This window comes from Streptomyces sp. NPDC002573, from assembly GCF_042889625.1.
Lineage (GTDB): Bacteria > Actinomycetota > Actinomycetes > Streptomycetales > Streptomycetaceae > Streptomyces > Streptomyces gibsoniae.
In genome coordinates this window covers 1-43,833 of record NZ_JBIARC010000063.1, presented here as the reverse complement: position 1 = coordinate 43,833, position 43,833 = coordinate 1, and the positions used below count along the sequence as shown (strand labels likewise).

General features: G+C 70.9%; 38 protein-coding genes and 3 pseudogenes. 12 read left to right on the top strand and 29 right to left on the bottom strand.

Annotated features, from left to right (window positions below; translation table 11 throughout):
* The 3 genes from ACFYX0_RS37380 to ACFYX0_RS37370 all read right to left on the bottom strand — a co-directional run.
* Positions 1-910 (bottom strand): NAD(P)/FAD-dependent oxidoreductase (locus ACFYX0_RS37380; RefSeq protein ID WP_388977607.1); only part of this gene is annotated, 910 nt, incomplete at its 3' end.
* A 124-nt stretch (positions 911-1,034) separates the two neighbouring features.
* A complete protein-coding gene (locus ACFYX0_RS37375) occupies positions 1,035-1,517 on the bottom strand; it encodes a GNAT family N-acetyltransferase (RefSeq protein ID WP_388977604.1) in 483 nt (160 codons plus the stop codon).
* Between the two features lie 53 nt (positions 1,518-1,570).
* Positions 1,571-1,747, bottom strand: coding sequence for a hypothetical protein (locus ACFYX0_RS37370; RefSeq protein ID WP_355922962.1), 177 nt, complete (start codon positions 1,745-1,747; stop codon positions 1,571-1,573).
* A gap of 480 nt (positions 1,748-2,227) precedes the next feature.
* On the opposite strand from ACFYX0_RS37370, the gene ACFYX0_RS37365 reads away from it, so the two are divergent.
* Complete coding sequence (locus tag ACFYX0_RS37365; protein ID WP_388977603.1) at positions 2,228-2,788, top strand: HD domain-containing protein; 561 nt, start codon at positions 2,228-2,230, stop codon at positions 2,786-2,788.
* 143 nt (positions 2,789-2,931) lie between these two features.
* Positions 2,932-4,179 (top strand): glycosyltransferase 87 family protein, encoded by a 1,248-nt coding sequence (locus tag ACFYX0_RS37360; protein ID WP_388977600.1) that lies wholly within the window; start codon positions 2,932-2,934, stop codon positions 4,177-4,179.
* Between the two features lie 7 nt (positions 4,180-4,186).
* Here ACFYX0_RS37360 and ACFYX0_RS37355 read toward each other — a convergent pair whose 3' ends face one another.
* From ACFYX0_RS37355 to ACFYX0_RS37320, 8 genes are all read right to left on the bottom strand, one after another.
* Positions 4,187-4,924, bottom strand: a complete 738-nt coding sequence (locus ACFYX0_RS37355) for a DNA polymerase beta superfamily protein (protein ID WP_355922956.1) — start codon at positions 4,922-4,924, stop codon at positions 4,187-4,189.
* A 136-nt stretch (positions 4,925-5,060) separates the two neighbouring features.
* Positions 5,061-5,294, bottom strand: coding sequence for a hypothetical protein (locus ACFYX0_RS37350; RefSeq protein WP_355922018.1), 234 nt, complete (start codon positions 5,292-5,294; stop codon positions 5,061-5,063).
* Positions 5,295-5,389: 95 nt separating this feature from the next.
* Positions 5,390-6,880, bottom strand: a complete 1,491-nt coding sequence (locus ACFYX0_RS37345) for an SDR family NAD(P)-dependent oxidoreductase (RefSeq protein WP_355922021.1) — start codon at positions 6,878-6,880, stop codon at positions 5,390-5,392.
* A gap of 169 nt (positions 6,881-7,049) precedes the next feature.
* Positions 7,050-8,411, bottom strand: a complete 1,362-nt coding sequence (locus ACFYX0_RS37340) for a wax ester/triacylglycerol synthase family O-acyltransferase (protein ID WP_355922024.1) — start codon at positions 8,409-8,411, stop codon at positions 7,050-7,052.
* A 191-nt stretch (positions 8,412-8,602) separates the two neighbouring features.
* Complete coding sequence (locus tag ACFYX0_RS37335) at positions 8,603-10,933, bottom strand: GH92 family glycosyl hydrolase (protein ID WP_388977597.1); 2,331 nt, start codon at positions 10,931-10,933, stop codon at positions 8,603-8,605.
* Positions 10,934-11,081: 148 nt separating this feature from the next.
* On the bottom strand, positions 11,082-12,299 hold the full coding sequence (gene glgC / locus ACFYX0_RS37330) for a glucose-1-phosphate adenylyltransferase (protein WP_388977594.1): 1,218 nt from the start codon (positions 12,297-12,299) through the stop codon (positions 11,082-11,084).
* Positions 12,300-12,344: 45 nt separating this feature from the next.
* Entirely contained in the window at positions 12,345-13,496 is a 1,152-nt protein-coding gene (glgA, locus tag ACFYX0_RS37325) for a glycogen synthase (RefSeq protein WP_388977592.1), read from the bottom strand.
* A gap of 74 nt (positions 13,497-13,570) precedes the next feature.
* Positions 13,571-14,290, bottom strand: a complete 720-nt coding sequence (locus ACFYX0_RS37320) for a (2Fe-2S)-binding protein (protein WP_388977590.1) — start codon at positions 14,288-14,290, stop codon at positions 13,571-13,573.
* Positions 14,291-14,519: 229 nt separating this feature from the next.
* Here ACFYX0_RS37320 and ACFYX0_RS37315 point away from each other — a divergent pair, with 229 nt between their 5' ends.
* Positions 14,520-15,560: a DMT family transporter gene (locus ACFYX0_RS37315; RefSeq protein ID WP_388977588.1), complete on the top strand. Its 1,041-nt coding sequence runs from the start codon at positions 14,520-14,522 to the stop codon at positions 15,558-15,560.
* Here ACFYX0_RS37315 and ACFYX0_RS37310 read toward each other — a convergent pair.
* Positions 15,550-16,764, bottom strand: coding sequence for a transglycosylase family protein (locus ACFYX0_RS37310; protein WP_388977585.1), 1,215 nt, complete (start codon positions 16,762-16,764; stop codon positions 15,550-15,552). The two genes, ACFYX0_RS37315 and ACFYX0_RS37310, sit on opposite strands and share 11 nt — an antisense overlap.
* Before the next feature lie 323 nt (positions 16,765-17,087).
* Between ACFYX0_RS37310 and gndA the strand changes: the two genes are divergently transcribed.
* Positions 17,088-18,527 (top strand): NADP-dependent phosphogluconate dehydrogenase, encoded by a 1,440-nt coding sequence (gene gndA, locus ACFYX0_RS37305; protein ID WP_388977582.1) that lies wholly within the window; start codon positions 17,088-17,090, stop codon positions 18,525-18,527.
* 519 nt (positions 18,528-19,046) lie between these two features.
* Here the strand turns inward: gndA and ACFYX0_RS37300 are convergent.
* From ACFYX0_RS37300 to dnaK, 14 genes and pseudogenes are all read right to left on the bottom strand, one after another.
* Positions 19,047-19,739, bottom strand: a complete 693-nt coding sequence (locus tag ACFYX0_RS37300) for an aspartate/glutamate racemase family protein (RefSeq protein WP_388977610.1) — start codon at positions 19,737-19,739, stop codon at positions 19,047-19,049.
* Between the two features lie 27 nt (positions 19,740-19,766).
* A complete protein-coding gene (gene panD / locus ACFYX0_RS37295) occupies positions 19,767-20,186 on the bottom strand; it encodes an aspartate 1-decarboxylase (RefSeq protein ID WP_388977579.1) in 420 nt (139 codons plus the stop codon).
* A 579-nt stretch (positions 20,187-20,765) separates the two neighbouring features.
* Positions 20,766-21,065 (bottom strand): annotated as a pseudogene (locus ACFYX0_RS37290) (DUF2267 domain-containing protein); the annotation flags it as partial.
* 22 nt (positions 21,066-21,087) lie between these two features.
* Positions 21,088-21,318 (bottom strand): hypothetical protein, encoded by a 231-nt coding sequence (locus ACFYX0_RS37285; protein ID WP_388977576.1) that lies wholly within the window; start codon positions 21,316-21,318, stop codon positions 21,088-21,090.
* A 56-nt stretch (positions 21,319-21,374) separates the two neighbouring features.
* Positions 21,375-21,512, bottom strand: a complete 138-nt coding sequence (locus ACFYX0_RS37280) for a hypothetical protein (protein ID WP_388977573.1) — start codon at positions 21,510-21,512, stop codon at positions 21,375-21,377.
* Positions 21,513-21,602: 90 nt separating this feature from the next.
* Entirely contained in the window at positions 21,603-22,103 is a 501-nt protein-coding gene (locus ACFYX0_RS37275; RefSeq protein ID WP_388977570.1) for an Hsp20/alpha crystallin family protein, read from the bottom strand.
* A gap of 48 nt (positions 22,104-22,151) precedes the next feature.
* Positions 22,152-23,966 carry an FAD-dependent oxidoreductase gene (locus tag ACFYX0_RS37270; RefSeq protein ID WP_388977567.1) on the bottom strand — a complete coding sequence of 605 codons (1,815 nt, stop codon included), beginning with the start codon at positions 23,964-23,966 and terminating at the stop codon, positions 22,152-22,154.
* Entirely contained in the window at positions 23,966-24,229 is a 264-nt protein-coding gene (locus tag ACFYX0_RS37265; RefSeq protein ID WP_388977564.1) for a UBP-type zinc finger domain-containing protein, read from the bottom strand. The genes ACFYX0_RS37270 and ACFYX0_RS37265 overlap by 1 nt, the downstream gene beginning before the upstream one ends.
* 5 nt (positions 24,230-24,234) lie before the next feature.
* Positions 24,235-24,681 (bottom strand): thioredoxin, encoded by a 447-nt coding sequence (gene trxA / locus ACFYX0_RS37260; protein ID WP_388977562.1) that lies wholly within the window; start codon positions 24,679-24,681, stop codon positions 24,235-24,237.
* Positions 24,678-27,317 carry an ATP-dependent chaperone ClpB gene (gene clpB / locus ACFYX0_RS37255; RefSeq protein ID WP_388977559.1) on the bottom strand — a complete coding sequence of 880 codons (2,640 nt, stop codon included), beginning with the start codon at positions 27,315-27,317 and terminating at the stop codon, positions 24,678-24,680. Before clpB ends, trxA begins: the two co-directional genes overlap by 4 nt.
* The gene (locus ACFYX0_RS37250) at positions 27,308-27,715 is read right to left on the bottom strand and encodes a chaperone modulator CbpM (RefSeq protein WP_355922733.1); all 408 of its coding nucleotides are present in this window, start codon (positions 27,713-27,715) and stop codon (positions 27,308-27,310) included. The genes clpB and ACFYX0_RS37250 overlap by 10 nt, the downstream gene beginning before the upstream one ends.
* Complete coding sequence (locus ACFYX0_RS37245) at positions 27,712-28,665, bottom strand: DnaJ C-terminal domain-containing protein (protein ID WP_388977556.1); 954 nt, start codon at positions 28,663-28,665, stop codon at positions 27,712-27,714. The genes ACFYX0_RS37250 and ACFYX0_RS37245 overlap by 4 nt, the downstream gene beginning before the upstream one ends.
* 6 nt (positions 28,666-28,671) lie before the next feature.
* Positions 28,672-29,280: a nucleotide exchange factor GrpE gene (gene grpE, locus ACFYX0_RS37240; protein WP_388977553.1), complete on the bottom strand. Its 609-nt coding sequence runs from the start codon at positions 29,278-29,280 to the stop codon at positions 28,672-28,674.
* Positions 29,281-29,288: 8 nt separating this feature from the next.
* Entirely contained in the window at positions 29,289-31,199 is a 1,911-nt protein-coding gene (gene dnaK, locus ACFYX0_RS37235) for a molecular chaperone DnaK (protein ID WP_388977550.1), read from the bottom strand.
* 279 nt (positions 31,200-31,478) lie between these two features.
* Between dnaK and ACFYX0_RS37230 the strand changes: the two genes are divergently transcribed.
* Positions 31,479-33,260: a PucR family transcriptional regulator gene (locus ACFYX0_RS37230; protein WP_388977548.1), complete on the top strand. Its 1,782-nt coding sequence runs from the start codon at positions 31,479-31,481 to the stop codon at positions 33,258-33,260.
* Positions 33,261-33,590: 330 nt separating this feature from the next.
* On the opposite strand, the gene ACFYX0_RS37225 is transcribed toward ACFYX0_RS37230, so the two are convergent.
* Positions 33,591-34,481, bottom strand: a complete 891-nt coding sequence (locus ACFYX0_RS37225) for a LysR family transcriptional regulator (protein WP_388977546.1) — start codon at positions 34,479-34,481, stop codon at positions 33,591-33,593.
* A gap of 267 nt (positions 34,482-34,748) precedes the next feature.
* Between ACFYX0_RS37225 and ACFYX0_RS37220 the strand changes: the two genes are divergently transcribed.
* Both ACFYX0_RS37220 and ACFYX0_RS37215 read left to right on the top strand, forming a co-directional pair.
* Positions 34,749-35,936: an MFS transporter gene (locus ACFYX0_RS37220; RefSeq protein ID WP_388977543.1), complete on the top strand. Its 1,188-nt coding sequence runs from the start codon at positions 34,749-34,751 to the stop codon at positions 35,934-35,936.
* A 102-nt stretch (positions 35,937-36,038) separates the two neighbouring features.
* Complete coding sequence (locus ACFYX0_RS37215) at positions 36,039-36,884, top strand: aldo/keto reductase (RefSeq protein WP_388977540.1); 846 nt, start codon at positions 36,039-36,041, stop codon at positions 36,882-36,884.
* A gap of 8 nt (positions 36,885-36,892) precedes the next feature.
* On the opposite strand, the pseudogene ACFYX0_RS37210 reads toward ACFYX0_RS37215, so the two are convergent.
* Positions 36,893-37,093 (bottom strand): annotated as a pseudogene (locus tag ACFYX0_RS37210) (transposase); the annotation flags it as partial.
* A 606-nt stretch (positions 37,094-37,699) separates the two neighbouring features.
* Here ACFYX0_RS37210 and ACFYX0_RS37205 point away from each other — a divergent pair.
* From ACFYX0_RS37205 to ACFYX0_RS37195, 3 genes are all read left to right on the top strand, one after another.
* Positions 37,700-38,149, top strand: a complete 450-nt coding sequence (locus ACFYX0_RS37205; RefSeq protein WP_388977537.1) for a DUF1931 family protein — start codon at positions 37,700-37,702, stop codon at positions 38,147-38,149.
* 265 nt (positions 38,150-38,414) lie between these two features.
* On the top strand, positions 38,415-38,981 hold the full coding sequence (locus ACFYX0_RS37200; protein ID WP_388977534.1) for a type 1 glutamine amidotransferase domain-containing protein: 567 nt from the start codon (positions 38,415-38,417) through the stop codon (positions 38,979-38,981).
* Positions 38,982-39,133: 152 nt separating this feature from the next.
* A complete protein-coding gene (locus ACFYX0_RS37195) occupies positions 39,134-39,256 on the top strand; it encodes a hypothetical protein (protein ID WP_388977532.1) in 123 nt (40 codons plus the stop codon).
* Positions 39,257-39,282: 26 nt separating this feature from the next.
* Here the strand turns inward: ACFYX0_RS37195 and uvrA are convergent, their stop codons facing one another.
* Positions 39,283-41,751, bottom strand: coding sequence for an excinuclease ABC subunit UvrA (gene uvrA, locus ACFYX0_RS37190; protein ID WP_388977530.1), 2,469 nt, complete (start codon positions 41,749-41,751; stop codon positions 39,283-39,285).
* Between the two features lie 537 nt (positions 41,752-42,288).
* On the opposite strand from uvrA, the gene ACFYX0_RS37185 reads away from it, so the two are divergent.
* The gene (locus ACFYX0_RS37185; RefSeq protein ID WP_388977528.1) at positions 42,289-43,422 is read left to right on the top strand and encodes a hypothetical protein; all 1,134 of its coding nucleotides are present in this window, start codon (positions 42,289-42,291) and stop codon (positions 43,420-43,422) included.
* A gap of 277 nt (positions 43,423-43,699) precedes the next feature.
* Positions 43,700-43,833, top strand: a pseudogene (locus tag ACFYX0_RS37180) (aldehyde dehydrogenase); the annotation flags it as partial.

Genomic DNA, 43,833 nt, shown 5'->3' with positions numbered 1-43,833 from the left:
CGTCCGCCGTGCCCGGTGTGAAGTGCTCTCCGGTGACGATCAGCAGCCGGGAGCCGTCGTCCAGGGGCGCGGTCCGCAGGGAACGGGTGTTCTCCGCGGGTGTGATGTACATGCCGCGAGGGGCGCGGGCCGCGTCGATCGGGGCCGTGAGGACCAGTTCGCGCCTCGGCGAGAGCCGGGCGAAGAGCATCGCGCGGTCGAAGATCGGGTAGTGGGTCGCCACCACCACGTCCCGTGCCGTGACCGTGTGCCCCGCCTCGGTGCGCAGCCGGCAGGGGTCCGACTCGTCCAGCCCGACGACACGGGTGTGCTCGTACAGCCGGGCGCCCCGCTGTTCGAGCGCGTCGGCCAGCGCGAGGAGGTACTTGCGCGGATGGAACTGCGCCTGGTCGGGGACCCTGACCGCGCCCGCCACGGGGTAGGGCAGCTCCGTGTCGGTGACGAACTCGGCCGGCAGCCCCGCCTCCCTGGCGGCCTCCGCCTCGGCGCGCAGTGCGGGCACCCGGTCGGGGTCCGACGCGTACGTGTACGCCGGGGCGGTCTCCCAGTCGCAGTCGATGCCGAGCCGCTCGACCAGTTCGGCCGCTCTGCCGAGGGCCTCCGTCTGGGAACGGGCGTAGAGCTGTGCGCCCTCGGCGCCCCGGGTGCGGCGCAGCCGCTGGTAGACGAGCGTGTGCAGCGCGGTGAGTTTGGCCGTCGTGTGCCCGGTGACGCCGCCGGCGAGACGGCCCGCCTCCAGCACGGCGACGCTACGGCCGCTCTGCGCCACCTCCCAGGCGGTGCTGAGCCCCGCCATCCCCGCCCCGATCACGGCCACGTCGACCGTGAGGTCCTCGGTGAGGGCCGGGCGGGCAAGCCCCGGCGCGGTCTCGATCCAGTACGACGCCCGGGCGCCGGTGTGCTCGGTCATGACGGCCGGGTTCCCCGGGCCGGGCCCCCGAAGCAGCCGACGAGCGGCCGACGCCGAAGCGGTCGGGGCAGCGGTGTACCGCCCGTGGCGTCGACGCTCTCGGGCGGTACGTCAAGCAGGGATGTCAGAGCGCGCGGTACATGACATGGAGCCCGACCGCGCCGTGGCGGGGGTGCTCGAAGGCGCCCGGAACGGTGCCCAGGATGCTGAAGCCGAGCGACATCCAGAGCTTCACCGCGGGATTGGTCTCGACCACGGCGTTGAAGACCATGCCGCGATACCCCTGGGCCCTCGCCACGGCCAGGATGTGGTCGGCGAGGGCCCGGCCGACACCGCGTCCCGCGCAGTCCGGATCGACCATGAAGGCCGCGTTCGCGATGCGTGCCGCGGGGCCGCCGTAGTTCGGCGTGACATAGGCGGAGCCGACGATCGCACCGGTGTCGTCCTCGGCGACGTACACACGCTTGCCCGGCGCCATCCACAGAGCGCGGGCCGCGTCCTCGGGGGTCTCCGGGTCCCAGGTGTACGTCTCGGCGGCGGCGACGATCCGATGCCAGAAGGGCCAGATGCGCGGCCAGTCCTCGGCCGCAGCTTCTCTGATCAGCATGGGCGCGAGTCTGACACGCCCATGCCGTCAGCGATCATGACGGTACTGTGAGGTCAGTCGACGCTTGGCAGGATGTGGGGCTCGGCGAGATCCTCCTCGTAGCCCGCCAGCCGGATGGGGGCGGACCTGGCCCACACGTCGAGACTGCCGAGCTTCTGCTCCGTCCGGCGGCCCCCGCGCTCCCCGTGTTCCTTGGGGCGCTGATCGCGATTCGTCTTCTCCGGTGTCACCGCGCACTCCTTTTGTGTCGGGTAACCCTCAGGACGTACCGGTCCAGTCTGCCGCTGCACGCACGACGTCCGCTCGGGTCTGAGTCGAAAACAGGTCGGACGCGGTGGCGCCGGCAACTCGTACGAGAGCAGGCCGTGGTGACCGGCTTGTCCCGGGACGGACTGTGGGTCGGGTGGACCCAAAGACTGTCCGTACCGTCCAGGTTAACCAAATGAGCGGGCACCCGCTCGATGGGGCTGAAACAAACAGGTAACTGTCTTGGGTCATCCACCTCTCATCCGGTCAGATTATTAACCTTTTTGACATCAGACATCCGTTTTGCCGTCACTCGTTCGGCCCAGTGCTCGAACTGCCCACCGGCACGGCCGGTGCCCGGTCCGGCGCGGACGGTGCTCAGTTCAGGTCCTGTTGGCTGAGTCGCAAGCTCGCCATGATCTGCTGACCGTCGGCAACGGCTTTTCTCGCGGGAGGACTGACGCATGGAGCTGCGCAGCGTCGAGGAGCTGATGGATCTGCTGCACGCCTGCCGAGGCGCGCGGCGCACCCCGGACCGTGACGACGAGCCGGTCGATGTGCACGAACACGCCCTGCAGACCGCCGCCCTGCTGCGCCGAAGTCGCCCTGCGGACAAGGAACTCCAGGTGGCCGGCCTGGTCCACGACATCGGGCTGCTGCTACGGCCGGACGACGCCACCGGACATGCGGACCGGGCGGCCGACGCGGTACGGCCGCTGCTCGGTGAGCGAGTCTCCCGCCTCGTACGTCTGCACGCCGTCGCGGACCGCTATCTGGCCGCGGTCTCCCCGGCACCCGGTCCGTCGGCGCGGAGCGCGTCGCTCCCGGCCCGGCGGGGCGAGGCGATGACGCCCCAGGAGGCGGCCGCGTTCGTCCGCGACCCGATGGCCGACGACGCCCTCACCCTGCGTCAGGCGGACGAGGCGGCCAAGGTCCGGGGGCTGGACGCCGGAGTGCTGGAGGACTGGCGGACGGTGCTCGAACTGGTGGCGGCCGGCCGTGCCCGGCTGTGGGCCGTGGACTGAGGCCGGCGCGGCCGGGACGCATCGCGAGGGCACGACGTACGTCGCGTGATGTGCGGCGCGCACTGTACAGCGCGTGACGTACGACGTGCTGTCGGTCGGAGCAATCGCCGGGGCGGCCGTCCCACCGTGTCAGACTCACCGGGATGCGCCGCCGACACGCAACCGCTCCGGGCCGGGGACGGGTCATCGGCACGTGGCCGGCCCGGCATGCCGGGTGGTGTCTGGCCGCCTCCCTGGCCCTTCATCTGCTGGCTGTCGTCGTCTCCCCGCCCACACCCCTGGATCTGCGCGTCTACCGCGAGGCGTCCCCGCTGGTCCTCGCCGGTGGCCTCTACGACTACCAGCTGCACACCGCTCCGCCGATCCCCGTACTGCCGTTCACCTATCCGCCGTTCGCGGCCCTGGTGTTCCTGCCGCTCGCGCGGCTGCCCTGGACGCTCGTGGTCGCCCTGTGGCAGGCGGCCTCCGTGGCGGCCCTCGCGGTGGTCGCCGACTGCGCGGCCCGGCTGCTGTGCGCCGGCCGCGAGGGGCCCGCGCGGTCCCGTGTCCTGCTCTGGACCGCCGTCGGTCTGTGGCTGGAGCCGGTGCGCCACACCCTGGACCAGGGCCAGGTGAATCTGCTGCTGAGCGCCGTGGTCCTGGCGGCGCTCGCGGTGCCGCTCGCTCCGGTGGCCCGGGGAGCGGCCCTCGGCCTCGCGGCCGCGGTCAAACTGACCCCGGCCTTCGGGGTGCTGTATCTGCTGGCGACGCGGCAGTGGCGGGCCGCGGCCTGGGCCCTGACCGCCGGTGCCGGAGCCACGGCCCTGGCCTGGCTGATCGCACCCCGGGAGTCGGCACATTACTGGTTCGGGCTGGTGACGGACACTCAGCGCATCGGCCCCGCCTGGTCGGTGCGCAACCAGTCCCTGCGCGGAGCGCTCGACCGGCTGCTCGGCCCCGACCCTCTCGCCTCCGTGGCCTGGTGGACGGGCCTGGTGCTGGTCACAGTGGTGGCGGCCGGTGCCCTGTGGAGCGCCGTACGGCGCCATGACCTGCTAGGCGTGCTCGTCACCGCCGAGTTGTACGGGCTGCTGGTCTCCCCCATCTCCTGGAGCCATCACTGGGTCTGGTGCCTGCCGACGATGATGTGGCTGGCGCACGGACCGGGCCGGCGGCGGATGCTCCACCGGATCACGCTGGCCGCCTGGGCCCTCGCCACGGTCGGCCGCCTCGTCCCGCTGCTGATCCGCGCGGAGGACCGGCTGCCGCACCCGAGCCCGTACCCGGCGCTGCTGGCCTGGCCCGGCGCGGCCTACGCCGTCTGTGCCGTACTGTCCCTGCTCGCCGTCGCCGCGAGCCGGGAAGGGGCTCCCGGGCGTGTGCCCGCGCACCTCTCCCCCGCCCGGGTGTAGAACGCCGTCAGTGCCGTTGTCCGGGCACGCCCACGGGACGGCCCGGGGAGAGTGTGGCCCCGGCCTCGTAGAAGTGGGCCCGGACACGGCGCAGCCATGCCTCGGCCGGCGCCTCGTCGGGCTGTTCCGGCAGCACGGTGGGTGTCTCGTCGAAGGCGCTCTCGTAGAACCGCAGCAGGGGCAGCGCGACCGACGGGTCCGCTGCCACCCGCTCGCCGAAGTCGCGGTACTCCTCCGGGTTCTCGAGGCGGATCGTCAGCCGCCCCGTCGTGTACAGCTCCAGGCCCTGGTGACACAGCCGCTTGAGGTGGCGGGCGTGTTTGGCGGTACGTGCGCGCACATCCGCCGGGAGGGGACCCGCAGCGCGGGCTTCGAGACGCCTGAACTGCTGCGTCGCGTAACCGAGATAGGCGTCGCGGACCCGCTTCGCGCACAGGAACGAGGTGCGGATGCCGATCAGCTCCTCGCCGAGCGGTGTGCGCAGCTCGTACAGCTCGGCGGGCAGCCAGACGAGCTCCATGGCGGTCGGATTGCCGCCCAGGGCGAGCCGGCACCACTTGGCGGCCTCGTGCAGGGTGCGGTCCGGGGCCGTGGTGACATGGGACTCCGTCGGCCGGTGCAGACCGTGCAGCTGCTCGGTGGGCGCCGCGAACAGGCCCAGCCGGTCCACGTCGGAGCCAGCGTGGGCGAGCCCGTAGGCGGTCGAGCCGACGATGCCGGAGAGCAGGACATGGCGCACGGTCATGTTGGGACGCTAACCAGCGGCGCACGGTCCCGGCCAACGGTTTTTCGTACGTGCGTGCTCAGAGCGGCGTGCGCCGCGGAGTCCTCCGCCTCCGGGGCGCACGCCGTTCACGAGGGGAACGGTGTCGTTCGATCGCTCACGGGAACAATGCGATCCCGGCGGCGATCAGCAGGATGATGCAGGCGATCAGCGCGACCGTGCCCCACGTTCCGCGGTGCTTCAACGGGGTCGGCGGCCGGCCACCGCGTGGCCGGTCCTCGGGCAGAGCACTGTCCGCCGGGCGATCGGAACGGTAGAACTGTTCGTCGGTCACGTACCGGTTGCGGGGATCGCCGTGGGCACGCGGGTCGATCTCGTGTGGAATGGACATGAGAACTCCTAGCGGTCTCACCAGAGCGAGTTCCCGTCCGCCGCCGGCCTACGCGCCTGAGGCGGATCATCACCGCCTGCCGGATCGCGACCCGGTCACCACTTGCCGGGCGCGTAGTCCTTCAGGAAGACGCCGTACAGGTCCTCGCCCTGCTCGCCGCGCACAATCGGATCGTATACCCGGGCGGCGCCGTCCACGAGATCGAGCGGGGCGTGGAAGCCGGCGTCCGCCAGCCGCACCTTGTCCGGGTGCGGGCGCTCGTCGGTGATCCAGCCGGTGTCGACCGCGGTCATCAGAATGCGGTCCTTGTCGAACATCTCCTGGGCGCTGGTGCGGGTGAGCATGTTGAGGGCGGCCTTGGCCATGTTGGTGTGCGGGTGCCCCGCGCCCTTGTACCCGCGGTTGAAGACGCCCTCCATCGCCGACACGTTCACGACGTACGTGCGCCGGGCCGACGAGGCCGCCATCGCCGGGCGCAGACGGCTGATGAGGATGAACGGGGCCGTGGAGTTGGCGAGCTGGACCTCCAGCAGTTCGATCGGCGTGACCTCCTCGACGGTCTGCACCCAGCTGTTGGTGTCGTGGAGATCGGGCACGAGTCCGCCCGCGTCGATGGCCGTGCCGGCCGCGATCCGCTCCAGGGAGGCCGAACCGGAGACCAGTGCCAGGTCGGTGACGTCCTGGGCGGTCAGGGCGCCGCCGCCGGCCACGGGCAGCGCGGTCACGGCGCCGGAGCCGAAGGCGCCGATGACCTGGGCCGCCGGCAGTTCGCCCGCGGGCAGCGGGGCCGACTCGGCGGCGACCAGCTCGCTGTACGCCTGCGGGGAACGGCGCACGGTCTGGGCGGCATTGTTGATCAGGATGTCGAGGGGGCCCTCGGCGGCCACCGAGTCGGCGAGCGCCACCACCTGGGCGGGGTCACGCAGATCGATCCCGACGATCTTCAGCCGGTGGATCCACTCGTCGCTGTCGGGCTGGGCCTTGAAGCGGCGGATCGCGTCGCTCGGGAAGCGGGTGGTGATGGTGGTGTGGGCACCGTCCCGCAGCAGCCGCAGCGCGATGTACATGCCGATCTTGGCGCGGCCGCCGGTGAGCAGTGCCCGCTTGCCCGTGAGGTCGGCCCGGGCGTCGCGGCGCGCCCGGTTCTCGGCGGCGCAGTCCGGGCAGAGCTGGTGGTAGAAGTAGTCGACCTCGACATAGCGGCTCTTGCAGGTGTAGCAGGAGCGCGGGCGCTGGAGTATCCCCGCGATCTGGCCGGCCCCGGTCACCGAGGAGGGCAGGATGCCCTCGGTCTCGTCGTCGATGCGCTGTGCGGAGCCGGTCGCCGTCGCCTCGGTGACCGCCTTGTCGTGGGCGGTCTTGGCGGCCCGGCGCTCCTGGCGGCGGCGCTGCTTGACCGTGCGGTAGATGTGCGAGGTGGCCCGGCGCACCTTGACCGCGTCGGGGTGGTCGACGTCGAGGTCGTCGAGCTCCTGAAGGACGCTGAGGCAGACGGCCAGGCGCTCCGGGTCGATGCCGGGTCCGTACGGCAGCTCGTCCATGGCCGCAGGGCCACCGCCCGCCAGGCCTTCCTCTGTCACCGTCATCGCGCTGCCGTTCCTCACTCACCCGCGCAGCGCTCCGAACCGCGCTCGCCTTCGAACGCGGAATTTTACGGAGCGCCGGGCCGGGTCACCAAACCCGTGCTGATCACGACGACGGGTGGTGACCGGCCGACAGCGCACGGCAGGGACGTCCCGGCACACAAAGGCCCGCTCAGGTGCCGCAGGCCTCCAGCAGTGCCTCCACCTCCTCCGCCACCGCACGGGCCAGCAGCTCCAGGTCCGGGACCGCCCGGCCGTCGGCGACGAGCCCGTAGTGGACCCGCCCCCGGTACGTCGAGACCGCCACCGCCAGGGACTGGCCGCTGGCCAGCGGGGCGAGCGGATAGATCTCGGTGAGGGGGTTGCCGCCGAGCTTCAGACCGAGGCTGGGCAGCGGGACGCTGGTGACCAGGATGTCGAACCAGAGCCGTGCGGCCTGGCTGACCAGCGGTCCGCCCAGCCGGTGGCCCAGCGCGGGCACATGGTCCGCGAGCAGGGCGACGGCTCCCGCGCCGCGGTTGGGCCCGGCGTCCTTGTTGCGGTCCATGGCCGTGCGCACCGTCCGCAGCCGCTCCAGCGGGTCCGGGTCGGCGACCGGGAGCCGTATCAGATAACCGGAGAGCCGGTTGCCCTGTGGCTGGGCGGTGCGGGGGCGCCGGTTGGAGACCGGGATCAGGGCGCGGGGCTCGACGCCCTCGCTGCCGTCGCCGCGCTCGTCGAGCCAGCGGCGCAGGGCGCCCGCCACGACCGCGATGAGCACGTCGTTGACCGTGCCGCCCGCCGTCTTGCGCACCCGGTGCACATCGTCGAGGTCGAGGACGACCCCGGCGGTGCGGCGGGTGCCGCTGGGCTGCGAGACCAGCGCGGAGGAGGTCCGCATGCCGAGGGTGGACCTGGCGACGGAGGCCCCGATGTCGAGGGCCCGGCCCACGTCGGCGAGGGTGCCGCGCAGCAGACCGGGGATTTTGCGCACGTCGGGCAGGAGGCCTCGGGCGGGCTCCGGGCGACGCGGGCGGGGCGCCGGCAGGTCCATCGGGTCCATGATGGCCGCGGCGAGCGTCAGGGCGCGCAGTCCGTCGGCGAGCGCGTGGTGGAACTTGAACAGGACGGCGAAGCTGGTGCCGGACTCCCCCGGCAGCACATGCGCCTCCCACGGTGGCCGGCCCCGCTCCAGCGGGCGCTCCATGAGCCGGCCCGCGGCGGCGTGGAAGTCGGTGGTGGGCGCGTGCAGCCGCACATGGTCGAGCGGGTCGAAGTCGGGGGCCGGTTCGCGGGTCGCGCCGCCGAGGGCGAGCGGGAAGCGCACGTCGGAGAGGTGACGCGGCAGACGCACCTCCGGCAGCCAGACGTCGCGGATCCTCATGCGCAGCCCGGGCACCGCGGCGGCGCGCGCCGCGAGGAGGTCGGCGGCGTGGGCGCCCGCGGTGGGCGAGTGGCAGGAGAAGACGCCGAGTGCGCCCAGGTGCATCGGGTGACGGGCGGACTCGATGTTCCAGAAGGCCAGGTCGAGTGGTGCGAGCAGGTCGGAAGTCAATGGCTTGCCTCGCGTCGACGATGAATGAAGCAAGAAGTCAACCTCCGATAGATGATTACGGTCAAGTACGATCAAGCTACATACAGTTAACGTCGCATTAAGTCCCGCCTCTCCGGTGAGGGCGGGACTCAGCGGTACTCATGGGACGTTTGAGGTGATGTACGGGGTGGCGTACGAGGAGACGTCCGAGGTCACTTCAGCGACGGCGGCGCGGCCTCCGGCGCCGTGCCCCACCCGGACGGGCGCGCGCCGACCGTGAACGCCAGCGTGCCCAGACGGCGCACCATGTCGTTGGTCACGTACGTCCGGGAGTAGCCGGCCCCGTCGAGGCTGACCCGCTGCACATACCGGTCCCGGTCCGAGGTGCCCGGCGCGGTGACGGTCAGGCCGCCGCGCGGGTAGTACGCCGGGTCCAGGACCAGGTCGACCCGGTCGAAGACGGGGGTGCTCAGGCCCCAGGTGCCGTAGCCGGGCTGGACCGGGAAGAGGCCGATCGACGAGAACACGTTCCAGGCGGACATGGTGCCGAGGTCGTCGTTGCCGGTCATGCCCGTCGGCCCGTCCGTGAAAAGGGTCAGCGCCGCGTGCACCACGTCCGTCGTCTTCCAGGGCTGGCCGGTCGAGAGGTACGCGTAGGGGGCGATGAGGTCCGGCTCGTTCTGCGGGTTGTACTTGTCCGCGTTGTAGTACGCGTACGGGCCGTTCACCCAGACCTTCCGCGCGGTCCCCGCCGGGTCCTTCAGCAGCCGGTCGTAGGCGAAGAAGGCGTCGAGGCGGTCGTTGGCCGCCTTCTCGCCGCCGAGGAGGCCGATCAGGCCGCGCGGGTCCTGCGGCACGAGCCACTGGTACTGCCAGGCGGTGCCCTCGTGGAAGCCCTCGCCGCGGGCCGGGTCGGCCTGCCCGGTGAAGGCGCCGGAGGTGCCCCGGGCGCGGAAGAAGCCCGTCGAGGCGTCGAAGAGGTTGCGGTAGTCGCGGGACCGGGCCGCGTAGCGTGCCGCGTCCGCGCGGTGGCCGAGGTCGCGCGCCATCTGGGCGAGCATCGCGTCGGACAGCGCGTACTCCAGCGTCACGGAGGCGCCGTGGTGGTAGTCGGAGTCGCCCGGCTTGGCGTACGGGCGGCCCTTGATGTACGGCGCGAAGCCGTGTGCGATGTACTCGCGGTTCGCCTCCCGGCCCACGTACATGGTGTCGGCGGGCGGCACGCCGTCGGCGTTCTTCTTCAGCGCGCGGTAGGCCCGCGCCTCGTAGCCCTTGAGCAGCCCCTGCTGGTAGGCGTTGGTGAGGAACGGGGTGACGGGGTCACCGCTCATGATGTTCGTCTCGACGGTGCCGTAGCCCCACTTGGGCAGCCAGCCGCCCTCCTCGTCGACCTTGAGCACGGAGATCGCCATGTCCCGCGCCTCGTGCGGCGCGAGCAGACCGAGCAGCTGGGTCTGGGTGCGGTAGGTGTCCCACAGCGACCAGTTCTGGTAGTACGTGAACCCCGTCGCCCGGTGGATCCTCTGGTCCCAGCCGGTGTAGCGGCCGTCGGCGTCGCTGCCGACGTTCGGGGCCAGGAAGGACCGGTACAGGGACGAGTAGAACGTGGTGCGCAGGGTGTCGCCGCCGCCCTGGACCCGGACGGCGTCCAGGCGGTTCTCCCAGGCCTGGCGGGCGTCCTCCCTGATGTCGTCGAACGAACGCCCTTGCGTGGTAGCGAGGTTGACGGCGGCACCGTGCGCGTCGACGTACGACAGAGCCGTGGTGGCCTCGACGGTGCGGTCCGCCCTCGTGTCGAAGGTGACGTACGCGCCGTTGCGCCCCGGGCCCGAGGACTTCGTCGCGCCCGGCGTGATCGAGTCCTGGTACCACGTTCCGTGGACGGCGAACGGCCGGTTGAAGCGGGTGACCGTGTAGAGCGTGTACGGGCGGGTGGAACGGCAGAAGCCGCTGCCCGTGATCTGGGTGCGCACCGTGCGGTCGTCGAGGATCTCGACCTTGGACGAAACGTGCTTGTGCAGCGCCTGGCCCGCGTTGAGGAGCACATTGGCCTTGCCGGTGGCCGGGAAGGTGTACCGCTGCACCCCGGTGCGCGCGGTCGCCGTCAGTTCGGCCTCCACACCGCTGTTCAGCCGCACCCGGTAGTACCCGGGGCTCGCCTGCTCGTCGGCGTGCCGGAACGTCGCCGCGTACTTGGCGTAGTCCGTCACGGTCACGTCGCCCGTCGTCGGCAGCACGGGCAGGTCCCCTCCGATGGCGCAGCCGACACCGGAGAGGTGCACCAGGGAGAAGCCGCGGATCCGGTGCTGGGTGTAGTCGTAGCCGGTGTTGTGGCCCGTGTCCGGCGAGAGCTGGACCATGCCAAAGGGAACGGCGGCGCCCGGGAAGGTGTTGCCCTCGTTCTGTGTGCCGATGAAGGGGTTGACCAGGTCGGTGAGCCTGCCGCTGTTCGACTCGGCGGCATCGCCCGCCGACGGCGAGAACAGCGCCGAGACCACCGACGCGCCCACGGCCAACACCCGCAGGCACCGGGTCCATCTCATCTCGGAACACCTCCGGAGGATCGACATCGTTGGTGCACATGGTGGTGGCGCGATGTCGGATTCCGGAGCAATGAGCTGATTTGACCTGCGGCGCGTCGCGGATCGGTGGCATCTCACGCGCCCCCGGCGGTGCCGGGGGCGGCGCTCGTCACAGCACGCGTTGTCCCTTGCCCAGGGCGATCACCCCGGCCTTCGAGACCGTGTACAGCTCCGCGTCCCGGTCCGGGTTGACGCCGATCGTCGCGCCCGGCGGGACCTCGACGTTCTTGTCCAGGACGGCTCCGCGTACGATCGCGCCCCGCCCGACGTGCACGTTGTCGTGGAGGACCGACCCCTGGACGACGGCGCCCGGGTCCACCACGACGCCCGGCGAGAGCACCGAACGCGTCACCTGCCCCCGGATCAGGCAGCCGGCGCTGATGATGGACTCGCCGGCGATCCCGCCCGCGTTGAAGCGCGCCGGTGACAGCTGGCCGGAGTGGGTGTAGATGGGCCAGCTGCGGTTGTAGAGGTTGAAGGCGGGACGCTCGGCGATCAGATCCATGTGCGCCTCGTAGTAGGCGTCCAGCGTGCCGACGTCCCGCCAGTAGCCCCGGTCGCGGTTGGTCTCACCGGGCACGTGGTTGTCACTGAAGTCGTACAGCCCGGCCTCGCCCCGGTCGGTGAGCGCGGGCAGGATCGAACCACCCATGTCGTGCACGGAGTCGGGGTCCTCGGCGTCCCGCTGGAGCGCCTCGATCAGCACCTTGGTGGTGAAGACGTAGTTGCCCATCGAGGCGAACACGTACTCGGGGGCGTCCGGCAGGCCCGGCGGGTCGGCGGGCTTCTCCAGGAATCGCTGCACGGTCTGGCCGTCGCGGCCCGGAGTGATCACCCCGAAGGAGGACGACTCGGCGCGCGGGACGCGTATCCCCGCGACGGTCACCCCCGCGCCGCTGTCGATGTGCTGGGCCAGCATCTGCCGCGGGTCCATGCGGTAGACGTGGTCGGCGCCGAACACCGCCACGTACTCGGGCTGTTCGTCGTAGATCAGGTTCAGGGACTGCAGGATCGCGTCCGCGCTGCCCAGGTACCAGCGCGGTCCGAGTCGCTGCTGGGCCGGCACCGGGGTGACGTAGTTGCCGAGCAGGCTGGACATCCGCCAGGTGGTGGTGATGTGCCGGTCCAGCGAGTGCGACTTGTACTGCGTGAGCACGCAGATGCGCAGGATGTCGGCGTTGACGAGGTTGGACAGGACGAAGTCGACGAGGCGGTAGGTCCCGCCGAAGGTCACGGCCGGTTTCGCCCGGTCGGCGGTCAGCGGCATCAGCCGCTTCCCCTCGCCTCCGGCCAGTACGATTCCCAGCACCGAAGGTCCACCGCGCATACCGCCGCCCCTCTACGCCCGGTTGTGACGCTCTCCGCTCAATGACTACCCCTGTGCGAGGACTTTCTCGTACAGGTGGACCGTGCGGCGGGCCACCGTGGCCCAGCCGAACTCCCGTACCGCGCGCTGCCGTCCCGCCTCACCCATGCGTTGCGCGGCCGCCGGGTCGGCGAGGACGGAGTCGAGGGCGCGTGCGAGGTGTTCCTCGAAGTCGTCGTCCACGTCCACCAGGAGACCGGTGCGGCCGTCGTCCACGACCTCCGGGATGCCGCCCGTGCGCGAGGCCACCACGGCCGTGCCGCACGCCATGGCCTCCAGGTTGACGATGCCGAGCGGCTCGTACACCGACGGGCAGACGAACACGGCCGCATGCGTGAGGAGTTGGATGACATCCGGGCGCGGCAGCATCTTCGGGATCCAGTGGACGCCCTCGCGACTCAGGCTCAACTCCTTGTACAGATCGCGGAACTCACGGTCCGTCTCGGGTGTGTCGGGCGCGCCCGCGCACAGCACCACCTGCGCCTCGGGGGTGATGTTCCGCACCGCGCGCAGCAGATGCGGCACCCCCTTCTGACGGGTGATGCGGCCGACGAACAGGACGTAGGGGCGGCTCGGGTCGAGGCCGAGGCGGGCGAACACGTCCGTGCCGTGGTCCGGCCGGTAGAGCGCGGTGTCGATACCGTTGTGCACAACATGGACCCGCGCCGGGTCAAGGGCCGGGTAGCAGCGCAGGATGTCCTCGCGCATGGCACCGGAGACGGCGATCACCGCGTCGGCGGCCTCCATCGCGGTGCGCTCGGCCCAGCTGGAGAGGGCGTATCCCCCGCCGAGTTGCTCGGCCTTCCACGGGCGCAGCGGCTCCAGCGAGTGGGCGGTCAGCACATGCGGGACGCCGTACAGCAGCTTGCCGAGATGGCCGGCGAGATTGGCGTACCAGGTGTGCGAGTGGACCAGTTCCCGGTCCCGGAGGGCGGCGGCCATGGACAGGTCCACGGAGAAGGTGCGCAGTACGTCGTTGGCGGTGTCAAGCGCGGCCCAGGACCGGTGGCGTACGACGCCGCCCGCGCCGCCCTCACCCCAGCAGTGCACGTCCAGGTCCGTCAGCGAGCGCAACTCCCGGGAGAGGAACTCGACATGGACGCCCGCCCCGCCGTAGACGTCCGGCGGGTACTCCCGGGTCAGCAGTCCCACACGCACCCGGAACCCCCTGTCTCAGCGGCTGGTTCCCACATGGTCACCCAGATACGGCGGTTGCGGAAGACCACGCGTGGTCACAGGCGGCCCGGCGGGCTGTCGAAGCAGCAGTCGCCGCACAGGCCGCCGCCGGGCAGCCGGTAGTAAAGACAGCAGGTGCGGCGGCGCCCGGTGGCGGGGTCGATCGTGCGGGCCAGGTCGGGGTGCGTGAACAGCCCGGCGGCCAGGGTGCGGGCGCGTTCCGCCGCGTCCGGGCGGCCGGCCGTCCGCGCCCAGCGGCCGATCATGCGGACGCTGCTCGCGAGCGCGGCGCCCGCGTTGCCCCACAGCAGCCGCACGGAGACCCCGTGACGGCTGCTCAGTGCGGTGGCGAGCGGGATGAGATGCCTCTCCCGCACGACCTCGTCGAGCGATGCGACGGGCAGCCCCCGGACCTCGCCGAGCCACAGGTCGTCGGGGGCGCTCCCGTCCGGGTCCCAGCGCAGCAGCCGCGGGTCGAGGTCCGGCACCTGCCCGTACAGGGCGGCGGCACCGAGGGCGACGGACCACAGCCGGGCCGCGAGGCCCTGGTGGGCGAGGGAGGCGGCGACCCGGTCCTCCGGCGCGCCGAGCGCGCGGGCGACCTTGCTCACGCGGAAGGCCAGCGGAGCCGCGTACGCCTCCGAGGGGGCGGCGGAACTCGCGGGCGTGTACGCCTGTTCGAGGGTGGGCAGCCCGGTCCGGAGCGGCGCCGCGGTGTGCAGGACGAAGAAGCCGCCGAGGGGGCGCAGGGCGGTGAGTTCGGGGTCGAGGTCCACGAAGGCCAGTAGTACCAAGGTCCCGGTCGGGCTCCCACCTGGGGGGACACGGGCGGCGCCACCCCTCCTGGGGAGGAGGAGGACGCGACCGTACTCCGTCGGCAGTATGACCCAATGCGTGCTCAGGGACGACGACAGGAGGATTCCCGGACGGCATCGTATAGGCAATGCATGCCGACCGTTCGTCGCTCCGGGCCCCCCGTCCCGGTCCCGCGCGAAGGAGCCGCCGATGAGCGCCCTCGCGTTGTCCGTGCTCCTCTCGCTCGTCTCCGCGGTCGCCTACGCGGGCGGGGCGATCGTGCAGGAGCAGGTCGCCGTGTCCACCCCCGGCCGGTCGTACGCGCCGCTCCGCCGCCCTGCCTGGTGGGCGGCCGTGGTGCTGAACGGCCTCGGCGGGCTGCTGCATGTGGTGGCGCTCGCCTACGGTCCGCTGAGCCTGGTTCAGCCGCTGGGCGCGCTGACCATCGTGTTCGCCCTGCCGATGGCCGCCCTGTTCGTCAGCCGCAGGGCGGGGGCGACCGCCTGGCGGGGCGCCGTCATGGCGACCGTGGGCCTCGCGGGCCTGCTGTCCCTGATCGGCACCACCGACAGCCGTTCGCTGGACGACCCCCAGCGGGTGACGGCCGCGCTCGTGACGGCCGGCTGGATCGTGGCGCTGATGGTCGCGGCCCGGGCGACGCACCGGCATCCGGCGGTCCGCAGTGTGCTGCTGGCGGTGGCGTCCGGCGTCGCGTTCGGTATGTCCTCCGTGTTCACGAAGACCGTCGCGGTGGACTGGACGGGCGGCGTCGTGCTCACGGACCTGCCGAGCCTCGTCGTGATAGGCGTCCTCGCCGTCGTCGGCGTGCTGTTGTCGCAGGCCTCCTACCGGGGGGCGGGCCTCGCGGCACCGTTGTCCACGCTGACGGTGGTGAACCCGGTGGTCGCGGCCGCGGCGGGCATCACCCTGTTCGGGGAGACCTTCCGCCATGGCACGGCGGGCACCGCGGGGGCGCTCGGCTGCGCGGTCGTCGCCGCGGGCGGTCTGGTCCTGCTGGCCTCGGAGCGGATGGGCGCGGAGGAACGGGACCGGGTCCCGGCGCCGGTCGTCCGGCAGGAGTCGTCCGCGAGCCGGGAGCAGGCGGCTCACGGTGAGCCGCCGGGGCCGTTGGGCCCCGTCCACGGCGGCGAGCGGTCGGGGCCGTACGGATCCGTCCACGGCGGGCCGCTCCTACGCGTGCCGGGACCGGCCCGGGGGCGGGACCGGGACCGGGACCGGGTCAGATCCTGAGGCCGCGCTCGCGGAGATAGGCGATCGGATCGATGTCACTGCCGAACTCGGGCCCCGTCCGCACCTCGAAGTGCAGATGCGGGCCCGTGCTGTTCCCGGTGGAGCCGGAGCGGCCGATCCGCTGACCGGACACCACGCTCTGCCCGTCCTTCACGGAGATCGCCGACAGATGGGCGTACTGCGTGTAGCGGCCGTCGGCGTGCCGGATGACCACCTGGTAACCGAAGGAGCCGCCCCAGCCCGCGCTGACCACCTGCCCGTCCGCCACCGCCTTCACGGAGGTTCCGGTGGGCACGGGGAAGTCGACGCCGGTGTGGTAGCCCTTCGACCAGGAGGAACCCTCCGCGTGGTACGGCGTGCCGGTCGCGGCGTTCACCGGGGCGACCAGCGTGTGGGTGGTGGTGGCCGCCCGGCTGGAAGTGGCCTTCCCCGTCGAGGACTTGCGGGACGGGTGGCCGGACTGGTGATGAGACGGCTCGTGGGCCGGTTTGTGGGTGTGGGTCGAGGGCGCGTCGGGGGGCACGGGAGCCTTGGTCCGCAGGTTCAGCCGCTGGCCGGGCAGGATCAGGTCCGGGTCCGTGCCGACGGTGGTGCGGTTGGCCTGGTACAGGCGCTGCCAACCGCCCTGCACCCGATGGGAGTCGGCGATGCCGGAGAGGGTGTCGCCGTGCACCACCGTGTACATCTCGGCGGTGCCCGCCTGCGACTGCGGTGTCGTCTGCGGCTTCACATCGCGGACGGAGCGCTTGGCGGTCTGCGTGGTGACACGCGGGGTGTCGTGGTCGCCGCCGCTGGAGGTCGTGCCGCCCGTATGACGGGAAGCGTGGTCGGCGGAGAGTCCGGCGCGCACGGAGCAGACCGGCCAGGCGCCGGGGCCCTGGCCCGCCAGCACCTTCTCGGCCACGGCGATCTGCTGGTCCCGGGTTGCGAGATCCGCCCGCCCGGCGTAGGCCGTGCCCCCGTAGGCCTCCCACGTGGACTGGGTGAACTGGAGTCCGCCGTAGTAGCCGTTGCCGGTGTTGATGCTCCAGTCGCCGCTCGACTCGCAGGCGGCCACCTTGGTCCAGGTGTCCACGTCGGCCGCGTGTGCCGCGCCGGCACCGATGAGCGGGATCGCCATGCCGGCGCTTCCCGCCGTGACGGTGAGCGACGCTCGGTTGATCCTCGTCGGCTGATACCGGCGGTGCCGACCGCGTACGGCCATGGTGAGCCCCCTCGCCATGCGTCAGGAGGGCCAAAAGTATGGGCCCCGAACCGGCCAGGACAAGACGGCAATCGGCCGCTCCGAATTTCAACTGGCCGGGAAACACCCATGGTTGAGGGAGCGGACGGAAACAGCGGAGAGGAAACACACGCTGAGGGGCGGTGGGGAGCCGGTTCCGACACGTCCGGATGTGCGAGGGCCGTACCGGCACGTCAGGATGGTCATCGGGCAATACTGACGTGCACGACCGGCACCACCCTTCGAGGACGTATTCAAGACCGAACCGGCACCGACGATTCCAGCACTTCTAGGAGCCAACCGTTATGAACGCTTCCGCTCAGATCGGCGTCACGGGCCTCGCTGTCATGGGCCGCAACCTCGCCCGGAACTTCGCGCGCAACGGCTATACGGTCGCCCTGCACAACCGGACCCCCGCGCGGACCCATGATCTGGTGAAGGAATTCGGACACGAGGGCGACTTCGCGCCGGCCGAGGCCCCGGAGGACTTCGTCGCTGCGCTGGAGCGCCCGCGGCGCCTGATGATCATGGTGAAGGCGGGTGCGCCGACCGACGCGGTGATCGAGGAGTTCGCCCCGCTCCTGGAGCCCGGCGACATGATCATCGACGGCGGCAACGCCCATTTCGCGGACACCCGCCGCCGGGAGAAGGACCTGCGGGAGCGAGGCATCCACTTCGTGGGCACCGGAATCTCCGGCGGCGAGGAGGGCGCGCTGCACGGACCGAGCATCATGCCGGGCGGTTCGACCGAGTCGTACGCCTCTCTCGGTCCGATGCTGGAGAAGATCGCCGCGAAGGCGAAGGACGGCACTCCGTGCGTGACCCATATCGGCCCGGACGGTGCCGGCCACTTCGTGAAGATGGTCCACAACGGCATCGAGTACGCCGACATGCAGCTCATCGGTGAGGCGTACCAGCTGCTCCGCGACGTCGCGGGCTACTCGCCCGCCGAGATCGCGGAGATCTTCCGCACCTGGAACACCGGCCGCCTGGACTCGTATCTGATCGAGATCACGGCGGAGGTGCTCTCCCACCTCGACGAGGCCACGGGCAAGCCGTTCGTGGACGTGGTCCAGGACCAGGCTGAGCAGAAGGGCACCGGGCGCTGGACGGTCCAGATCGCGCTGGATCTCGGCGTACCGGTCTCGGGCATCGCGGAGGCGGTGTTCGCCCGCTCGCTGTCCGGGCACTCCGCGCTGCGGGAGGCGTCGCGCCATCTGGCCGGTCCCAAGCCCGCGCCGCTGAGCAAGGCGGAGGCCGGAGCCTTCGCGGACCGCGTGGAGCAGGCGCTGTACGCCTCGAAGATCGTGTCGTACACGCAGGGCTTCCACGAGATCGCGACGGGCAGCGAGGAGTACGACTGGGACATCGACCTCGGGGAGGTGGCGTCCATCTGGCGCGCGGGCTGCATCATCCGCGCGGCCTTCCTGGACCGCATCCGGGCCGCCTACGACGCCCGTCCCGACCTGCCCAGTCTGCTGTCGGACGAGACCTTCGCGCAGGAGATCGCCGCGGCGCAGGACGACTGGCGCGAGGTCCTGGTCGGGGCGACCCGCCAGGGCGTGGCGACACCCGGCTTCTCGGCCGCTCTCGCCTACTACGACGCCCTGCGCGCCGAGCGGCTGCCCGCCGCGCTCACCCAGGGGCAGCGGGACTTCTTCGGGGCGCACACCTACCGCCGGACGGACCGCCCGGGCTCGTTCCACACGCTGTGGGGCGGAGACCGGTCGGAGGTCGAGGCGTAGTTCGCCGTCGCCGCGCCGTGCTGCGACGCGGGCCGTCTTCAGCGTTCCGGAGGGGCTGCCTCACTTCAGGGGCGGCCCCGGTTCGGGCCGCGGGACGGGGTCCGGGCCCGGCGGTTCGGGAATCGGCGAGGGCGGCTCCGGCGTGGGACGCGGCTCGGGCATGGGCTCCGGCCCGGGCTGCGGACGGTCGGGGCCGGGCCCGGGGGGCGTGGGCCCGGGTCCGGGCGGCGTCGGCCCGGGTGCCGGGGGCGTGGGAGACGGGGGTGTGGGGGACGGTCCCGGTGGCACGGGTTCGGGGCCCGGTGGCGCGGGTTCGGGGGTCGGCTCCGGTCCCGGGGTCGGTCCCGGTCCGGGGGGCGGTCCCGGCTGTGCGGGATCGGGGAGCGGATGGGTCATCGTGTCCTCCGGCCAGTGGATGCGTCGGCTCTGGACTTGCCCTTCGGGTACCCGGCCGCCCTGCGCGCACTCACACCGTGGGCCGCGGCGCAAGTGCGCCGCGCGCGCTCACATCCCGCGCGCTTACGCGGTCGGCCGCCGCTGCCCGCCGGGACGTGCGGCTGCGTGTGCCTCTGCCACCGTCACGGCCGCGGCCGCCGCCGCGAGGCCGGGGCCGGGGCTCGCCAGGACCGGCACGGCGGTCCTCGCCAGATGCCGTGCGGGAGCCATGGACGCCTGGGCGAGGACGATGGTGTCGGCGTCCGTGACCGCCTCGGCGGCGAGCGCGACCGCGCGGACGTAGCCGCTCGTGTCCCCCGCCTCGAAGCGGTCCCAGGCGCCCTCGACGACCAGGGTGCGCACCCGCACGGGACGGCCCCCGGCCTCGTCACGGATCAGGGCGACCGTCGGCTCCAGGGTGCTCGCCAGCGCGGCGAGCACCACGATGCGGGTGCCCGCCGCCACCGCAGCGGCCGCCATCGGCCGGTCCACGCGCAGCACCGGCACGCCGACGTCCGTGCGCTCCGCGACCCCGCCGATGGTCGAGCAGGTGCAGAGCACGGCACGGGCGCCTGCCGCGACGGCCCGGCCGAGCAGTTCGCGGACCCCGTCGGCCACCGCTTCGGGCCCGTGCGCACGGGCCCGGTCCAGCAGTTCCCCGGCCACGAGGTGCGTCAGCTCCAGTCCCGGGTGGGACGCGTCACGCAGGGTCTCGAAGACGGGGATGTGGACCGGCGAGGTGTGCAGCAGCGCGAGCGGGCCGGTGTACGGGGGCATCGGGAGCTGTTCCGGCGGTCGCACCGTTCAGACCGTGACGGCGTGCGGGCTGCGCTCCTGGTCCGAGCCCGGTACCGGCGCGGAGGGGTCGGCGCCCAGCTCCACGATCCGGTTGTCGGCGTCCACGTGCACGACCCGCGGCCGCAGGGCCCGCGCCTCGGCGTCGGTGACCTGGGCGTAGCTGATGATGATCACGAGGTCGCCGGGGTGGACCAGATGGGCCGCGGCCCCGTTGATCCCGATGACACCGGAACCACGCTCGCCCTCGATGACATACGTCTCCAGACGGGCACCGTTGGTGATGTCGACGATGTGGACCAGCTCACCGGGCAGCAGGTCGGCGGCGTCGAGGAGGTCGGCGTCGATGGTCACGGATCCGACATAGTGCAGGTCGGCCTGGGTGACCGTGGCACGGTGGATCTTGGACTTGAACAGAGTACGCAGCACTTTGGACTCCTGTATGACGGCTCCCTGCCTGCTTTGTGCAGGTCAAGGGCAGTCTTCAGTTTACACTGACACGCATCGGACTCAAAGATCGTGAACAACATCGGTCCACTACGAGAAGAAGGCTCCCTGCCTGCGCTTCCGTGCGAGCCAGGCTGTTGTGACGCCGCCGATCAGACGTCTGCCAGGAAGACCCTCTGGGGAGTGATGCTGATCAGGCCCTGACTTACTTGACGATACGTCAGTTATGGGAAGCTGGGCGCGCGGGGCTGCGCCTGCTCATCCACGCCATCCTCGAGCATCGACACAACAAAGTCAGCGACGACGCCACGATTTTGATGTTCGAGTGGCAGCCCCCTGATCCGTGACCGCAAGAGCCGGAGGGCGCAGCCGTGGCGCCGGCACTGCGGGGACGCAGACGCTGACGTCGGTGGATGCCGAGCGTAGCTCAGTCTCCGGGAAGCGGCGCGGGTATGGTGCCCCGCATCTGCAGCGCCATACCCGCACTTGCAGGGGCCCCCGGTGACGGACTGCAGCTCCTTGGCCGCAACGGCGCCCTGTTTATCGGTGGATGCTGCCGAAGGCTTGGGTTCTGTGGACCGCGCTGGCGTCCCACTGCGCCGTACGCGGCCGGGCATGGGTGCGCTCGGCGACCCGGCGGTAGAACTCTTCGATCCCGAAGCCTCGCGCCTGCTGCGGCGCGGCACGGTCCAGGACTTGTCCCAGCGGGCCGGGCAGCTGGGATGCGAGGTCCTTGACCTCTCCCGGGCTGATCCGTCGGGCCAGCACTTCCAGCACGGCGTTGGTGACGTCCGCCGCTTCGTCCTGGTCGTTGTATTCGCCTCGCTCGCGCACACGGGCGAGGAATCCGTCGTATTTCATCGCTGACTCCCTTCTGCCTTGGTCACCGCTGGTCAAGGGGGTCGCCCGGTGCGCCGTCGGGCCGGCCGGGTCCGTCCGCCAGCGCGTAGCTGCCGTTCGCAAGGCCCTTGGCCCGAGACTCACGCACGGACTCACGCAGGGCACGGCGGAAGCGCCCGGGGCGGAGCGCGTGGGTTATCTGTTCGATCTCGTCGTCGAGGCGTTGTTCGGCCATGGCGGACGTACGACTTGCCGTACCCGCGGTGCCGGCCATCCTCGGCGAGTACAGGGCGCTGCCCGGTCCGGTGCCCGGGCGGTTACGGCGGGCTCCTACTCCCGGCGGCGGGCGGTGCGGTCGGCGATTTTCAGGACCTCGCTCACCGCCAGACGGGCCGATTTCGCTCCCGCGTACGCCACGAGGAAGGTCAGCGAGTAAGGCAGGAAGAACCACCAACGATGGGGAGCCACGTAGCGCGTCTCCACCGCCGTGAGGGGTGTCGAGCCTCGCCAGCCCGGCCACAGTGCCGGATGGTTGCCCGAAACCGCGGCGCTTGCGTCTCAGCCGCTGCTCTCGGTGCTTCCACTCGTCTCGGTGATCTCGACGTGCCGCGGCTTTGCGACGTCGGCCTTGGGAACGGTGATGCTGAGCACTCCGTCCTGCATCTCAGCCTTGATCTTGTGGGTGTCCAACTCTCCGGGCAGCCGCAAACGGTACTCGAAGGCTCCGACGCGGCGGGTGCTGCGGCGCAGGACACCTTTGCGCTCCCGCTCCTTGATCTCTCCGTGGACCACGAGTTCGGGACCGTTAGCCTCTACGTCGATGTCCTTGCTCTTCACACCGGGGAGTTCGATCTCTATGTGGAACGCGTCCTCGGACTCCGACACGTCCGCGAGAGGTGTCCACGCAACCGCGGGTGCCGCGCCCACCGTCGACTCCAGCAGGCCGCTCATCTGGTTGAGCAGTTCGTCGAACTCGACCAGGGGATTGACAGGGGTGGGTGCCCAGACGGGCCTTTCCTGCAGGCCGCCACCGCGGTGGCGCCGGACGGGCATGGCCATCGCAATCGCCTCCTTCTTCCTTCTCGTGATCTCATCGTCCGCCATTCGTCATGCGAGCCATGCGGACTCCTTGTGACGTATGCGTGGGGAGACGTCCGAGTGGCCCGCGACAGGGGACGTGCCCGTGGTGCCGGGTACGGCCGAGTGCCCCAGGTGCCGGTGCACGAAGTGGATGGCCATCGCGCCCTCACCGGCCGCGGAGGCCACCCGCTTCACCGAGCCGCTGCGGACGTCCCCTACCGCGAAGACCCCGGGCAGGCTGGCCTCCAGGGTCATGCACGAGCGCCCGCGGCCGTGCCACACCTCGGGGTAGGCGCAGGCTTCCTGGGCCTCCGGCCCGGTGAGGACGAAGCCGCGGGAGTCGAGGGCGATGATGCCGGCGAGCCACTCGGTGTGAGGTTCGGCGCCGGTGAAGACGAACAGGCTCCGTACCGCGAGCCGGCGGTGCCCGCCCGTGCGGTTGTCGACCACGTCGAGCTCCTCCAGCACTTCCTGCCCGATGACCTCGGTGACCTCGGTGTGCAGCATGACCTCCACACGCGGATGGCGCTCGACCTGTTCGACCAGGTAGCGGGACATGTTGGCCTCAAGGCTGGCTCCTCGGACCACCAGGTGCACCTTCGGCGCGTACCCGGCGAGGAACAGCACCGCCTGGCCCGCCGAGTTGCCTCCGCCGACGACGGCCACCGGGTCGGTGCGGCACTGCTGGGCCTCGTAGACGGTCGCCGAGTAGTGCACGCTCGTTCCCTCCAGGCGTTCGATGCCGGGCACCTGGAGCCGGCGGTAGCGGGCACCCATGGCCAGGACGACGGCGCGGGCGGCGATCTCGCTGCCGTCAGCGAACGCCACGACGTAGTGGTCGTCGTCCTTGGGACGGAGACCGGTCGCCTCCAGCGGAAGGCTGATCCTGGCGCCGAACTTGTCGGCCTGGAGTACGGCGCGTTCGGTGAGTTCGGCGCCGGAGATGCCGGATGGGAAGCCGAGCAGATTCTCGATGCGGGACGACGTGCCGGCCTGACCGCCGGCGGCCATCGCCTCCACCACCGTGGTGCTCAGGCCCTCGGAGGCGGCGTACACCGCGGCAGCGAGGCCAGCGGGTCCGGAGCCTACGATGAGGACGTCGCCGTGACGGTTTCCGGCGGGTAGTGACGGCAGGCCGATGAGCCGGGCCAGTTCCGCGTTGCTGGGGTTGCGCAACAGGGTGGTGTCCCGCCAGATGACGAGTGGTGTCTCCGCCGGGCCGACGCCGAAGCGGCGCAGCAACTCCTCGGCCTCCTCGTCGGTCTCCAGGTCGATCCAGCGGTGCGGCAGCCGGTTGCGGACGGCGAACTCGCGCAGCCGTCTGGTGTCGGGCGAGTAGCGCGAGCCGATGATGCGGAAGCCGGCGCCCTGTCCGACGAGCAGCGCGCGACGGCACAGACAGGCGCGCAGCACGATGTCCCCGATGGTGGAGTCCTGGGACACCAAGTGGCGCAACTGATCCAAGGAGACGACGAGGACCTCGCCCGGCTCCCTGGTGACAGCGGTGTAGAAGGCCACTTGTCCGTACAGCAGGCCGAGTTCGCCGATGAAGCGACCGGGGCCGTGCACGCGCAGCACGTGCTCCTCGGCAGTGCCGTAGTCCTCGACGACGGCGACGGTACCGCTGAGGACGACGAAGAACGTCTCGCAGCGCTCTCCCTCCCGGATCAGCACGTGGTTCGGAGCCACGGTCCGGCGTTGCCCGTGCTCCGCCAGACGTGCTATCTGGTCCTCCGTGAGGCGCGGGTACGCGCCGTAGATGTCCGGGGTCTCCCAGAAGGCGGCCTCGTCCGCTTCCTCCGGCACCGGTTCTTCGCCCGGCAGCGACTGGTCGCCGGACATCAGACGAACGCCTCGTGAACGTAGCACCAGCGCCAATCCTCGCCGGGCTGGAACGACCTCACGATCGGATGTGCGTCGGCAGCTGCGTGCCTGCGCGCGTGCTTGTTCGGCGAGGAGTCGCAGCAGCCGACGTGCCCGCAGGTCAGGCAGAGCCTCAGGTGGACCCATGGGGAGCCGAGCATCAGACACTCCTGACACCCTTCTGGGGTCAGCGGCTTGACCGGCCGGACGAGCGCGAGGTGGGGGTCTGCATGCATGGTCATCCGGATCACCCTTTCCGGGTGGTGATCGACTGTTCCACCCACTGGCGCAGAGCGGGGGCGGGCGCCGCCCCCGCCTGCCGGGCGACGGTCTCGCCCTGGTCGAGGATCAGCAGTGTCGGTACGGCCTGTACCGCGAAACGCTGCGACAGTCGCGGGTTCTTGTCGACGTCGACCTTGACGAGTTTGATTCGGCCGGCGAGGTCGGTGGCGACCTGCTCCAGTGCGGGGCTGACCATGCGGCAGGGGCCGCACCAGGTGGCCCACAGGTCGACCACGACGGGGACGTCGGCCTGCTCGGCGACCTCGGTGAAGTCGTCGTCGCCCGCGTCCACCATCCACGGTAGGGGCTGCTTGCAGTGGCCGCACTTGGGGCGGCCCTCCGCGGCCACGGGCACCCGGTTGGTGCGCCCGCAGTGGGGACAACTGACGGTCGTCGCCTGCATCGTGCTCATGCCGCCCGCGCTCCCTTCACGTCCTCGGGCTGGTCGTAGGTGACCACCAACTCTCCGTGTTCGGCGTCGACGCGGACCGTGGCGCCGTCCTGGACGTCGCCGCGCAGCAGGGCGCGCCCGACCAGTGTCTCGACCTCGTGGGAGATGTAGCGGCGCAGCGGCCGGGCCCCGTAGACCGGGTCGTAACCTTGGTGGGCGATCACTTCCCGGGCAGCGTCGGTGAGTTCGACGGTGATGCGGCGTTCGGCGAGCCGGCGGCGCAGCTCGTCGAACTGCAGCTCCACGATGCGCTCGATCTGCCGCTCGCCGAGCGGCTTGAACAGCACGATGTCGTCGACGCGGTTGAGGAACTCCGGGCGGAAGTGCCCGCGGAGCTCGCCCATCACCAGGGCGCGGGCGTCGGGCTTGATCTCGCCCTCGGCGGTGGCGCCGTCGAGGAGGTGCTCGGAGCCGATGTTGGACGTCATGATGATCACGGTGTTGCGGAAGTCGACGGTGCGGCCCTGGGAGTCGGTGATGCGGCCGTCGTCGAGGACCTGCAGCAGGGTGTTGAAGACATCGGTGTGCGCCTTCTCGATCTCGTCGAACAGCACGACCGAGTACGGCTTGCGGCGTACGGCCTCGGTGAGCTGGCCGCCTTCCTCATAGCCGACGTATCCGGGCGGTGCGCCCATGAGCCGGCTGACGGTGTGCCGCTCCTGGTACTCACTCATGTCGAGGCGGACCATGTTCTCCTCGGAGTCGAACAGGGCCGCCGCGAGGGTCTTGGCCAGCTCGGTCTTCCCGACGCCTGTGGGGCCGAGGAAGATGAACGAGCCGATGGGGCGGCGCGGGTCGCGGATGCCTGAGCGGGCGCGGATGATGGCGTCAGCGACGAGCTTGACGGCCTCGTCCTGGCCGATGACCCGCTCGCGCAGGATCTCGTCGAGGCGCAGCAGTTTCTCGCGTTCGCCCTCCTGGAGGCGGGCGACGGGGACGCCGGTCCAGGCGGCGACGATCTCGGCGATCTCCTCCTCGGTGACAACCTCGCGCAGCAGCCGGTTCTGCCCCTGTTTGGCGGTCAGTTGCTCCTCCTCGGCCTTCAGCCGGCGCTCCAGGTCCTGAAGGCGGCCGTAGCGGAGTTCGGCGGCGCGGTTGAGGTCGTAGGCGCGTTCGGCCTCCTCCGCCTCGTGACGGACCTGCTCGAGTTCCTGGCGCAGTTCCTGCACGCGGCGGATGGCCTGCCGTTCGGCCTCCCACTGGGCGCGTTTGGCGTCGGCCTCGCCGCGCAGGTCGGCCAGTTCCCTGCGCAGTTCCTCCAGACGGGCTTTGCTGGCGGGGTCGGTCTCCTTGGACAGGGCCGCCTCCTCGATCTCCAGGCGGGTGACGCGACGGGTGATCTCGTCGAGTTCGGCGGGCATCGAGTCGATCTCGGTACGCAGCCGGGCGCACGCCTCGTCGACGAGGTCGATGGCCTTGTCGGGCAGGAACCGGTCGGTGATGTAGCGGTGGCTGAGGGTGGCCGCGGAGACCAGCGCGGTGTCCTGGATCTTCACGCCGTGGAACACCTCGAGGCGTTCGCGCAGTCCGCGCAGGATGGAGATGGTGTCCTCCACGCTCGGCTCGTCGACCAGCACCTGCTGGAAACGGCGTTCGAGGGCGGCGTCCTTCTCGATGTGCTTGCGGTACTCATCGAGGGTGGTGGCGCCGATCATGTGGAGTTCGCCGCGGGCGAGCATCGGCTTGAGCATGTTGCCCGCGTCCATGGCTCCTTCGGCGGCGCCCGCACCTACCACGGTGTGGAGTTCGTCGACGAAGAGCAGGATGCGTCCCTGGGCGGCCTTCACCTCGGACAGCACAGCCTTGAGGCGTTCCTCGAACTCGCCGCGGTACTTGGCGCCGGCGACCAGGGAGCCCATGTCGAGAGCGAACACCGTCTTGTCGCGCAGGCCCTCGGGGACGTCGCCGCGAACGATGCGCTGGGCCAGGCCCTCGACGATGGCGGTCTTGCCGACGCCGGGATCGCCGATGAGGACGGGGTTGTTCTTGGTCTTGCGGCTGAGGATCTGGGTGACGCGGCGGATCTCCGCATCACGGCCGATGACCGGGTCCAGCCGCCCGGACCGAGCCTCGAGGACCAGGTCGCGGCCGTACTTCTCCAGAGCCTCATAGGCCACCTCAGGGTTGGCGGAGGTGACGCGCTGGTGGCCGCGGACCTGGGTGAGCGCGCTCAGGAACGAATCCCGGGTCACGCCGTGCTCCTTGAGCAGGCGTCCGGCGGCGGTCGCCGAGCCCTCCTCGGCCAGGGCGAGCAGGAGGTGCTCCACGGAAACGTACTCGTCCTTGAGGCGTTTGGCCTCCCGTTCGGCGGCGTCGAGCAGGCGGGACAGGCGCTGGGTGACGAAGACCTGGCCGGGTGCCGCGCCGGGGCCGGTGACCTTCGGGCGGCGGGAGAGTTCCTCGCGCACGGCCGCGCGCAGCTCCTTCGGCTCGGTGCCGGCCTGTTGCAGCAACCGTGGGATCAGACCGTCCTCCTGATCGAGAAGCGCGAGCAGCAGGTGTTCCCCGTCGACCTCGGTGTGCCCCATGCCGACGGCCGCGCTCTGGGCCTCTTGGAGGGCTTCCTGGGACTTCTGGGTGAGACGGTTCATGTCCATGGGGGTGTTTCACTCCTCGTGCCGCGGCCGCGCAGGGCGGCTTCGAGCAGGCTGATGCGGTCGAGCAGGTCGAGCACCAGGCCGATGGATGCGTAGTTGAGGCAGAGTCCGGTGCGCAGCCGCTGGATCCGGGCGAGAACCGCCGGGGCCGTGGGGTCGAACACGAGTCGCCCCGCGGAGTCGCGCTCGGCGTCGACCAGGCCGAGGGCGACGAACCGGCGGATCAGATCGGGGTGGAGGCCCGAGCGAAGGGCCACGGCGGCCAAGGAGAGCCTGGGGACGGGCACGAGCGCGTACCGGACGGCCGTCGAGGCGGTGATGTCGGCGCCCGTTCGTACCGGACGGGCGCCCACGCCGGCCCGGCCGATGCCTCCCGCTCCCGCGGGTCGGTCGTTCATCGCGTCCTCCTGGGGTCGAACGAGGAAGTGGCGGCGAGCTCCTCGAACAGTTCGCGCTCCCGGCCGCCGAGGGCGGGAGGCACCATGACGCGAAGTTCGGCGTACAGGTCGCCGTTCGCGCCCCGCGGGTTCGGCATGCCCTCGCCGCGCAGCCGCAGCCGCCGGCCGCTGGACGAGCCCGCGGGCACCGTGACCTTCGCCGTGCCGCCGCCGGGCGTGGGCACCGGCACGGTCGCGCCCAGGGCCGCCTCCCACGGGGCGACCGGGACCTGGACGTGCACGTCACGGCCGTCCAGCCGGAACCGGGGGTGGGGCTGGATACGTACCCGCAGGTACAGGTCGCCCGCGGCCGCGTCACCACTGCCCTGGCCACCCTCACCCGCCAGCCGGATGCGCTGCCCGTCGGTGACGCCTGGCGGCACGTCGACCTCGTACCGCCGCGGCTGCCCGGTGGGGCCGGCGAGCGTGACGGTGCGACGGCCGCCTCGGTACGCCTCCTCGACGGTGAGCGGCAGTTCGGCCTCCTGGTCCGCTCCGGGGACGCCGCCTCGGGCGGCGCCGGCTCCGAACATGGAGCCGAGCAGGTCCTCGATGTCGATGCCCTCCGCTCCGAAGTCGTCGCCGAAGCCGGTGGTGTACCGGACGCGAGGGCCGCCCGCGCCTGCGGTCCTCCGACCGCGGAAGCCGCCGCCCGCTCCGGCCGCGACCCGTTCGTCGAAGTCCTCGGGGATCTTGCGGAAGTCCTCGCCGAAGCGGTCGTAGCGCGCCCGGGTCTTGGGATCGGACAGGACGCTGTATGCCTCGTTGAGGTCCTTGAAGCGTTCCTCCGCCCCGGGGTCCTTGTTGACGTCGGGGTGGTACTTACGGGCGAGTTTGCGATATGCCTGCTGGACCTCGTCCTGGCTCGCGGTCCGCGACACGCCCAGCACCTCGTAGTAGTCCCGTGCCATCGCCGTTCACTCTCGCTTCGCGACGGTCACGGCGGCGGGCCTGAGCTGCCGTTCGCCGTCCCCGTAGCCGGGGCGCAGCACCTCGACGACCGTGCCTGGTGGGGCGTCGGGGTCCTGGACGACGCCGACCACCTCGTGCCGGGCCGGGTCGAAGGCGACTCCGCTCTCCGCGTGCCGCGGGTAGCCGAGCAGTTCGAGGACGTTCACCGCCTGGTCGCGTACGGCCCGGACGCCCTCCACGATCGCACCCGGATCGGCGCCGGCGTGGGTCAGGGCGAGTTCGAGGTTGTCGAGGACGGGCAGGAAGGCGGCCGCCGTGCGGGACCGCTCTGCCGCCCGTTCGCGCTCCAGTTCCCTGGCGTGACGCTTGCGAAGGTTGTCGAGGTCGGCGAGTGCGCGCCGCCAGCGGTCCTCCAGTTCCTTGATCGCGGTCGTGTACTCGTCCTCGGCAGGCGCGGGGCCGGCGGCATCGGGTCCCGGTTCGCCGTTCGCCGCTTCGGGCCGGGGCGGGCCCGGTTGGGGCAGATCCCCGCGAGGAGGGCGTCCAGCGCCTTCCGGGACCGGTACGGCCGGATCCGACGCGGCCCGGTCGGGTTCCTGGGGGTGGGTGGGCATGGCGCGCCTCAGTCCTTGTCGAACTCGGCATCGATGACGTCGTCGTCACCGCCACCGCCGCTCGGGCCGCCACCGGTCGCGCCGCCCCCGGTGGTGTCCTGGCCGGGACCGCCCGTGGCGGCGGCGCCCTGATGGGCCGCCAGCCCGGCGAGCACCTGCTGGAGTTCGGAGGTCAGAGGCCGCACGCGCTCCACGCCCGCCTCTTCCTTGACCGCCGCCCGGGCGTCGGACACGAGCATCTCGGCGCGTGCCTTCTCGTGCGCGGGCGCTGCGTCGCCCAGTTCGGCGAGGCGCTTCTCGACCTGGTACGCGACGGCGTCGAGTTCGTTGCGGGCGTCGACGGCCTCGCGGAGTGCCTGGTCCTGGCCCCGGTTGCGCTCGGCCTCCTGGACCATGCGCTCGACCTCACTGCGGTCCAGGTTGGAGCTCTCGCTGATGGTGATGCCCTGTTCCTTGCCGGTGTCCCGGTCGCGGGCCTTGACGTTGAGGATGCCGTTGGCGTCGATGTCGAAGGTGACCTCGATCTGTGGTTCGCCCCGCGGCGCCGGCCGGATGTCGGTGAGCTGGAACCGGCCCAGCACCCGGTTGTCGGCGGCCCGCTCGCGCTCGCCCTGGAGGACCACCACATCGACGGCCGGCTGGTTGTCCTCGGCGGTGGAGAAGGTCTCGCTGCGGCGCACCGGGATGGTGGTGTTTCGCTCGATGATCTTCGTCATCACTCCGCCGCGCGTCTCCACGCCCAGCGACAAGGGTGTGACGTCGAGCAGCAGGACGTCCTTGACCTCGCCCTTGAGCACCCCGGCCTGGATCGCGGCGCCCAGGGCCACGACCTCGTCGGGGTTGACGCTCATGTTGGGTTCCTTGCCGCCGGTCAGCCGGCGGACCAGAGTCTGGACGGCGGGAATGCGGGTGGAACCGCCGACGAGGATGACCTCGTCGATGTCGCTCTCGCCGACCTTCGCGTCGGCCATCGCCTGCTGCACCGGTCCGAGGCAACGCTCCACCAGGTCGCCGGTGATCTGCTCGAGAGTGGACCGCATGATCGAGTCGGTGAGGTGCTTGGGGCCCGAGGCGTCGGCGGTGATGAACGGCAGGCTGACCTGCGTCTGCGTCACCGAACTGAGCTCGGTCTTGGCCTTCTCCGCCGCCTCGAACAGTCGTTGCAGCGCCTGCGGGTCCTTGCGCAGGTCGATGCCGTTCTCCTTCTGGAAGTCGTCCGCGAGGTAGTCCACCAGACGCCGGTCGAAGTCGTCGCCGCCCAGGTGGCTGTCACCGGCGGTGGAGCGCACCTCCACCACGCCGTCGCCGACGTCGAGGATGCTCACGTCGAAGGTGCCGCCGCCCAGGTCGAAGACGAGGACGGTCTCGTGCTCCTTCTTGTCCATGCCGTACGCGAGGGCGGCCGCCGTCGGCTCGTTAATGATCCGCAGCACCTCCAGTCCGGCGATCCGTCCGGCGTCCTTGGTGGCAGTGCGCTGAGCGTCGTTGAAGTAGGCGGGAACCGTGATGACCGCCTCCGTGACCCGCTCCCCCAGCTGCTTGGACGCGTCGTCGGCGAGTTTGCGCAGCACCTGTGCGCTGATCTCCTCAGGCGCGTACAGCTTGTCGCGCACCTTGAAGCGGGCCGCCCCGCCGTCGCCCTCGACGACGTCGTACGCCACCGCCCTGGCCTCGTCGGAGATCTCGTCGAAGTGCCGGCCGATGAACCGCTTGGCCGAGTAGATGGTGCCCTTCGGGTTGAGGATCGCCTGGCGCCGGGCCAGCTGGCCCACCAGACGTTCCCCGGTGTCGGTGAAGGCCACCACGGACGGTGTCGTGCGGTTGCCCTCGCTGTTGGGCACGACGGACGGCTCGCCGCCCTCCCACACGGCGATCACCGAGTTGGTGGTGCCCAGGTCGATGCCCACTGCCTTGGCCATGAGGAACTCCTCCCGGTGCAGCGCCTGCGCCGACTCTCCGGATCACGTTCGTTCAGACAGAGGTGGGACTCCGCCGGTTTCCCATCGGTGCGCACGGAGGGTCTCGAGCACTCCCCAGAGTGACGAACCGGGTGGCTCCACGCCTGCGCCTGGCGAGTCAGGAATGCACGGGTCCGGTCGCCCCACGAGTACGAGAGAAAGAACCCACACATCTCGCGTAGCCGGCCCGGGACCGGGTACGCGAAAGCCGCTCACCTCCGAAGGACGGAGTGATCTCCCATGGTCGGCAGTCGGGCGTACAGCCTGTACCACCGCTACTCCGACCGGAAGGGCAGCCTTCCGCGGGGCAGCGCCGGGCGGCGCCCCACGGCCGCGCCCAGGCGGCCCCGCCTGCCCGCTCGCACCCCAGCCGCCCATGCCCTCCTCGAACTGATCGCGCTCTCCCGCGCCCAGTTCGACGCTCCGGATGAAGGCGAGATCCTGCGCCTGGCCATGGATCACATAGTCGCCGCGGGGCCGTACAGCGCCGAGGCCGGATATCTCAAGGTGGGCGGCGACCTGGTCCCCAGCCCGTGGAACGGGCGAACGCATACCTTGACCGTGGGCCGGAGGGTGCGGGAGCTGGCCGGGCAGGACGGCAACGTGACCGTAACCGGCAGGCCCTGGGGCCGGGCCCTGGGGCTACGCGGACCTGGGGTCCTCCACGGCTACCTCGTGGTCACGTCCCGCTCCCGGCCCACCGAGGCCGAGCGATCTCTGCTCTCCATGCTCGTCCGGCACACCGCTGCTGCACTGTCAGTCGCCGTCGCACACCGCCGCCAACGCGAGGACGCGCTGGAGCTGCACCGGCTGAGGGAGGAACGCACAGCCCTCCAGCGGAAGCTGATCTCTGTGGTGGCTGAGCTGGGCTACGAGCGAGCCGTTCACGCTCTCATGGCCGACGTCGCTGCCTCGGGTGGCGGCGAGGAAGCTGTCACCCGCGCACTGCACGGGCTCACAGGACTTCCCGCGCTGGTCGAGGACCGCTTCGGCCGGCTGAGGTCCTGGACCGGCCCCGGCCGCCCCGTCCCCTATCCCGAACCGGACCCCGTGCGCCAGGAGGACATGCTGCACGCCGTCGCCAAAGAGGCCGGGCCGGTGCGGATAAGGGACCGGCTGCTCACCCTCGTCCGCCCGCACGGCGAGATTCTGGGCGTGCTGGCGCTGGTCGACACCCGGGACGAGGCCGACGAGCACACCGTCCTCGCGCTTGGACACGCCGCCACGTCGCTCGCCCTGGAGCTGACGCACCTGCGCAATCTGGCCGAAGTGGAGCTGAGGCTGCACCGCGAGCTGGCCGACGACCTCCTGGCAGGGACGGACGAGCCGAGCGCCTACGCCCGGTCCGAGGCAGCCGGACACGACCTGCACGGCAGCCACTACATCGCCGTGGTGCAGTGGTCGAACCGGACTGCGGACGATTCCTTCGCGCAGACCGTGGGTCGGGCGGCCGCTGCGGTGGGCATGCGCTCGCTGCTGACCCGCCGCTCCGACCACGTCGTCCTCATCACTGCCGACAGGCCACACGCTCGCGCGTTGTACGAAGCGCTCGCCCGAGAGAACGGCACACGGTCCGGGACGATCGGGGTGAGTGCCCCTTGCGACTCCGTGGAGGACATCCCCCACCACTACCAGGAAGCGCAGCGCGCCCTGGACGTGCGCCGCCACTCCCGCGAGCGCTACGGCACGTCATTCTTCGACGAGCTCGGTCTCTACCGCATCCTGGGACCCGGCAGCGGTCACCGGGAACTGGAGACGTTCGTCCAGGAGTGGCTCGGGCAGCTCATCGACTACGACTCCCGGCATCACGCGACCATGGTGGAGACCCTGTCCCGGTACTTCGACTGCGGCGGCAACTACGACGAGACCGCCGACTCCCTCGCGATCCACCGCAGCACGCTGCGCTATCGGCTCCAGCGCATCCGCGACATCAGCGGCCACGACCTCGCGAACGTCGAGGACCGGCTGAACCTCCAGGTGGCGACCCGAGTGTGGAAGATCGTGCTGGGCGGACCCGGCTGATGCCTCACTGGAACTTTTGCGCGAGCGGTGTCAGTAGCAGTTGGGCAGGCTGCCCCGCTACAGCGCTGCTGTGGGTGGGTGGCCCTTCCTCGGATTGATCCAGCGAGATCGCGGCGTGCCGGAAGACGGGGCCGTGGTTCATCACCGCCATCGCTACGATCGGCGGGGCCTTCGGCACCTGCCTCGAAGGGGCCGAGAAGGTGTCCGACGCCGCCTGTGGACCACAGCAGCGCGAGCATCAGCGGATGCTGCGGCAGATGTCGCGGCCGGAGCGAGGCGAACGCAGGGGGCCGGACACCACCGACGGGTGACGTCCGGGCGGCCCCGGCGTCACAAGGCGATGACGTGGAGGTCGACCAGCTCGAGCATCGCTCGCAGAGCCGAGCTGGGCCGCCGGGTCGACGACGTGCCGAGATGCATGCTCCAGCGGAGCGTGGTGTCGTGGACGTCCAGGACGTGCAGGCCGGGGGTGCGAGCAACGGCGAACGCAGGCAGGAAGGCGATGCCCAGTCCGTGCCGGACCAGTGCCGCCCCCATGTCGATGTCGGGCACTTCCAGTGCCACCCGGCGTACGACGCCCTCCGCCGCGAACGCCCGGTCGACCACCTCGCGGTTGCCGTAGCCCGGCGGAAAGTCCACGAAGGGCTCCCCCGCGAGGTCCGCAAGTGCCACCTTTCCCCGCTGCGCGAGCGGATGGGCGGCGTTCACCACCAGGACGAGCGGCACGGTGGCCAGCTCCCGTGCGTCGATCCCGGCGGGCTTGCGTTCGGGCAGCGACAGGAAGGCCGCGTCCAGGTCCCCGCTGAGCAGCGCGTGTGCCAGTCCCGCCGAGCCGGCCGTCGCCAGCCGCAGCCGGACGTCGATCGCCGGATGCCGCGCGTGCAGCTGCCCGAGGAGCGCAGGCAGGTCCACCACCTCGACCGAGGCCATGGCGCCCACGTTCACCGTGCCGCGCAGCGTGTCCTGTGCGGCGCGTACGGCGTCCTGGGCGTCCTGTGCGGCGTGCAGGGTGGCCCGAGCCTCCGGCAGCAGCGCGGCGCCCGCCCCGGTGAGCCGGACCTGCTGCGACGTGCGCTCGAACAGCGCGCAGCCGAGCTCCCGCTCCAGTGAGCGGATCGCGGCGGACACCCCTGACTGCACCACGTGCAGCCGACGGGCGGCACGCGTGAAACTCAGCTCCTCGGCGACCGCGATGAAGTGCTCCAGCTGACGTAGCTCCACACCCGCAAGTATCACTCGCATTGCTGGAGCCCAGCAAAAACATTCGTTGGCATTGATTCTTGCTGGTGAGGAGGATGGAAAGCGTCATCCGATTCCGCCCGAGGAGGGGTACCCCTGCCTGCCGTTCCGACGCCGCTGAGCCGTCCCACAGCCGACGCTCCCGACGCCCCGACCCACCGGATCCCAGCGCCCGCTCCCGCGGACCTGCCGCCCCGTGCCTCCGCCCGGCGCCGTGCCTCGCACACGACCGGCTTCTGGTTCGTGGCGGTGGCCTTCACCGTACTGATGGCCTTCGGCACCGCGCCGACCCCGCTGTGGCCGCTGTACGAGGCCCGGGACCACTTCGGCGCGACCACGGTCACGGTGGCGTACGCCTCGATGGTCGTGGGCGCGGCGGTCGCCTTCCTGGGGCTGGGACACCTGTCGGACCGGCTCGGCAGGCGGCGCATCATCGTCCCGGCGCTGCTGGTCGGCATCGTCGCGTCGGTCGTACTGATCGTGTGGCGGGACCTGCCGGGGCTGATCGCGGGCAGGATCCTGAACGGTGTCGGACTCGGGCTGATGGCCTCGACCGCGACGACGTACCTGCACGACCTCCACCACGAGGTCCGTCCGGACCGGACGGGTTCGGTGCTGCCCGGCATCGTGGCGACCGCCGCCAACCTGGGCGGCCTGGCCTCGGGGCCCCTGATCGCCGGAGCCGCCGCCGAGTGGCTTCCCATGCCCCTGGTCACTGCCCAGGCGATCTTCACGCTCGCCATGGCGGTGTGCCTGGCGCTGGTGCTGTGCACCCCGGAGACCGTGGACCTGGAGCTGCCCGCGGCCCAACCGCCCAGCAGGTTCGTCCTGCGCCCCGGCGGCCGGCGGGCGTTCGGCGCGGCCGGCGCGCTGGGCGCCTTCGCCTTCGCGATCCTCGGCCTGATCTCCTCCCTCGGGGCGAGCGTGCTCCACGGCACCCTGCACACCGACTCGCACCTCGTGGTCGGCCTGGCGGCCTTCCTCATGTTCGGTTCCGCGGCGGCCGCCCAGCTGGTGCTGGGCCGTCTCCCCCTGCCCCGGCTCCTGACCGTGGGGGCAGTGGTCTTTCCGGTCGGCCTGGTCCTCTGCGCCGTCGCCCTCTACCACCCGGCGCTGTGGCTCTACCTGGTCGCCGTGTCCCTGTCGGGAGCCGGCTCCGGGCTGCTGTTCAAGGGAGGAGTCGAACGTGCCGGTTCAGTGGCCGAGCCCGCCTCACGTGCGGGGGTCCTCGCCGTGTTCTTCGTCGTCGCGTACCTGGGAATGGGCCTGCCCTCCGTCCTGTTCAGCATCGCCCTGCGGCACTTTGCCGTGCAGACCGCGATGATCGGCTTCGCGGCGGTCCTCTCCTGCGGCGCCGTTGTGTCGGTCGCCGTCGCCCTGCGCGACCGCGCACCCAGTCCCCGCAAGCTCTCTGGGCAGTCCGCTCGCCCCTCCTGACCTCCCTGCGGCGCATGCGACACCGGTTGTCTGGGAGGCGCGGAACTGGGCACCCGGTGCGGGCGCGCGTGACACGGATCCGCGGCAGACGGGAGGCCCGAGATGTCTGCGGAATCGGCCAGAACGATCGCGCTCCCCTCCGGTGAGGAGATCGCGGCGCTCGGGCAGGGCACCTGGTACCTGGGCGAGGATCCGGCCCGGCGTGAGCAGGAGATCGCCGCGCTGCGGCTGGGCGTGGACCTGGGCATGACCGTCGTCGACACGGCGGAGATGTACGGCGACGGCGCAGCCGAGGAACTCGTCGGGGAGGCCCTCCGCGGACGCCGGGAGGAGGTCTTCCTCGTCAGCAAGGTGCTGCCCGGCCACGCCGACCGGAAGGGCACCGTCGCCGCCTGCGAGGGCAGCCTGCGGCGGCTCCGCACGGAACGGCTGGACCTGTACCTGCTGCACTGGCGGGGACGGTGGCCACTCGAAGAGACCCTCGCGGGATTCACCGACCTGCTGGAGGCGGAGAAGATCCGTTACTGGGGCGTGAGCAATCTGGACGTGGCCGACATGGCCGAGCTGACCACCCTCCCCGGTGGCGACGCCGCGGCCGTCGACCAGGTGCTGTACAACCTCTCCCGGCGCGGCATCGAGTGGGATCTGCTCCCCTGGTGCCGTCAGGCCGGGGTGACGGCCATGGCCTACTCCCCGATAGAGCAGGGGCGGGTCCTGGAGGTCGAGGCACTGCATGCCGTGGCCCGGGACCTCGGAGCCACGCCGGCCCAGGTGGCACTCGCCTGGGTGCTGGAACAGGGGGTGGCCGCGATCCCGCGTTCCGGAGCACCCGACCACGTTCGGGAGAACCGCGGCGCGCTGGACCTCCACCTTCCTACCGAGGCGCTCGACGCTCTCGATGAGGCGCTCCCGCCGCCCAGCGGGCCCACGCCCCTGGAGATGCTCTGAAGGATTGCCAGGGTGGCGCGCCCCCCGCGACGCCTCCCCAGCAGCCAGTGCGGGGTAACTGCCCTGGCGCGGCTTGTGGATGGCCAGCTCGATCGTCCCGGCCCTCGTGTCCCACTGGAGTGGGCGATAGCCGTTGTGGTGATTGACGCGTTCGTCGCTGACCTGCCCGTATTCGGCTCGCAGAGGGCATCGGCCTCCGAGGACATGAGCGTGTGGCGCCCTGCGCACCCCGGGGCCCGGGCGCACGAGGACCGCGCGCTCACGTCTGCAGGACACCGCCAGCCGTCCTCGAGCTTCGGAACCCAAGAGGCCGTGCCATACCGTGCCCGCCCATGCGGGGAGTGGTTCATCCAACTTCGCGTAGATCGTTTCGCCGGAAACACGCAGTGGCTTGGCGACAAGAGGGGCAGCCCTGTCACCGGTGTCTCACGAGACACCTCGCAGTCTGGAGAAGAACAGCTGCCGCGGCCCATTCTTCAGCCCGACCCCTGCACCGAGCCCGGTCTTGTTCCAGTCTCGGCTGGGTGCCCTAATACAGTCCCGCTCCCCGAGCTGGTCGTGTCGTCCGGTCGGCAATGCTCGTACGAGGCGTTGCAACGCAGTGCAGCCTCCTGCGGACGGACGGCCGCACGGCTGGCCGAGGGATGTCTGGGCGCTTCATGCTGCTCTGCCAGGGGAAGAGGGGGCGCCCTTTTTCGGCCTGGAGTGCGGAGGCGCTCAGCAGAGGGCTCTGCGAATCTCGACCGGGTAACAGCCGATGGCGGCGCGGGCGGGAGCGAACGACGCCGTCCGTTCCCGGTGAGGAGGCGAGAGGTATGACCGTGATGGGTGTGTCGAAGTTCGAGAGGTTCTTCCGCACCGCCGCAAGCCTCGACGTGGACAGGAACGACCTGAAGCGATACGGCGATTTCGTCGACGCCAAGCTGTACGACCTCCTGGTCGTCGGCCAGGCGTCGGCCAAGGCCAACGGCAGGGATACCGTCGAACCGTGGGATCTACCGATCACCAAGGGCCTCCAGGAGAGCATCCACCGGTTCCGGCGGCTCGACGAGGCGGTCGAGCTGAAGCCGATCCTGGAGCAACTCGCCGCGCACCCTCCCCTCGACAGGACACCCACCCAGGAGGTCGAAGAGCGCTACCCCGAGATCATCGGCGGTCTCAGCGTCGCCCTCGCCGAGACGTTCAAAATCATGTATCCGGATGTCAAGAACCCGCAGACCAGTCACTGGGAGGGCGTTACCGCGGTGTTCGACCGGCTGCTGTAGCAGTCGCGCCCCGGTGCATGTCGCCGGACTCGTCTCAGGCCGGGAAGGCCGAGCCGCCCCGGGTCGTCTCCCACGAACTCGTCAACAAGGCAGCAGACGGATACACGAACACCAGTATTTCGGCGCCCGCGACGACGGCTGGACGAAGGTCGTCCCCACTCGGACGGCAGCTTTTGCTGACCGCGCGCAGACATGCACTCGGGGCACGCCGGGTGTCCCAACCGCTCGCGTCCTAGAACCAGCGAGCCGTGAAGGGAGCCGTACCATGACACAGGAACTCCGGGGGATGCGGGTGGGGATTCTGGCCACTGACGGCGTCGAGCGCGTGGAGCTCGATCAGCCGCGCGGTGCGCTGCAGGGCGCAGGGGCGAAGACCGAGATCGTCTCGCTCCACCACGGCGAGATCCAGGCCCGCCAGTTCGACCTCAACGCGGCCGGAACCTTCCCCGTAGACCGCCTGGTCGCCGACGCCTCCGTCGACGACTACCACGCCCTGCTCCTGCCCGGCGGCACCATGAACCCTGACCAGCTACGCATGGACCGCGACGCGGTGCAGTTCGTCAAGGACTTCATGGCCAGCGGGAAACCGGTCGCATCGATCTGCCACGGCCCGTGGACCCTGGCGGAAGCCGACGCCGTGCGCGGCCGCCGCCTGACGTCCTGGCCCAGCATCCGCACCGACCTGCGCAACGCCGGCGCGGAGGTCGTCGCCGACCAGGAGGTGGTCGTCGACGGGCAGCTGGTCACCAGCCGCGGCCCGGCCGACCTGCCCGCCTTCTGCGCCGCCGTCGTGGAGCAGTTCGCCCGGGCGCACCACCCCATGCCCGGCTGACCTGGCGGCCTGGTCGCAGGCGGCGGTGCACGGTGGAGGTGGGCCCGCTCTCCACCCCACGGGCCGGTCAGCCTGGGCGGTCGCCTCCGTACGGCTGCCATCTTTAGCATCGCGCCGCCGTCGAATGCCGGCACGCCCAAGTGAACATCAAGATGCGCCAAGTCGCCGAACTCATCGTGGAACGGGCCCAGACGGGACACCTCGAGGGCAATATCCGCCACAAGCTGGAACGCAGCATCGTGACGCGCGCGACCCCGCGCCCCGAACCCGGCTGACCGGTACTCAGCCTTTCGCGCTGTCGTCAGGAGCGCGCGAGCCGGGCCGCGAGATAGGGCGCGGTGGCGCTGCGGCGGGCCCTCGCCACCTTGGCCGGCGGGCCCGCCGCGACCACCCGCCCGCCCGCGTCGCCGCCGCCCGGACCGAGGTCGATGACCCAGTCGGCCGTGGCGATCGTGTCCAGGTCGTGCTCGACGAGGACCACCGTGTTGCCGGCGTCGACGAGCCGGTGCAACTGTCGCAGCAACAGCGCGATGTCCGAGGGGTGCAGCCCCGCCGTCGGCTCGTCGAGCAGGTAGAGCGCGTGCCCGCGGCGAGCTCGCTGCAGCTCGGTGGCCAGTTTGATGCGCTGCGCCTCACCCCCGCTGAGTTCCGTCGCGGGCTGACCCAGCCGCAGGTACCCCAGTCCCACCTCGCGCAACGTCTCCAGACTGCGGGAGGCGGCCGGGACGGCGGACAGGAACTTGGCGGCGGCGTCGACGGACAGCGCCAGTACTTCCGCGATGTTCTTGCCGCGGTAGGTGACTTCCAGCGTTTCGGCGTTGTACCGGGCGCCTTCGCAGGTCGGGCACGGCGCGTAGGTGCCGGGCAGGAACAGCAGTTCCACCGCGACGAATCCTTCGCCCTGGCAGGTCTCGCACCGCCCTTCGGGCACGTTGAAGGAGAACCGCCCGGCCGAGTAGCCGCGCTGCCTGGCTTCGTCCGTCGCCGCGTACAGCTTGCGCACCGCGTCGAACATCCCGGTGTACGTGGCCAGGTTGGACCGGGGAGTTCGGCCGATGGGCCGTTGGTCGACCCGGACCAGCCGGTCGAACGACTCGACCCCCGAGGCGTCCTGGACGTCGACCTCCAACTGCGCCTCGTCGGGCTCCTCGGGTACGAGTCCGAGGTGGCCGCGGACGACCTCGGCGAGCACCTGCGTCACCAGCGTCGACTTCCCGGAACCGGACACGCCCGTCACCGCCGTCAGTACGCAGAGCGGTACGTCGACGGACACGTCGTGCAGATTGTGGCGGGAGACGCCACGCAGGTGCAGCCAGCCGTGCGGTGTGCGCGGGCGGCGATCGAGCGGCTGGGCGCGCCCGAACAGGTACTGGCTCGTGGCCGACTCCCCGACCCGCTCAAGACCGGCGACCGGGCCGCTGTACAGCACGCGTCCGCCACCCTCGCCCGCACCGGGGCCGATGTCGACCACCCAGTCCGCCCGCCGTACGACGTCCATGTCGTGCTCCACGACGAACAGCGAGTTGCCCGCCGCCTTGAGGCGGTCCAGCACCTCCAGCAGCGGTTCCGTGTCAGCCGGGTGCAGGCCCGCGGAAGGTTCGTCGAGGACGTAGACGACGCCGAACAGCCCCGAGCGCAGCTGGGTGGCGATCCGCAGGCGCTGCGCCTCGCCGGGCGACAGGGTCGTCGAGCGGCGCCCGAGGCTGAGATATCCCAGGCCCAGGTCGAGCAGTACGTCGATCCGCGCGACCAGATCGCCGCAGATCCGGACCGCGACCTCGGTCGTCTCCCCGGATCGGGCGGTCGACGTGGTGGCGTCGGCCTCGGACCGCCCTGCGACGGGCCGCAGCAGCGCCACGACCTCGGTGAGCGGCATCGCGTTGATCTCGGCGATGGAACGTCCGGCGAAGGTCACGGCGAGCGCCTCGGGCCGCAGTCCGCTGCCGTGACAGGCGGGGCAGGGCACACTCCTGACGAACCGGAGCGCCCGTTCGCGCATCTTCTCGCTCTTGGAGTCGGCGAGGACGTGCATGACGTGCTTGCGGGCGCTCCAGAACTTGCCCTGGTAGCCGTAGTCGACGCGGTCCTCCTCCGGCTCGATGTACACGGAGGGCTGCTCGTGCGTGTACAGCAGCCAGTCCCGGTCCTTCTTCCTGAGTCTGCGCCACGGCCGGTCGATGTCGATCCCCAGGCCGCTCACGACACTGCGCAGGTTGGCGCCCTGCCAGGCGCCCGGCCAGGCGGCGATCGCCCCCTCGCGAATGCTCAGCGAGGGGTCCGGGACAAGCAGGTCCTCGGCGACGTCGTGCACGACGCCCAGTCCGTGGCACTCCGGGCAGGCGCCGGCCGCGGTGTTGGGGGAGAACGACTCGGCTTCCAGCCGTGCGGCCCGGGGCGGATAGGTGCCGGCGCGGGAGTACAGCATGCGCAGCAGATTGGACAGCGTGGTGAGGGTGCCGACCGTCGAGCGCGAGCTGGGCGACCCGCGTCGCTGCTGCAGGGCCACGGCTGGTGGCAGTCCGGTGATTTCCTGCACGTGCGGTGCGCCGACCTGTTGCAACAGCCTTCGGGCGTACGGTGCTACGGACTCGAAGTAGCGCCGCTGGGCCTCCGCGTAGAGCGTGCCGAACGCGAGCGAGGACTTGCCCGAACCGGAGACGCCGGTGAAGGCGACCATCGCGTCCCGCGGAACGTCGACATCGATGTTCCGCAGGTTGTTCTCACCGGCGCCCCGGACATGTACGAAGGGGTCGGTCGCGTCCTTGTTCACCGTTCCTGATTACCTGATCGCGCCGCGAACCGCGCGACAGGCGCCGTCACCGGGCCCGCTCCCAGGGAACGTTCGAGAGCGCTTCACCGTTGATGCGTAGGTGGGCGTGAAGGGAACTGTGTCCCCGGGCCTAACCCATTGCCCATGAGGACGATCGTTCGGCTGAAGCCCTATGGAGCCCCCGCCGCGAGGCGACCGTCCTTCGCGCCCACTCTCGATCGGCCCTGGCTGGGATCCCCCGAACCAGTCGGGGCCTTCGCCTGCCCCCTGCCTGCGCACTTCCGGGCAGGACACCGAAGCGGGGTGTCCGGTGGCGCACGTGCGGTGCCGCCCGGGGTGGCGCGGAGCTGGTGTTCGCGGTGGCGCACGCAACCGTGTGGCCCGGTGGTGGGGCAGGTCCTGCATGGGGCGCACGAGGAGATCTGACCGCACCGCCTGCACCTGCTGGCAGGGGCCAGCGTGTCACGCAGCGTCGGCGTTACGTCGGGGGCATCCTGTGGGCACTCGCGATCGCGGGATAGCCGACGAGAGGGAGTCATGCGGGTGTCGTCTCAGGGCGTTACGGTCGTGGCTCTCCTGGCGGATCCCGACGCGCCCACGGAGATCGCGCAGCGCATGGCCCGGATGCTTCCTGATCGGCTCGCCGACAGGTCAGGCCAGGGACGACGGTTCGACGTCGAGGTGGTCAGTGAGCCCTTCACCGCAGGGGCCGAGGACCCGCCCACCTTGATGCACCGGATCATGGACCGCGGAAGTGCGGAGAGTTGGGACATCATCGTGGCCCTCACCGACCTTCCGCTGCACTCACATGGGCGCAAGCTCGTGGTGGATCTGAGTCACGAACACGGCCTGGCGCTGCTGTCTCTTCCCACGCTGGGGGGCTTGCGGCTGCAGACTAGGGCCCAGCAGGCCGTGGAAGAAGCCGTCCTCAGCTTGGTGGGCCCGCAGGTCACTGGGCCTGAGGGGCCTCCGGGAAGTCAGCCGCTGCGGGGGCCCTTCATCGGTCGTCTCGCTCCCATCCATCCGGGCCAGGTCGGTGAGGAGGAGATCGCCGATCTGCGGTACGTCGTCAGTGGGCCGCGCGGTTACCTGAGGGTGCTCCTCGGTATGGTCCGCGCCAACCGGCCGTGGCGTTTGGTGCCGGGCTTGTCGAAAGCCCTGGCGGCCGCACTCGCCACGGGAGCAGTCGCCACCGTGAACTCCACCATCTGGAACCTGGCCGAGTCCCTGAGCACGCCACGCCTCGTGATCGCCACTGGCGGGTCCGTCGCGCTCATGATCGGCTGGCTGATCGTGGACGCGAACCTGTGGCATCGAACGGATGAGGTTTCGCCGGAGGCGAGGAAGAGGGCGGCTCTCTACAACGCCTCGACGGTCGTGACCGTGGGTATCGGGGTGCTCGTCTGCTACGCGGGCTTGATCGTCATCAACTTGCTGTGGGCCCTGTTCATCCTCAACGAGCAGGCGTTCGCCTCCGCGACACGAACCCCGCTGCACGCCACGGAATACTTGACGTTGTCATGGTTCGTCGCTTCGGTGGCCACCGTGGGCGGCGCGCTGGGATCCGGTTTGGAGAGCGACGAGGCGATCCGGGCAGCCGCCTACTCCAAGCGCGAACAGGAACGCCGCCGCATGCTCCAGGACGAGGGCGGTGACCAGCTGATGACCTGAGTCGGAGCTTCCCTGGTGATTGGTGGTTGGTGGTCGTCCGCGTACGAAGATTCCGCTGATGGATCGGTGCGTGGTCGTTTCGCGTCGGGGGCCGACGGGAACCCGCACGGCACGCCGCCGGAGCGCCGAAGCTCCCTCCGGCGGGCCGACGGCAAATGACCGTTCCATCTCATCCAGGTGAACGGCCCCCAGAGGCGTGCCGGAGCCCCGGACCCCGTCGCAGCACTTCCGAGAGTCCGGCTCATTGCGCCATGCCGCGACATCGAGGGAAGTCGTCATGAAAGCAGCGGTATACGAAGGACCGCGTACGGTCGCCGTGAAGGACGTACCGGACGCGAAGATCGAGCATCCCTGCGACATCATCGTCAAGATCACCACCACCAACATCTGCGGTTCGGACCTGCACATGTA

What these genes read in the sequence shown, in the direction of transcription:
- clpB (WP_388977559.1), bottom strand. Translation starts at nt 27,317, where the DNA reads ATGGACATGAACCGTCTCACCCAGAAGTCCCAGGAAGCCCTCCAAGAG.
- ACFYX0_RS37215 (WP_388977540.1), top strand. Translation starts at nt 36,039, where the DNA reads ATGTCTGCGGAATCGGCCAGAACGATCGCGCTCCCCTCCGGTGAGGAG.
- ACFYX0_RS37335 (WP_388977597.1), bottom strand. Translation starts at nt 10,933, where the DNA reads ATGAGATGGACCCGGTGCCTGCGGGTGTTGGCCGTGGGCGCGTCGGTG.
- ACFYX0_RS37300 (WP_388977610.1), bottom strand. Translation starts at nt 19,739, where the DNA reads ATGCCCCCGTACACCGGCCCGCTCGCGCTGCTGCACACCTCGCCGGTC.
- ACFYX0_RS37310 (WP_388977585.1), bottom strand. Translation starts at nt 16,764, where the DNA reads ATGGCCGTACGCGGTCGGCACCGCCGGTATCAGCCGACGAGGATCAAC.
- ACFYX0_RS37345 (WP_355922021.1), bottom strand. Translation starts at nt 6,880, where the DNA reads ATGACGGTGACAGAGGAAGGCCTGGCGGGCGGTGGCCCTGCGGCCATG.
- ACFYX0_RS37270 (WP_388977567.1), bottom strand. Translation starts at nt 23,966, where the DNA reads ATGTCCGGCGACCAGTCGCTGCCGGGCGAAGAACCGGTGCCGGAGGAA.
- ACFYX0_RS37185 (WP_388977528.1), top strand. Translation starts at nt 42,289, where the DNA reads ATGCGGGTGTCGTCTCAGGGCGTTACGGTCGTGGCTCTCCTGGCGGAT.
- ACFYX0_RS37275 (WP_388977570.1), bottom strand. Translation starts at nt 22,103, where the DNA reads ATGGCCATGCCCGTCCGGCGCCACCGCGGTGGCGGCCTGCAGGAAAGG.
- ACFYX0_RS37375 (WP_388977604.1), bottom strand. Translation starts at nt 1,517, where the DNA reads ATGCTGATCAGAGAAGCTGCGGCCGAGGACTGGCCGCGCATCTGGCCC.
- ACFYX0_RS37350 (WP_355922018.1), bottom strand. Translation starts at nt 5,294, where the DNA reads ATGTCCATTCCACACGAGATCGACCCGCGTGCCCACGGCGATCCCCGC.
- ACFYX0_RS37195 (WP_388977532.1), top strand. Translation starts at nt 39,134, where the DNA reads ATGCGCCAAGTCGCCGAACTCATCGTGGAACGGGCCCAGACGGGACAC.
- grpE (WP_388977553.1), bottom strand. Translation starts at nt 29,280, where the DNA reads ATGCCCACCCACCCCCAGGAACCCGACCGGGCCGCGTCGGATCCGGCC.
- ACFYX0_RS37200 (WP_388977534.1), top strand. Translation starts at nt 38,415, where the DNA reads ATGACACAGGAACTCCGGGGGATGCGGGTGGGGATTCTGGCCACTGAC.
- trxA (WP_388977562.1), bottom strand. Translation starts at nt 24,681, where the DNA reads ATGAGCACGATGCAGGCGACGACCGTCAGTTGTCCCCACTGCGGGCGC.
- ACFYX0_RS37355 (WP_355922956.1), bottom strand. Translation starts at nt 4,924, where the DNA reads ATGACCGTGCGCCATGTCCTGCTCTCCGGCATCGTCGGCTCGACCGCC.
- ACFYX0_RS37230 (WP_388977548.1), top strand. Translation starts at nt 31,479, where the DNA reads ATGGTCGGCAGTCGGGCGTACAGCCTGTACCACCGCTACTCCGACCGG.
- ACFYX0_RS37205 (WP_388977537.1), top strand. Translation starts at nt 37,700, where the DNA reads ATGACCGTGATGGGTGTGTCGAAGTTCGAGAGGTTCTTCCGCACCGCC.
- ACFYX0_RS37360 (WP_388977600.1), top strand. Translation starts at nt 2,932, where the DNA reads ATGCGCCGCCGACACGCAACCGCTCCGGGCCGGGGACGGGTCATCGGC.
- ACFYX0_RS37365 (WP_388977603.1), top strand. Translation starts at nt 2,228, where the DNA reads ATGGAGCTGCGCAGCGTCGAGGAGCTGATGGATCTGCTGCACGCCTGC.
- ACFYX0_RS37315 (WP_388977588.1), top strand. Translation starts at nt 14,520, where the DNA reads ATGAGCGCCCTCGCGTTGTCCGTGCTCCTCTCGCTCGTCTCCGCGGTC.
- dnaK (WP_388977550.1), bottom strand. Translation starts at nt 31,199, where the DNA reads ATGGCCAAGGCAGTGGGCATCGACCTGGGCACCACCAACTCGGTGATC.
- ACFYX0_RS37250 (WP_355922733.1), bottom strand. Translation starts at nt 27,715, where the DNA reads ATGAACGACCGACCCGCGGGAGCGGGAGGCATCGGCCGGGCCGGCGTG.
- ACFYX0_RS37265 (WP_388977564.1), bottom strand. Translation starts at nt 24,229, where the DNA reads ATGACCATGCATGCAGACCCCCACCTCGCGCTCGTCCGGCCGGTCAAG.
- ACFYX0_RS37285 (WP_388977576.1), bottom strand. Translation starts at nt 21,318, where the DNA reads ATGGCCGGCACCGCGGGTACGGCAAGTCGTACGTCCGCCATGGCCGAA.
- ACFYX0_RS37245 (WP_388977556.1), bottom strand. Translation starts at nt 28,665, where the DNA reads ATGGCACGGGACTACTACGAGGTGCTGGGCGTGTCGCGGACCGCGAGC.
- gndA (WP_388977582.1), top strand. Translation starts at nt 17,088, where the DNA reads ATGAACGCTTCCGCTCAGATCGGCGTCACGGGCCTCGCTGTCATGGGC.
- glgC (WP_388977594.1), bottom strand. Translation starts at nt 12,299, where the DNA reads ATGCGCGGTGGACCTTCGGTGCTGGGAATCGTACTGGCCGGAGGCGAG.